At 66.2% G+C, this 55,782-nt stretch carries 57 protein-coding genes and 1 tRNA gene (2 of these 58 cut by a window edge); 40 read left to right on the plus strand and 18 right to left on the minus strand.

The window, feature by feature from the left end; genetic code table 11:
- From LO55_RS17185 to LO55_RS17195, 3 genes are all read left to right on the plus strand, one after another.
- A protein-coding gene (locus LO55_RS17185; protein ID WP_005667332.1) for a YcbK family protein crosses the window boundary here: on the plus strand, positions 1–524 show its 3' portion. Its footprint begins 94 nt before the window's first position; the window shows 524 of its 618 coding nt (coding positions 95–618); its start codon lies off the left edge, out of view; the stop codon is at positions 522–524.
- 124 nt (positions 525–648) lie between these two features.
- On the plus strand, positions 649–939 hold the full coding sequence (locus LO55_RS17190; RefSeq protein ID WP_005667333.1) for a DUF378 domain-containing protein: 291 nt from the start codon (positions 649–651) through the stop codon (positions 937–939).
- Positions 940–1,416, plus strand: a complete 477-nt coding sequence (locus tag LO55_RS17195; protein WP_083415389.1) for a metallophosphoesterase family protein — start codon at positions 940–942, stop codon at positions 1,414–1,416.
- 12 nt (positions 1,417–1,428) lie between these two features.
- On the opposite strand, the gene LO55_RS17200 is transcribed toward LO55_RS17195, so the two are convergent.
- Positions 1,429–2,328 carry an alpha/beta hydrolase gene (locus tag LO55_RS17200; protein ID WP_229410166.1) on the minus strand — a complete coding sequence of 300 codons (900 nt, stop codon included), beginning with the start codon at positions 2,326–2,328 and terminating at the stop codon, positions 1,429–1,431.
- A gap of 130 nt (positions 2,329–2,458) precedes the next feature.
- On the opposite strand from LO55_RS17200, the gene LO55_RS17205 reads away from it, so the two are divergent.
- Positions 2,459–2,860, plus strand: a complete 402-nt coding sequence (locus LO55_RS17205; protein WP_071362399.1) for a hypothetical protein — start codon at positions 2,459–2,461, stop codon at positions 2,858–2,860.
- 4 nt (positions 2,861–2,864) lie between these two features.
- Here the strand turns inward: LO55_RS17205 and LO55_RS17210 are convergent, their stop codons facing one another.
- Complete coding sequence (locus LO55_RS17210; protein WP_071363835.1) at positions 2,865–3,821, minus strand: SMP-30/gluconolactonase/LRE family protein; 957 nt, start codon at positions 3,819–3,821, stop codon at positions 2,865–2,867.
- Between the two features lie 154 nt (positions 3,822–3,975).
- Here LO55_RS17210 and LO55_RS17215 point away from each other — a divergent pair, with 154 nt between their 5' ends.
- On the plus strand, positions 3,976–5,088 hold the full coding sequence (locus LO55_RS17215) for a Gfo/Idh/MocA family protein (RefSeq protein ID WP_071362400.1): 1,113 nt from the start codon (positions 3,976–3,978) through the stop codon (positions 5,086–5,088).
- Positions 5,089–5,147: 59 nt separating this feature from the next.
- Complete coding sequence (locus LO55_RS17220; protein WP_071363836.1) at positions 5,148–5,963, plus strand: transporter substrate-binding domain-containing protein; 816 nt, start codon at positions 5,148–5,150, stop codon at positions 5,961–5,963.
- Between the two features lie 70 nt (positions 5,964–6,033).
- On the opposite strand, the gene LO55_RS17225 is transcribed toward LO55_RS17220, so the two are convergent.
- The 3 genes from LO55_RS17225 to LO55_RS17235 all read right to left on the minus strand — a co-directional run bounded on the left by LO55_RS17225 (position 6,034) and on the right by LO55_RS17235 (position 9,206).
- Positions 6,034–6,408, minus strand: coding sequence for a hypothetical protein (locus LO55_RS17225; RefSeq protein ID WP_071362401.1), 375 nt, complete (start codon positions 6,406–6,408; stop codon positions 6,034–6,036).
- A gap of 122 nt (positions 6,409–6,530) precedes the next feature.
- Positions 6,531–7,520 (minus strand): alpha/beta hydrolase, encoded by a 990-nt coding sequence (locus LO55_RS17230; RefSeq protein WP_071362402.1) that lies wholly within the window; start codon positions 7,518–7,520, stop codon positions 6,531–6,533.
- Positions 7,521–7,529: 9 nt separating this feature from the next.
- Entirely contained in the window at positions 7,530–9,206 is a 1,677-nt protein-coding gene (locus LO55_RS17235) for an electron transfer flavoprotein-ubiquinone oxidoreductase (RefSeq protein WP_177185540.1), read from the minus strand.
- Positions 9,207–9,411: 205 nt separating this feature from the next.
- Here LO55_RS17235 and LO55_RS17240 point away from each other — a divergent pair, with 205 nt between their 5' ends.
- The 17 genes from LO55_RS17240 to LO55_RS17320 all read left to right on the plus strand — a co-directional run bounded on the left by LO55_RS17240 (position 9,412) and on the right by LO55_RS17320 (position 28,806).
- Positions 9,412–10,188 (plus strand): SDR family oxidoreductase, encoded by a 777-nt coding sequence (locus LO55_RS17240; RefSeq protein WP_071362404.1) that lies wholly within the window; start codon positions 9,412–9,414, stop codon positions 10,186–10,188.
- A 24-nt stretch (positions 10,189–10,212) separates the two neighbouring features.
- On the plus strand, positions 10,213–10,632 hold the full coding sequence (locus tag LO55_RS17245) for an acyl-CoA thioesterase (RefSeq protein ID WP_005667348.1): 420 nt from the start codon (positions 10,213–10,215) through the stop codon (positions 10,630–10,632).
- Positions 10,633–11,180: 548 nt separating this feature from the next.
- Positions 11,181–12,512, plus strand: coding sequence for a hypothetical protein (locus LO55_RS17250; RefSeq protein ID WP_143054545.1), 1,332 nt, complete (start codon positions 11,181–11,183; stop codon positions 12,510–12,512).
- 437 nt (positions 12,513–12,949) lie between these two features.
- Positions 12,950–14,182 (plus strand): GNAT family N-acetyltransferase, encoded by a 1,233-nt coding sequence (locus LO55_RS17255; protein ID WP_071362405.1) that lies wholly within the window; start codon positions 12,950–12,952, stop codon positions 14,180–14,182.
- A 67-nt stretch (positions 14,183–14,249) separates the two neighbouring features.
- Entirely contained in the window at positions 14,250–15,302 is a 1,053-nt protein-coding gene (locus LO55_RS17260; protein ID WP_071362406.1) for a GNAT family N-acetyltransferase, read from the plus strand.
- Positions 15,290–15,514 (plus strand): hypothetical protein, encoded by a 225-nt coding sequence (locus LO55_RS17265; protein ID WP_071362407.1) that lies wholly within the window; start codon positions 15,290–15,292, stop codon positions 15,512–15,514. The genes LO55_RS17260 and LO55_RS17265 overlap by 13 nt, the downstream gene beginning before the upstream one ends.
- Positions 15,515–15,571: 57 nt before the next feature.
- Positions 15,572–16,672 (plus strand): glycosyltransferase family 4 protein, encoded by a 1,101-nt coding sequence (locus LO55_RS17270; protein WP_177185541.1) that lies wholly within the window; start codon positions 15,572–15,574, stop codon positions 16,670–16,672.
- 28 nt (positions 16,673–16,700) lie between these two features.
- Complete coding sequence (locus LO55_RS17275; RefSeq protein ID WP_005667357.1) at positions 16,701–17,726, plus strand: DUF354 domain-containing protein; 1,026 nt, start codon at positions 16,701–16,703, stop codon at positions 17,724–17,726.
- A complete protein-coding gene (locus LO55_RS17280) occupies positions 17,713–18,894 on the plus strand; it encodes a Gfo/Idh/MocA family protein (RefSeq protein ID WP_071362409.1) in 1,182 nt (393 codons plus the stop codon). Before LO55_RS17275 ends, LO55_RS17280 begins: the two co-directional genes overlap by 14 nt.
- A complete protein-coding gene (locus LO55_RS17285; RefSeq protein WP_071362410.1) occupies positions 18,894–19,790 on the plus strand; it encodes a hypothetical protein in 897 nt (298 codons plus the stop codon). Before LO55_RS17280 ends, LO55_RS17285 begins: the two co-directional genes overlap by 1 nt.
- Positions 19,769–21,508: a glucosamine inositolphosphorylceramide transferase family protein gene (locus tag LO55_RS26725; RefSeq protein WP_071362411.1), complete on the plus strand. Its 1,740-nt coding sequence runs from the start codon at positions 19,769–19,771 to the stop codon at positions 21,506–21,508. Before LO55_RS17285 ends, LO55_RS26725 begins: the two co-directional genes overlap by 22 nt.
- A 23-nt stretch (positions 21,509–21,531) precedes the next feature.
- Complete coding sequence (locus LO55_RS25960; protein WP_071362412.1) at positions 21,532–23,097, plus strand: O-antigen ligase family protein; 1,566 nt, start codon at positions 21,532–21,534, stop codon at positions 23,095–23,097.
- Positions 23,094–24,209: a glycosyltransferase family 4 protein gene (locus LO55_RS17300; protein ID WP_071362413.1), complete on the plus strand. Its 1,116-nt coding sequence runs from the start codon at positions 23,094–23,096 to the stop codon at positions 24,207–24,209. Before LO55_RS25960 ends, LO55_RS17300 begins: the two co-directional genes overlap by 4 nt.
- The gene (locus LO55_RS17305) at positions 24,193–25,338 is read left to right on the plus strand and encodes a glycosyltransferase (RefSeq protein ID WP_177185542.1); all 1,146 of its coding nucleotides are present in this window, start codon (positions 24,193–24,195) and stop codon (positions 25,336–25,338) included. Before LO55_RS17300 ends, LO55_RS17305 begins: the two co-directional genes overlap by 17 nt.
- Before the next feature lies 1 nt (position 25,339).
- Complete coding sequence (locus LO55_RS17310) at positions 25,340–26,842, plus strand: lipopolysaccharide biosynthesis protein (RefSeq protein WP_143054547.1); 1,503 nt, start codon at positions 25,340–25,342, stop codon at positions 26,840–26,842.
- Positions 26,843–27,067: 225 nt separating this feature from the next.
- Positions 27,068–28,528 (plus strand): GNVR domain-containing protein, encoded by a 1,461-nt coding sequence (locus LO55_RS17315; RefSeq protein WP_071362416.1) that lies wholly within the window; start codon positions 27,068–27,070, stop codon positions 28,526–28,528.
- The gene (locus LO55_RS17320) at positions 28,525–28,806 is read left to right on the plus strand and encodes a superinfection immunity protein (protein WP_071362417.1); all 282 of its coding nucleotides are present in this window, start codon (positions 28,525–28,527) and stop codon (positions 28,804–28,806) included. The genes LO55_RS17315 and LO55_RS17320 overlap by 4 nt, the downstream gene beginning before the upstream one ends.
- Before the next feature lie 35 nt (positions 28,807–28,841).
- Here the strand turns inward: LO55_RS17320 and LO55_RS17325 are convergent, their stop codons facing one another.
- Positions 28,842–29,414 (minus strand): PAS and helix-turn-helix domain-containing protein, encoded by a 573-nt coding sequence (locus LO55_RS17325; protein WP_071362418.1) that lies wholly within the window; start codon positions 29,412–29,414, stop codon positions 28,842–28,844.
- Between the two features lie 153 nt (positions 29,415–29,567).
- Between LO55_RS17325 and LO55_RS17330 the strand changes: the two genes are divergently transcribed.
- Together LO55_RS17330 and LO55_RS17335 are read left to right on the plus strand one after the other, a co-directional pair.
- Complete coding sequence (locus LO55_RS17330) at positions 29,568–30,263, plus strand: CoA transferase subunit A (RefSeq protein WP_071362419.1); 696 nt, start codon at positions 29,568–29,570, stop codon at positions 30,261–30,263.
- A gap of 24 nt (positions 30,264–30,287) precedes the next feature.
- On the plus strand, positions 30,288–30,938 hold the full coding sequence (locus tag LO55_RS17335; protein ID WP_083415396.1) for a 3-oxoacid CoA-transferase subunit B: 651 nt from the start codon (positions 30,288–30,290) through the stop codon (positions 30,936–30,938).
- A gap of 75 nt (positions 30,939–31,013) precedes the next feature.
- On the opposite strand, the gene LO55_RS17340 is transcribed toward LO55_RS17335, so the two are convergent.
- From LO55_RS17340 to LO55_RS17385, 10 genes are all read right to left on the minus strand, one after another.
- Positions 31,014–31,397: an energy transducer TonB gene (locus LO55_RS17340; protein ID WP_071362421.1), complete on the minus strand. Its 384-nt coding sequence runs from the start codon at positions 31,395–31,397 to the stop codon at positions 31,014–31,016.
- Positions 31,394–31,801 (minus strand): energy transducer TonB, encoded by a 408-nt coding sequence (locus LO55_RS17345; protein ID WP_071362422.1) that lies wholly within the window; start codon positions 31,799–31,801, stop codon positions 31,394–31,396. Before LO55_RS17345 ends, LO55_RS17340 begins: the two co-directional genes overlap by 4 nt.
- 44 nt (positions 31,802–31,845) lie before the next feature.
- Complete coding sequence (locus LO55_RS17350) at positions 31,846–33,429, minus strand: dienelactone hydrolase (RefSeq protein WP_143054548.1); 1,584 nt, start codon at positions 33,427–33,429, stop codon at positions 31,846–31,848.
- Positions 33,426–34,697 (minus strand): M56 family metallopeptidase, encoded by a 1,272-nt coding sequence (locus LO55_RS17355; RefSeq protein ID WP_071362423.1) that lies wholly within the window; start codon positions 34,695–34,697, stop codon positions 33,426–33,428. Before LO55_RS17355 ends, LO55_RS17350 begins: the two co-directional genes overlap by 4 nt.
- Positions 34,694–35,080, minus strand: a complete 387-nt coding sequence (locus LO55_RS17360) for a BlaI/MecI/CopY family transcriptional regulator (protein ID WP_005667387.1) — start codon at positions 35,078–35,080, stop codon at positions 34,694–34,696. The genes LO55_RS17355 and LO55_RS17360 overlap by 4 nt, the downstream gene beginning before the upstream one ends.
- Positions 35,081–35,188: 108 nt before the next feature.
- Positions 35,189–35,620 (minus strand): DNA-binding transcriptional response regulator, encoded by a 432-nt coding sequence (locus LO55_RS17365; RefSeq protein ID WP_005667388.1) that lies wholly within the window; start codon positions 35,618–35,620, stop codon positions 35,189–35,191.
- Positions 35,613–36,116: a GAF domain-containing protein gene (locus tag LO55_RS17370; RefSeq protein WP_071362424.1), complete on the minus strand. Its 504-nt coding sequence runs from the start codon at positions 36,114–36,116 to the stop codon at positions 35,613–35,615. Before LO55_RS17370 ends, LO55_RS17365 begins: the two co-directional genes overlap by 8 nt.
- Before the next feature lie 115 nt (positions 36,117–36,231).
- Positions 36,232–37,533 (minus strand): dicarboxylate/amino acid:cation symporter, encoded by a 1,302-nt coding sequence (locus LO55_RS17375; RefSeq protein WP_005667392.1) that lies wholly within the window; start codon positions 37,531–37,533, stop codon positions 36,232–36,234.
- A 184-nt stretch (positions 37,534–37,717) separates the two neighbouring features.
- On the minus strand, positions 37,718–38,695 hold the full coding sequence (locus tag LO55_RS17380) for an AraC family transcriptional regulator (protein WP_083415397.1): 978 nt from the start codon (positions 38,693–38,695) through the stop codon (positions 37,718–37,720).
- On the minus strand, positions 38,673–39,455 hold the full coding sequence (locus LO55_RS17385) for a 3-hydroxybutyrate dehydrogenase (protein ID WP_229409797.1): 783 nt from the start codon (positions 39,453–39,455) through the stop codon (positions 38,673–38,675). The genes LO55_RS17380 and LO55_RS17385 overlap by 23 nt, the downstream gene beginning before the upstream one ends.
- A 143-nt stretch (positions 39,456–39,598) precedes the next feature.
- Between LO55_RS17385 and LO55_RS17390 the strand changes: the two genes are divergently transcribed.
- The 8 genes from LO55_RS17390 (at position 39,599) to LO55_RS17425 (ending at position 46,857) form a co-directional block, all read left to right on the plus strand.
- Complete coding sequence (locus LO55_RS17390; protein ID WP_071362426.1) at positions 39,599–40,489, plus strand: alpha/beta fold hydrolase; 891 nt, start codon at positions 39,599–39,601, stop codon at positions 40,487–40,489.
- 51 nt (positions 40,490–40,540) lie between these two features.
- Positions 40,541–40,891, plus strand: coding sequence for a RidA family protein (locus LO55_RS17395; RefSeq protein ID WP_005667398.1), 351 nt, complete (start codon positions 40,541–40,543; stop codon positions 40,889–40,891).
- Positions 40,892–40,905: 14 nt separating this feature from the next.
- Complete coding sequence (locus LO55_RS17400) at positions 40,906–43,146, plus strand: RelA/SpoT family protein (protein ID WP_071362427.1); 2,241 nt, start codon at positions 40,906–40,908, stop codon at positions 43,144–43,146.
- A gap of 119 nt (positions 43,147–43,265) precedes the next feature.
- On the plus strand, positions 43,266–44,072 hold the full coding sequence (locus LO55_RS17405) for an MlaE family ABC transporter permease (protein ID WP_071362428.1): 807 nt from the start codon (positions 43,266–43,268) through the stop codon (positions 44,070–44,072).
- Positions 44,073–44,091: 19 nt separating this feature from the next.
- Positions 44,092–45,039 carry an MlaD family protein gene (locus LO55_RS17410; protein ID WP_071362429.1) on the plus strand — a complete coding sequence of 316 codons (948 nt, stop codon included), beginning with the start codon at positions 44,092–44,094 and terminating at the stop codon, positions 45,037–45,039.
- On the plus strand, positions 45,036–45,665 hold the full coding sequence (locus tag LO55_RS17415) for a hypothetical protein (protein WP_071362430.1): 630 nt from the start codon (positions 45,036–45,038) through the stop codon (positions 45,663–45,665). The genes LO55_RS17410 and LO55_RS17415 overlap by 4 nt, the downstream gene beginning before the upstream one ends.
- A 13-nt stretch (positions 45,666–45,678) precedes the next feature.
- Entirely contained in the window at positions 45,679–46,164 is a 486-nt protein-coding gene (locus tag LO55_RS17420; RefSeq protein WP_083415398.1) for a GNAT family N-acetyltransferase, read from the plus strand.
- 165 nt (positions 46,165–46,329) lie between these two features.
- The gene (locus LO55_RS17425) at positions 46,330–46,857 is read left to right on the plus strand and encodes a hypothetical protein (protein ID WP_071362431.1); all 528 of its coding nucleotides are present in this window, start codon (positions 46,330–46,332) and stop codon (positions 46,855–46,857) included.
- A 38-nt stretch (positions 46,858–46,895) separates the two neighbouring features.
- Here LO55_RS17425 and LO55_RS17430 read toward each other — a convergent pair whose 3' ends face one another.
- Together LO55_RS17430 and LO55_RS17435 are read right to left on the minus strand one after the other, a co-directional pair.
- Positions 46,896–47,834, minus strand: coding sequence for an NAD(P)/FAD-dependent oxidoreductase (locus LO55_RS17430; protein WP_083415399.1), 939 nt, complete (start codon positions 47,832–47,834; stop codon positions 46,896–46,898).
- A gap of 83 nt (positions 47,835–47,917) precedes the next feature.
- Positions 47,918–48,841 carry a cation diffusion facilitator family transporter gene (locus LO55_RS17435; RefSeq protein ID WP_071362432.1) on the minus strand — a complete coding sequence of 308 codons (924 nt, stop codon included), beginning with the start codon at positions 48,839–48,841 and terminating at the stop codon, positions 47,918–47,920.
- Positions 48,842–48,972: 131 nt separating this feature from the next.
- On the opposite strand from LO55_RS17435, the gene LO55_RS17440 reads away from it, so the two are divergent.
- The 7 genes from LO55_RS17440 to pheT all read left to right on the plus strand — a co-directional run.
- Positions 48,973–49,049: transfer RNA gene (locus tag LO55_RS17440), tRNA-Val, on the plus strand.
- A gap of 208 nt (positions 49,050–49,257) precedes the next feature.
- Complete coding sequence (thrS, locus tag LO55_RS17445) at positions 49,258–51,168, plus strand: threonine--tRNA ligase (RefSeq protein WP_071362433.1); 1,911 nt, start codon at positions 49,258–49,260, stop codon at positions 51,166–51,168.
- A complete protein-coding gene (gene infC / locus LO55_RS17450; RefSeq protein ID WP_267871919.1) occupies positions 51,168–51,725 on the plus strand; it encodes a translation initiation factor IF-3 in 558 nt (185 codons plus the stop codon). The genes thrS and infC overlap by 1 nt, the downstream gene beginning before the upstream one ends.
- A 295-nt stretch (positions 51,726–52,020) precedes the next feature.
- Positions 52,021–52,221 (plus strand): 50S ribosomal protein L35, encoded by a 201-nt coding sequence (gene rpmI, locus LO55_RS17455; RefSeq protein ID WP_005667419.1) that lies wholly within the window; start codon positions 52,021–52,023, stop codon positions 52,219–52,221.
- A gap of 20 nt (positions 52,222–52,241) precedes the next feature.
- Positions 52,242–52,601, plus strand: a complete 360-nt coding sequence (rplT, locus tag LO55_RS17460) for a 50S ribosomal protein L20 (protein WP_005667421.1) — start codon at positions 52,242–52,244, stop codon at positions 52,599–52,601.
- Positions 52,602–52,735: 134 nt separating this feature from the next.
- On the plus strand, positions 52,736–53,749 hold the full coding sequence (pheS, locus tag LO55_RS17465; protein WP_071362434.1) for a phenylalanine--tRNA ligase subunit alpha: 1,014 nt from the start codon (positions 52,736–52,738) through the stop codon (positions 53,747–53,749).
- A 25-nt stretch (positions 53,750–53,774) separates the two neighbouring features.
- On the plus strand, positions 53,775–55,782 hold the 5' portion of the coding sequence (gene pheT / locus LO55_RS17470) for a phenylalanine--tRNA ligase subunit beta (protein ID WP_071362435.1). Its footprint extends 419 nt past the window's final position; the window shows 2,008 of its 2,427 coding nt (coding positions 1–2,008); it begins with the start codon at positions 53,775–53,777; its stop codon lies off the right edge, out of view.

A 55,782-nucleotide genomic window follows, 5' to 3' on the forward strand; every position in this document is an offset into this window, starting at 1 on the left:
AACCGCCTCCCGACCTGTTCGATTCGCAAGCGCTGGACCTGGATTTCTGGGTCAAGCCGCGCACCCTGTCCGTGACCCGTCCGGCCAGCGGCGAACGCGCCAGCGTGCTGTACTGGAAGGATGGCGAAGTCATCGATTCCGCCTACGAGCAGCTGTGCCACCTGCTGCGCGACGTGAACGGCAAGGCCACCGCCAAGATCGATCCCAAGCTGCTCGAGATGCTGTGGAGCACCCAGGCCTTCATCGCCCGCTACGGCTTGCTGCAGCCGCTCGAGATCCTGTCCGGCTACCGCTCGCCGGAATCGAACAAGCGCTTGCGCGAAGCGGGCATCCCGGCCGCGCGCCAGTCGCTGCACATGGTGGGCAAGGCGGCCGACATCCGCATCGCCGGCCTGAACGAAGAAGTGCTCGGCGGTCTGATCAAGAGCTTCCGCGGCGGCGGGGTCGGCTACTATTACCGCTCCGGCCCGCGCGGCGGCTGGATCCACGCGGATACCGGTCTCGAGCGTACCTGGAAAGGGTGATTCGCAGGGGCGGTTCGTGACCCCGCCGATGCGTGCGAAGGTGTCCGGTAACTTGGGATAGTATTGTTGTCAAGTGCCGGGGCAGGACGCCCTGGCTGTCCCACGTCTTTCCAAGGAGGCTGTGATGGCAACAATCAATGCACCAACCATGGACCGCCGGTCCATCCCCGATCGCCGCGTCAACGTCCACGCGCGCGAGCGTTCGGCCATGTCCGCCGTCGACTATATCGCGATGGCGCTCCTGATCATCGGTGGCCTCAACTGGGCCATGGTCGGCCTGTTCGACGTCGACATGGTCGCCACGTTGTTCGGTCCCGACACCGCACTGACCCGCATCGTCTATGTGGTGGTGGGCCTGGCCGCGCTGTATTCGATCTATACCACGGCCAAGATGGCCAGCAGCAAGCGGCACTGAATGCCGATCCGGCCCGTGCGCATCGGCTTGATTTCCGACACGCACGGGCTGCTGCGGCCGCAGGCGCTCGATTTCCTGCGCGGCAGCGACCACATCCTCCACGCCGGCGACGTCGTCGGCGCGGCCATCCTCGACCAGCTTGCCGGGCTGGCGCCGTTGACCGCCGTGCGCGGCAATAACGACCACGGTGACTGGGCGCAAGCCTTGCCCGAGACTGCCACCGTCACCCTGGGCGGCGTCACCATTCACATGCTGCACGACCTCAAGGAACTCGCCATCGATCCGGCTGCGCAGGGCGTGCGCGTGGTCGTGGCGGGGCATTCGCACAAGCCCGCCTGCGAGGAGCGCGGCGGCGTGCTCTACGTGAATCCCGGCGCCGCTGGACGGCGGCGTTTCACCTTGCCGGTCTCGGTCGGCGAGCTGCTGGTCGACGATGGGCAGGTTGAGGTGCGGCTGGTCACGCTCGACGTGCCGTAAGCGAGCGCGGCCTCATTTCTTCTGCGTAGCCAGGTAATCCCGCAAGCCGTGGGTGACGACCATCGGCAACACGCTGGCATGGTCTTCGTCGGCGAACACCTTCAGGCGGGTACGCAGGTGCTGGTAGCCGCGGCCCTTGAGCGTCGCGTCGAATTCGCGCAGGTCGGCCACCATGTCCGCATCTTCTTCCGCACGCGAGCGCTTCTTGCCGGGGGGCAGTGTCTCCAGGCTGCCGATGCCGAACAATACGCTGGCCGGCAAATCCTTGTTGCGCGCGGCATAGGCTTGCTCGCGTTCGAACATGATGCCGGCGTCGAACCACAGCGAGGGGCTGCCGAGGATATAGTGTTCGAAGCTGCGCGGCGCGTCGAACATCATCTGCAGGCCGAGCAGGCTGCCGTAGGAGTGGCCGACAAAAATCTTGCGGTTCATGTCGGCGCGGTAATGCCGGGCGATGAAGGGGAACACTTCGCCGCTCAGGTAGCGGCCGTAGGCCGACGCTTCGCCGAAGGCAGGCGCGCGTCCCGGCATGTCCGAGCGGTAGGCGTGCTTGCGCGGGGTGGTCGGCGTATAGTCGCGGCGGCGGCTGAAGACGGCGGCGTCGCCCTTGGCATACGACAGGCCGACGACGATGGCTTCTTCCATGCCCGCATGCCGGCTCAGGCGCGAGGCGATATTGCGCACCACCGGAAAGGCGTAGTCGGCGTCGACCACGAACACGACCGGGTAGGCGCGCTTGCTCGTGGCGTAGGAGTCCGGCAGGGCCACATAGACCTGGTAGTCGCGTCCCAGGGTGCTGGCGCGGACGTCGCGGACCTCGGTACTGGCCAGGACATAGGGTGGCGGGGCGGCAGGCGCGGCCGTCGCCGGCATGGACAGCGACAGGACGAGCGCGGCGAGGAGTGCTTTCACCTTTGGAACCTTATTTATTGTCGTGCAAGCATTGTCACACAGCTAGATTCGGCAGGAAAGCACTCCCAGGGCCGGGCGCGGGCGCCCGAAATCACTTAAGATAGGGGCCGTTTCTTCAACCGCGCAGCAGATGACCCTCCCGTCCGACCAACCCCGTTTCAAACCCCGCCCCTGGACGCCCCTCGAGACGCCGCAGGACGTCGAACTCTGGATCGACGAACACAATGCCGCGATGCAGGAGCTGATCCGGCCGCAAGAGACCGGCGTCGGCATCTGTTTTCATTTGGCCGAGGGCGGCACGGTGCACATGCAGACGACCGAAGACGCGATCGTGCTCGACGTCGACGATGACGCCGCATGGATCGCGCCGCTGATCATGGCCGCCACCGGCGCCGAGCAGCCGCGCGGCCACTATTGGCTGCTGCCGGACGACCGGCTGGTGCAGCTGATCCTCGGCCTGTCGATGCTGGTGCAGAGCACGACGCTGGTGACCGGCCACAATTTCGGGTCCGCCGGCCGCCGCGCCTGGTAAACACTCAGTAGGGCAGGCCGGTCACGTCCAGCCGCAGCTGCCACACGGCGCCGGCGCCGGTGATGTACAGGGTCTTGCCGTCGGCGCCACCGAAGGCCACGTTGGTGACGTTGGCGTCGGTCCGGATCGTCGCCAGCGCGCGACCCTGCGGCGTGAACACGCGCACGCGCTTCGCTCCATGCTCCGTCACGTACAGGTTGCCATGGCAGTCGAGCGTCATGCCGTCGCCATTTTCGATGCCACGGATCACATCGTGGCCCGGCTGCGGCATGCCGTACCTGATCGGATAGGCGCGCACCGCGCCGTCGCTCGCGTTCACGTACAGGGTGTCGCCGTTCAGCGAGAGCGCGATTCCGTTCGGATTCCTGCGCGTGCCGTCGACCAGCGTCACGGCGCCATCGGGCGCGATGCGGTAGATGCCGGTCACCGGCTGGCCCCCGGGCGCCGCGGCCTTCTGGTAATCCGGGTCGGTGAAGTAGATCGTGCCGTCGGCCGCGATCGCGATGTCGTTCGGCGAATTGAAGACTTGTCCCCCGTAGCGCGTGGCCACGTCCGCACGTTGGCCGGTCGCGATGTCATAGCGCGACATGGCCTTGTGCTTGTGGGTGGCGGCGACCAGCGCGCCGCCGGCGTCGACCGCCAGGCCGTTGCTGCCGGCGTCCTCCAGCGCCGTGCTCACGGTGCCGTCGGGCGAGAACTTGCGCACGCGCGAAGGAAAGCCTTCGCTGAAACCAAAGTCCGAAAAGTACAGCGCATCCCTGATCCATACCGGGCCCTCGTACAGGCCCGGCTCGCCGCGCGATGGCTTGATCGCGGCGATCCGTTCGGCCTTCAGTTCGCCCGACGGCGGCTTGCCGCTGCAGCTGGTCGCCGCGGCAGCTGCCGGCACGACGAGCGCTACGCTGGCCGCGAGCAGGACGCGCACGAGATGGGCGTAGCGGAATGGATGGGATCGGGTCATCAATATGGTCTCCTTGTGCATGCTGGATGGCGCGCTGTGTTAACGCTACCATTTCAATTGAATCAATTGTATCCTTACTAAGGAAGCGATGGTAACCCGCCGCGCCGCCGGACCGGCACGGTATTCGAACGAAACATTCTGCAAGGAGACCTGAATGATCGACCTGAATCGGCGCGGCCTGGTCATGGCCGCGGGTGGTGTGCTGGCGGCCGGCGCGGTGGGCATGCCGGCCTGGGCCAATCCCGAACGCAAGCTGGGCTATGCGATCGTCGGCTTGGGCGGTTATGGACTGGGCCGCATCATCCCCCAGTTCAAGGAATGCCGGCACAGCCGCCTGGTGGCGCTGGTCAGCGGCGATCCGGCCAAGGCGAAGAAAGTGGCTGCGGAGTATGGCGTGCCCGAACGCGGCATCTACAATTACCAGAACTACGACAGCATCCGCGACAATCCCGATATCGACATCGTCTACATCTGCCTGCCCGTCTTCATGCATGCCGAGTACACGATCCGCGCGGCCCAGGCCGGCAAGCACGTGATGTGCGAAAAGCCGATGGCGGTCAGCGTGGCCGAATGCGAGCAGATGATCGCCGCCTGCCGCAAGGCCGGCAAGAAGCTGATGCTGGGCTATCGCTCGCGTTTCGAGCCGCACAACGTCGAGGCGATCCGCCTGGCGCGCACGGGGGCCATCGGCAAGCTGCGTTACTTCCGCTCCGAACACGGTTTCGTCGCGCGTGACCCGAATACCTGGCGCATGAAGAAGGCGCAATCGGGCGGCGGTTCGCTGATGGACATCGGCATCTATGCATTGCAGGCGGCGCGCTACATGACGGGCGAGGAGCCGGTTGCCGTGTTCGCCAAGGAAACCACCGACCGCAGCGACCCGCGCTTTAGCGAAGTCGAAGACATGATCGACTTCCAGCTCGAATTCCCGTCCGGCGTCATCGGTTCGTGCATGTCGATGTACAGCGCCAACCGCAACCAGTTCGTGCTGATGGGCGACAAGGGGCGGATCGAGCTGGAGCCCGCCACCGCCTACAGCGGACAGCGCATGTGGGTCGGCGGCGAGCGCAGCGACAAGACCCTGGTCACGCCGCCACCGGGACCGTATGCCAACCAGTGGGTCGGCCAGCTCGACCATATGGCGCAATGCGTGAAGGACAACCGCGAGACCATCGTGCCGGGAGAAGAGGGCTTGCGCGACATCCGCATCATCGAGGCCGTTTACCGTTCAGCGCGCGAACAGAAGCGAATCGGCCTAAGCGGCTAGCCACCGGTGCTGTTTATCGGTTATAAAGTGCCATTGACCGTAGTGCAGGGTAAATGTCGATGTACGAGGTAGTATCAAAGGAGCGGCGGCGCCGGTGCGTGATTGGCGCAGTGACGGCGGCATTGGCCGCCAGCCTGCTGCCGGTTGCACATGGCGCCGACCTGATGAGCCAGGCCAGGGCCCGCGGCGTCCTGCGCATCGCCGTCGAGGGCACGTATCCGCCCTTTAATTTCAAGGATCCGAAAAGCGGCCACCTGACCGGCTACGACGTCGAGGTCGCGCGCCTGGTCGCCACCGGGCTGAAACTCAGGCCGCAGTTCGTGTTCACCGAATGGAGCGCCATCCTGCCGGCCGTGGCGTCTGGCAAGGTCGACGCCGCCATCAGCCAGGTGATCATCACGCCCGAGCGCGAGCAGGTCTTCGACTTCTCGGTGCCCTACACCTACTCGGGCTTCCAGCTGATCGTGCGCAAGAACGAACGCGCCACCTACCGCAGCCTGGGCGACCTCAAGGGCCGCAAGCTGGGCGTGCGCCAGGGCAGCGTGTTCGAGCAGCAGGCGAAGGAAGTGAACGGGATCGAGGTCAGGAGTTACCCGGCCGTGCCCGAGAACCTGCAAGACCTCGCCTTCGGCCGGATCGATGCCTCGCTCGACGACAGCCTGATGGTGAGCTACCTGTTGAAGAATTCGGCCCTGCCGATCAAGGCCGGGCCACGGGTCGGCAAGGATGCGCGCATCGGCATCGCCATGCGCAAGGGCAATCCGCGATTCAAGGCGGCGGTCGACAAGATACTGAATGAAGCGCGCGCCGACGGCACGCTGCGCCGGCTGTCCGTCAAGTGGTTCGGCGTCGACGCCAGCAGCGCCACGCGCTAGCGGCGACCGACGTAGACGATAACAGGCGCGGCCCGCGTTGCGGGCCGCGCCATGCGTGGTCGATGCCACGTCAACGGTTCTCGTCCTGCTTGCCGTCCCAGCCGCTCGTCTGGTCCATTTGCCGGGACGCGTTGCCCAGCGACCCACGGTGACGACTGTCGAGGTCGGCGTTCAGGTCGTCCAGTGCCGGGGTTCCGCCCGAGGCATGCTGGCCGCCTTTCTGCTGGCTCTGCCGTTGTCCACCGGCGCTTGGCTGGTTGCCGCCGGCTTGTTGCTGACTGCCTTGTTGCTGGATACTGCGGTCTTGCTGCAGGCCGGCATCCTGCTGCTTGCCGGCGCTCTGTCGATTACCGGCACTCTGGCCGGCGCGGCTTGCCGCCGATCCCATCTCGTCCAGCTCTGGGTAGCTCGGCGCTTTATCGCTATGTCCTTTGTTTTCACCCATATACGACTCCTGGCACTGGTGTCTGGAAGACCCATGCTACGCCGATGGACGTCTCCGCCAATCAGAGGATTGGTGGAGGCTTCGTAGGATTTGTCAGACAAAGTCAGCAGTGAGCAGGGGAGTCAATGCGCCGCCGGGATGATTTCCTGCCGGCGCAGGAAGGCCTGGATCTCGCCGAAGATGACCACCTGCTGCTCGAGGCTGAAGCCACCATGGCCGCCGCCCTCGACCGTATGCAGCACATTGCTCACGCCTGCCTTGTCGAGCGCGCTTTTCAGGCGCACGCCATGGGCATACGGCACCAGCTTGTCGGCATTGCCGTGGACCGTGAACACGGCCGGCCCGCCGCGGCGCACATGGCTCAGCGGCGACAATTCCCTGGCCAGCGCGGCGCGCCCCGGCAGGCTGCCGAACCAGCCCACCGCATACGAGCGGATGTTGGGGCCTTGCAGCATGTCGGCCACGTCGGTGATGCCGTACCAGTTGACGACGGCCTTGACCTTCGGCGCGGCGTTCTTGTATGGCCCGCTCCAGCTCCCTTCGGTGAAGGCGCACTGATTGGCGAAGGGCGAGTCGGCGGGGATCATGGCCGTGGCCAGCGCCAGGTGGCCGCCGGCCGAATCGCCGGTGGTGACCACCCGCTCCAGGTCGAAGCGGTAACGCTCGGCATTGCGGCCCACCCATTGCAGCGCGCACAGCGTGTCTTCGACGGCGGCCGGGGCCAGCGCCACATTGGCCAGGCGGTACTGGACGTTGACGACGGCAAAGCCCATCTGCAGATAGGGCAGGGCTGCCAGCGCGCGGCTTTCGCGGTTCCCCGCCACCCAGCCGCCGCCATGGAAGTTCAGCACCACCGGCAGGCGGGCAGTGCTGTCGCGCCAGGGACGATAGACATCGAGCTTGAGTTCCTGCCCGCTCGCGCGCAGGTAGGTGATGTTCGGCTCGACCGCCATCTCGTGGCTGAGCAGGACGGCGGTGTGGAATGGACCTTGCGCAGCGGAGTCCGGCGCAGCGCCGTCCTGGGCCAGGCTGGACGCGCAAGTGAAAGCCGCGGCCAGCAGGCAGGCGACCTTCACGGCATGCAATCGGTGGTGCAGCGTGATGGTCGCCATGGGCGCTCCTTACATGTTTGGATAGTTGGGGCCGCCGCCACCCTCGGGCGTGACCCAGACGATGTTCTGGGTCGGATCCTTGATGTCGCAGGTCTTGCAGTGTACGCAGTTCTGGGCATTGATCTGCAGGCGGTCGCCGCCATCCTCGCGCTTGACGAACTCGTACACCCCGGCCGGACAGTAACGCTGTTCCGGGCCGGCATACTTGGCCAGGTTGACGTCGACCGGCACGCTCGGATTCTTGAGCGTCAGGTGGATCGGCTCGTCCTCGCGGTGGTTGGTGTTCGAGATGAACACCGACGACAGCTTGTCGAAGGTCAGCTTGCCATCCGGCTTCGGATAGGCGATCGGCTTGTAGTGCGAAGCTGGCTTGAGGCATTCATGGTCGGCGTGCCGGTGGTGCAGGGTCCATGGCGCCTTGCCGCGGAACACGATCTGGTCGATGCCGGTCATGATCGTGCCCAGGACCAGGCCCTTGCTCATCCATGGCTTGAAGTTGCGGGCGATGTGCAGCTCTTCGTGCAGCCACGATTGTTCGAAGGCGGCCGGGAAGGCGCTCAGCTCGTCGCCTGAGCGGCCTTCGCCCAGCGCCGCGAAGGCGGCTTCGGCCGCCAGCATGCCGGTCTTGAGCGCGGCGTGGCTGCCCTTGATGCGGCTGGTGTTCAGGAAGCCGGCGTCGCAGCCGATGAGCGCACCGCCCGGGAACACGGTCTTCGGCAACGATTGCAGACCCCCGGCGGTGATGGCGCGCGCGCCATACGAGATGCGCTTGCCGCCTTCGAAGAAGCCGCGGATGTCAGGGTGGGTTTTATAGCGCTGGAATTCCTCGTACGGCGACAGGTAGGGGTTCTGGTAACCCAGCCCCACCACATAGCCGACCGCGACCAGGTTGTTTTCCAGGTGGTACAGGAAAGAGCCGCCATAGGTGTCGTTCGGCAGCGGCCAGCCGGCCGTGTGGATCACCAGGCCCGGCTGGTGCTTGGCCGGGTCGATTTCCCACAGCTCCTTGATGCCGATGCCATACGTTTGCGGGTCCTTGCCCTTGTTCAGGTCGTACTTCGCCATCAGCTGGCGGCCGAGGTGGCCGCGCGAACCCTCGGCGAAGAAGGTGTATTTGGCGTGCAGTTCCATGCCGAGCTGGAAGTCTCCGCCGGGCTCGCCTTCGCGGTTGACGCCCATATTGCCGGTGGCTACACCCTTGACCGAGCCGTCCTCGTGGTACAGGATCTCGGCCGCCGGGAAGCCCGGGAAGATTTCCACGCCCAGGCTCTCGGCCTGCTGGCCCAGCCAGCGCACGACGTTGGCGAGCGAGACGATGTAGTTGCCGTGGTTTTTCAGCGCCGGCGGAATGGCGAACACGGGCGTCGAGAACGACTTGGTTTCGGTCAGGAACATGACACGGTCTTCCGTGACCGGCGTATTCAGCGGCGCGCCTTTTTCCTTCCAGTCAGGAATCAGTTCGTTCAGCGCACGCGGATCCATCACCGCGCCCGACAGGATATGGGCGCCCAGCTCGCCGCCTTTTTCCAAGACGCAGACCGATACTTCCTGGCCTTTTTCTGCAGCCAGCTGCTTGAGCCGGATCGCCGCCGCCAGGCCGGCGGGGCCGCCGCCGACGATCACGACGTCGTATTCCATGGCTTCGCGCGGTCCGTATTGTTCGAGGAGGTTGGTTGTCTCTGTCATGGTTGTTGGTGTGCTCTTAGTGAGGCAATTTTGAAAATAGCACGAGTGTGCGGGTTTTTGTTGTTGAATGCAACTTGGGCGCCATTGTAAAGGCAATATTAGATGAGGCAATCTAATACTGGACATTTGTGGGATCATTATGCTTTCGCAATCAGAACCTGACAGAGGGGTTCTTGGCCGGCACGACAGCATTGGGGAGCGGGACGTGGGAATTGAAGTCAATTTCGAAGGAAAGATTGCAATGGTCACCGGCGCGTCGAGCGGACTCGGCGCGCGCTTCGCGAAGGCGCTGGCCGGGGCCGGGGCCCAGGTCGTCCTGGCCTCGCGCCGGGTCGAGCGCCTGAAGGAATTGCGCGCCGAGATCGAGGCCGACGGCGGGGCCGCGCACGTGGTGCGCCTCGACGTCACCGACCTGGGCAGCATCAAGGCGGCGATCGCGCACGCCGAGACCGAGGCCGGCCCGATCGACATCCTGGTCAACAACTCCGGCGTCTCGTCGACCCAGCGTCTGCTCGATGTCGGCGAAGACGACTATGGCTATATCATGGACACCAATCTGCGCGGCGCCTTCTTCATGGCCCAGCAGACGGCCAAGCGCATGATCGCGCGCGCCAAGGGCGACCCGCGCAAGCAGCACCGCATCGTCAACATCGCCTCGGTCGCGGGCCTGCGCGTGTTGCCGCGCATCGGCGTGTATTGCATGAGCAAGGCCGGCGTGGTGCAGATGACCAAGGCGATGGCGGTGGAGTGGGGCAAGTACGGGATCAATGTGAATGCGATCTGTCCCGGCTACATCGCCACCGATTCGAACGAGGATTATTTCGACACCGAGCCGGGCCGCAAGCTGATCGAGATGTTGCCGCGCAAGCGGCCGGGAAAGCCGGAAGACCTCGACGGGCTGCTGCTGCTGCTGGCGGCGGAAGAAGCCCATTTCATCAATGGCGCCATCATCACGGCCGACGACGGGATGACGGCGCAATAATTTTTTGGGAAGCAGAGACAGGGAATGAGTAGCAAGAAGTTGGTTCATACCATGCGCATGCCGATTCGCTGGGGCGATATGGACGCCATGGGGCATGTCAATAACACGAATTATTTCCGCTATATCGAGTCGGCCCGCATCGCCTGGCTGGAACAGGTGGGCGGCCTGCCGGATTCGCGCGACGAAGGGCCGGTGATCGTCAATGCCTCGATGAATTTTCTCAAGCAATTGACCTATCCCGGCGATATCGAGGTGCGCACCTTCGTGGCGCCGCCGGGACGCTCGAGCGTCGAGGTGTCGCACGAAATCCGCCTGATCGGGGCGGACGGCGAACCGGGCGACCTGCATGCCGACGGCGTGGCCAAGGTCGTGTGGGTCGACTTCAAGCTCGGCAAGTCGGCGCCCTTGCCGGAATCCCTGCGCGCCGGGCTCCCGACCGCGTAAAACGAGACCGCGCAGCATCGTCTTCGGCCGTCGCGCGCGATCGCCGACGGGTTCGCGGTCGCGCGCCGAGGCCATGCCGGCCTCGGCGTTCCAGCGCCCGACCGGCCCCGCCACCCCTGCGCAATCGTGGCAGCGCGACGGTACGACGGGTGTTATCGAACGCGCGTCGCAATCGCCGAAATTCAATCAGCTCTTCCCATTCAGCCGCGTCATGGCGTGCATCGCTGCATGTCATCCACGATCGACGAGCATGGTTCAACTATTTGTTCGATATCTCGCTATCGCTGATCGACGGATACGGCTGTGAATAAGTCTCTGTATGCTGTATTAATGGCAGCATGTCGAATAGAAACTCTGTTTCCCCAAGTGTATCAATGAATGCCGGTTCCGCATTTTTTACCCCCAGTTCAATTTCTAAAGGGGAAAAATCTTTGTTTATTTGAGTTGATGAAATAGCCAGCAGAAAATATTTTCCTTATGTGATGGAACTCATTGGCCTTTGGAATCCTCCAACGACCTCATTCATCATTTGTGTAAGGAAAGATTCTGTGAACAATTCCACTCGACTCCAACCGAAAGCCAAACTCATGGTGCTTGCTCCTGCGTTTGCCGTACTCGCCGCATGTGGTGGTGGCGGGGATCCTGCCTCGCTCGACTCGGCCAGTGTTTCTCTGGCAGAAGTAGAAACGCCAGTTCGTCCCGCCGATTATGCGCCCGACAGCGCTGCCACTACCGCAGCCGATGCGCCCGCCACTGACGCCACGCCGGATGGCCAATCCACCGACGTCGCCCCCGCGGCCACGACCGATGCCCCCAGCGGAAACAAGTCGCTGGCAACCGTGGTTGCCGCCGCGGGTGCGCGCGATCCCCTCAAGCAACCGTTTGCCAGCAACAGCATCTGGAATATGCCGATCGGCAGCAATGCACGGTTCGTGCGCGCCAACCTGAATTCGCGTCCGGGCAATAATATTTGGGCACAAATGCCCGGTATCGACGACGAGAAAATCATCCTCAAGCCAACCGCGCCGCTGGTCAATATCAACTACAGCAGCGCCGCCTGGACTGGCAGGAATCGTTGCAGCGCCACGGGCGGCCTGATGTACCAGGTGCCGATGCCCAGCAATTACATCATTCCTAATACCAACAAGAACAGCTCGGCCGTGTTCCTGATGAGGGATGGCCGCACACTGGTGCAAACCCAGCCGGTGGCGCGCTGCACCGCCGGAGGCCCGGCCACGTCCTTCGCCAAGTTCTCCAATGTCGACCTGTATGGTTCAGGCATTACCGGCGCGCACGGCGGCTCGGGCCTGTCCGCGATCGGCGGCAGCATCCGCCTCGGTGAGCTGCGTCCGGGCACCACGACCGGTCCGCGCCATGCGCTGAAGGTCAATGTGTACGCCAAGGAAGCGCTGTTCAGGTGCACGACGCGCAGCGCCTGCTCGCGTTGGCCGGCAACGACCTCCGACAGCTATGCGGTCGGCTGGTACGGCAGCGCAACCGGCAACAGCAACACCGCCATGAAGATGGGCGCCTTGCTGGCGATCCCGGGCAGCACCTCGATCACCTCGCTGGGCCTGGAAACCACGCCGGCCAAGCAGCTGGCCTGGACGTTGCAGAACTATGGCGCCTACATCGTCGACGACACCTATGCGCCCGGTTTCGACATCAGCGCCGAAGACGGTCCGGACGGCTCGAAACGCGCTGAGTTCCGGCGCGACTGGGGCTTCGACATGAACCAGAAGGTCCAGGGCAATACCGCCTGGGTGCGTGACATCCAGCGCCTCATGCGCGCACTGAGCGTGGTCGACAACAACAGCCCGACCAGCATCGGTGGCGGCGGCACCCCGCGCCAGCCTCTGGCGCCTGCCATCGCGCCATAAGCGCTTCGCAAGAGCACGAGCCGCCGCATGAGAATGCGGCGGCTTTTTTTATGGGCGGTGCAGGCGTCGCGTGAGCGCGGCGCCAAACGGCGCTTCGGCCGCATCATGATACTGATAACTTTGCCAATTATAATATCTGGCGTCGAATATGCTAATGCCGAATTAATATAAAAAATATTAAAAGAAATCTGCGCATGGCTTATAGCTTTTATCAAGATATCCCGTGAAAAATACCACTTCGCCTTGTTATTTGAATCGGCGGGGCGGGGCGATTCGCCGATCTTGTCGAAATGAATTTAATGAGGCAAGGTAAAACCATGCTCGACAGTGATAAATATTTATTGCTCATGCATGGTTTGATATTGATCACGCCAGACTGATCGCAAAAAAATAGAATTTGAATGTCAATTCAATTCATGCGGAGGCGTGGTCATAACATGGGCATTAAAAACACCACCGCTCATGCGATTCCGGCCAGTTTATGGCAAGAAGGAAATCCGCCCTTTGCATCCCATGCAGACAAGCACATTGTTTCCAGCCGCTTCTACGAGAACGCCATTCCAGAGTTCGCGGACGCGGCCCTCGAGCGCCTCTACGCAAATATCTATTGCACCCTGACCCGGATCGGCATCTACGAGCGGCTTGACGACATCCACACCTTCGTCGCCGCCGACGAGCATGACATCGTCCTGCTGATTCTGTTCCGGATCGATCGCGACACGGTCCGCATCGTCAACCAGCAGGTCGCCTTGAGCGAGGGCGAACTCGCTTACTTCGCCGTCAACGTGTTTTCCCGCTATCCGGCGGCGCGGCGCATCGAGGCCTACGCGCTCGACACGTTCATCGATGCGTCCAGCTTCGCCTTCCCCGTCCAGGTCCTGCCCCAGCTACAAGAAAACGTGGTCGATCTTCCGCCCAGCGCGGACGCCTATATGCAGCAGTTGGGCAAGAGCACGAGGGAGCTGATGCGGCGCAGCATGCGCAAGTGCGCAGCGCAGTTTCCATCCTGCCGTTTCGAGGTGCTTTCCACGCAGCAGATCACCCCGCGCCATGTGCGCGAACTGGTCCACCTGACCGACCAGCGGATGGATGCGCGCCATGCCGAACCGTATGTCGTGAATACCGAGATCGACCGCATGCTCAGGCTGGCGCGCAGCTACGGCTACCTGGGCATCATGCTGATCGAAGAAAGAATCGTGGCGGCCACCCTCTATTTCAGGGTCGGGACGCGCCACTTCCTGCACCTGGTCGGCCACGACCCACGGTTCGACGCCTACCGGCTGGGCCGCCAGGTCAACCTGCATACGATCTTCCACGCCATCGCCACCGGCGGCCGCGAACTATGGATGATGGGGGGCCATGACGGCTGGAAGTCCCATTTCCTGGCGCGCCGCAAGACGCTGCGCAGCGTGACGATCTACCGCTCCCGGGCTGCGGCGCTCGTCTGTTGTCGCACCTTGTTGCGCAACGCAGCGCGCTCCCGGCTGCACCAGCTCCGGCTGCGCGTGGGCGAGGTGCAGGCGCGCGACGGCGCGGGCAGCCGGCTCCTCGGCCATTCGCTCGCCGCGCTGCGCCGCGCCAGAAAGGGCCTGCGGCGCCTGCGCTTCACGTCGGCGGGGCGAGTCGGCAAGCCGGGCTTCCAACGCGACGGGGGCGACACGGATGCCTGACGGCCCGCAGGGCATGAGCACGGGCGCGCTGTGGCCCGGCTTCGTTTCAAAACCACATGGTGGAACAATGAATGATCGACTCGACGATCGACTCGACCTGACAAGTGGCGCGGCGCGGCAAGAAACGCTGATCGTCGGACGGCCGTTTCCGCCGTCCCTGCGCGCACTGCTCGAGAAGTGCCACGAGAACGTGTTCTGCACGGAGGCGCGCTGCGCGGCGTTCCCGGCCGACGCCGAGGTGGCGTGCTATGTCGCGCTGCGCGACGGCGCTCCGGTCACGGCCGTGCTGTACCGCCGCGAAGGGGGCGCGATCACGGTCTTGAACGAGCTGTTCGCCATCGAGGGCGGACAGCTCGCACAGATGGTGCGCTGCCTGCTCGCGCGGCACGAGGGCGTCCGCCTGATTCATTTCCCGGCGGTGCAGGCGCAACCCTCGCCCATGCCGTTTCCGTGCCAGCGCTATGGCGCCACCGAAGACCTGGTGATCTCGCTGCAGGGCACGCCCGACGCCTATCTTGCCAGCCTCGGGCCGAATACCCGCGCGGCGATCCGGCGCGCCCAGCGGATGGTCGCGCAGCAAGCGCCAGACCTGGCGTTTACCTTCCATGGCCCCGACACCATCGAGCGCGCCGATCTGGCCGCCCTGGTCGGGCTCAACTGCCTGCGCCTGTCGCACAAGGGACAATCCCCGAGCCACACGGCGGACTCGCTGGCCATGCTGGAGAGCATGCTCGGCGCGTATGGATGCGTCCTGTTCGCCCGAAGCGGCGGGCGTATCCGCGCCGGGGTGGCGTGTACCCATGTGGGCCGCCATGCCTACATGCACGTGATCGCGCACGATCCCGGCTTCGACCAGGCCCGGCTCGGCCTGCTGTGCTGCTTCATGAGCATCTGCGAGTCGATCCGGCGCGGCATGCGCGAGTACCACCTGCTCTCCGGCCGCTATGACTACAAGCGCAGGCTGCTCGGGCAGCAGCGCGACTTCGACCGCATCGTCGTGTACCGCTCGCTGGCCGCGGTCATGGCGAGCCTGCCGACCTATGCCCGCACCCTGGCGCGCGGGCAGGGGCGCCAGGCCAAACAGCGCATTTCGTCCTGGAGGCGATCGTGGAAATCCTAGATGTCGGCCGGCCCCTGTCCGAACGCGAGCGCACCGGCCCGCCCGAACAGCTGCCGTTGCTGTGGGAAGAGACCGAGGCTCCGGCTCCCGCGCAAGCCGCGCCGCGCGCGGCGAGCGAGCGCGATGCGGCCATGGAGCGCGAGACGCGGCGCGCCAAGACGGTGCTCCTGACCTTGCTTGGCGCGATCCTGCTGGCTTCCCATTTCCTTTAAAACAAGGGCGCACACATGCCTGGAGCGACAGCCATGAACCATGAAAAGAAAATCGTGATGCTCGGAACCCATGTCGACGGCTGCGGCGGCATCGCATCGGTCATCGCGGTGTACCGGGCCGCGGGGCTGCTCGCGCGGCGCGACATCGTCTACCTTCCGACACATCGCACCGGGCCGGGGCGGGCCAAGGTCCACCTGTTCGCGCAGGCCCTGATGGCGCTGCTCCGCCTCCTGGCCAGGGGCGAGGTCGCGCTGCTGCACATCCACGTGGCCATCAACGCCAGCTTCTGGCGCAAGTACGTGTTCTTTTTGCTGGGTTACCTGTTCCGCGTGCCGGTCGCGCTGCACCTGCACGCGGGACGCTATCCCGAGTACTACCGCACCGGGTGCGGCCCGCTGGCCCGCCTGCTGATGCGCTTCGCCTTCGACCGGGCGCGGGCCGTCGTCGTCGTCTCGAGCGAACTGCAGGCCTGGGTGCGCGCCGTTTCCTCCCAGCGCCGTGTCGTCGTCCTGCACAACCCGGTGCTGCTGCCGCAGCGCGACGAGGCGCAGGCGCCCGCGCGCGCGCCGGCGACGCTGGTCTTTCTTGGCCATCTCGAGGCGGGCAAGGGCTGCCACGACCTGCTGCGCGCGATGCGCACGATCGTCGCGTCCGTGCCGCAGGCGCGGCTGCTGCTGTGCGGCGACGGGCAGCGCGACGAGACGCGCGCGCTCGTCGCGACCCTTGGACTGCAGGCCAGCGTCGACCTGCCGGGCTGGGTCGACGCACGCGAACGCGCGGCCCTGCTCGACACGGCAACCGTCTTCGTGCTGCCGTCGCACGCCGAGGGCTTGCCGATGAGCTTGCTGGAGGCGATGGCGCATGGCGCCCCGGTCGTCGCCACGGCGGTCGGCGGCATCCCGGAGGCGGTGCGCGATGGGGTGGAAGGCGTGCTGGTCGCCCCCGGCGATCCCGGGGCGCTCGCCGCCGCGGTGCTCGGCCTGCTGGCCGATCCGGATGCCCGCATGCGCCTGGGCGCCGCCGGCCGCGAGCGGGTCCGGACGGAATTCTCCAGCACCCGGATGATCGCCACGCTGGAAGACCTGTACGAGAAACTCGCGGCACACGAGGCGCGCCGGCCGGGAAGGCGCGAGCGCTTCGACGAGAAAATCGGCTGACCGGGCCGCGTCCGACCAGGGAGAATCCATGAAGATTTGGTTCGATCTATCCAATTCGCCGCACATCAATATGTTCCGCACGATGATCCGCGACCTGCAGCGGTCCCACGAGGTCATCGTCACCAGCCGGCCGCTGGCCAATACCGAAGACTTGCTGCGCATGCACCGCATCCCGCATACGACCGTGGGCGTGCACTATGGCCGCTCCCTGATCGGCAAGGCCTGCGGCTTCCCGATCCGGGTCGCGCAGCTGGTGCGCTTCCTGCGCCGGCGCGGGGTCGAGGTGGCGGTATCGCAGAGCTCTTTCCACTCGCCCGTCGTGGCCCGGCTGCTGGGCATCCGCTCGGTCTACCTGAACGACAACGAGCATGCGGCGGGCAACGTGCCGGCCTTTGCCTGCGCCGACCGGATCATGGTGCCAGAATTTCTGAGCGCCCGGAACCTCAGGCGCCAGGGCGCGCGCCTCGCCAAGGTCGAGCGCTATCCCGGCGTGAAGGAGGGGATCTACCTGTGGGAGTATGCGCAGCGCCGCGCGCCGCCGCCCAGATCGCCCCATCCGCAGGCGCCGCCGCGCATCTTCGTCCGTCCCGAGCCCTGGACGGCACAGTATTACCGGGGGCCGCGCAATTTCCTGGACGATGTCATCGGCGCGCTGCAGCACCGGGCCAGCGTCACGGTGCTGCCGCGCTCCCGCGAGCAGTACCAGCACTATGCCGGCGCGGCGTTCAAGGCTTGCCGCACCCTGTCCGGCGTGATCGACATCGACGCCATCGCTGGCGACTGCGACCTGTTCATCGGCGCGGGCGGCACCATGACGCGCGAGATGGCCGTGCTGGGCGTGCCCACCATCTCGGTCTACCAGGACGCGCTGCTCGACGTCGACCGCTACCTGATCGCCGAAGGCGCCTGCGCCCACCTGCCTGCGCTCACCGCGCAGGACGCCCTGGATTACCTGGCCTCGCGCGAGCGGGCCGGTCCCAACGCCGGCCTGCTCGCCAAGGGGCGGGCCGCCTACGACATGATCAAGCACGAGGTGACCCATGCACACGCCTGACACGCCCCCCATCCGCATCGCCATCGCCGGCCTGGGCAAGATGGGCCTGTCGCACCAGGCCATCGTCAACGCCCATCCCGACCTGGAGCTGGTCGCCGTCTGCGATCCCGCCACCTGGCTGCTGGACATCATCGGCCGCTACACCGGGGTGGCCACCTACAGCGACTACGCGCGCATGCTCGAGCGCGAGCGGCTCGATGCGGTGCTGGTCGCCACGCCCTCGCGGCTGCACGCGCGGATGGTGCGCGCGGCGCTCGAGCACGGCCTCGACGTGTTCTGCGAAAAACCGTTCTGCCTGGACGTCGAGGAGGGCGCGCGCCTGGTGGCGCTGGCCGCCGCGCGCGGCGCGGTGACCCAGGTCGGTTACCACAACCGCTTCCTGGGCACGTTCGAAGAGGTCCGGCGCCTGCTCGACGTCGACGCGATCGGGCGCGTGCATCACGCGCGCGTCGACTGCTATGGCCCGGTGGTGCTGCGCCCGAAGGGAGCGACCTGGCGCAGCAGCCGCAACGAGGGCGGCGGCTGCCTGTACGACTACGCCTGCCACGGCATCGACCTGCTCAATTTCACGGTCGGCCCGCCGACCGGCGTATCGGGCTCGATCCTGAGCAGCGTATTTTCGGCGTCGGCCGACGACGAGGTGTATGCCAACCTGTCTTACGCCGACGGCAAGACCGCGCAGCTGTCCGCCAACTGGAGCGACGACAGCCACCGCAAGATGTCGACCACGCTCGTGCTGTGGGGCACCAACGGCAAGATCGAGGCCAGCCGCCAGGAGCTGCACATCCACCTGCGCACGCCGGTGGCGGCCCGTCCCGACCTGGCGGCAGGGTGGAACGTCCGCTATACCACCGAGCTGACCAGGCCGGTGTGGTTCTACCTGCGCGGCGAGGAGTATTCGGCGCAGATCGATTATTTCGCCGAATCGATCCGGCAGCGCCGGGTCGAGAGCCACTGCAGCCTGGCCGCGGGCCTGGCCACCGACCTGGTGGCCGACATGATCCGGCGCGACGCCGCCGGCGCGGTCGGCGCCGGCGCAGGCGCCGGGGCTGGCGCCGGCGCCGACCTGGCGCTCGCGCGCGGCGTCCCGGGGCGCTGGGGAAGGCTGCGCGACGCGATCCTGAGTTCGCCCGAGACGATCATGAAGGCATTGAAAGGGAGCCCCTGATGGACCGTATTCTATTTGGAGACAACCAGTTCTTCGGCATCAACCACATGTCGGACGAGCATGCGCGCGCCCAGAGCATGCAGTTCCAGAGCAACGAGGCCATCCTGGCGATGCTCGATGGCGTCCTGGAAGAGGGCATCGAGGTGCTGATGTGCACCACCCACGAGCGAGTCGCGGCGATCTGCGAGGCCATCCGCGCGCAGCCGGCGCGCTACCGCCAGCTGAAGATCTATCCCTGCATGCCTTACGCGCACAAGTATGCCAACGCCGTGTCCGAACTGGGCATCATCGAGGCGGTCCGCAAGTTCCTGCCGGATGAGTCGCCGCTGACGGCGGCGGTCAAGAGCGGCATCGCGGTGGCGCGGCGCGACGTCGACGCCCTGATCCGGCGTCTCATCGACGCCGAAATGAAGATGTTCGCGGCGATCCCGACCCCGGTCGTCTTCCTGCAGAACGTGGTCACCGACCTGGCGCTGGGCCTTGGCTTCCACGACGCGCTGCGCACCTTCCACGACCATGTGCGCGAGCGCTACGGGGCCGAACCGGGCTTCATCACCATGAACCTTCCCCGGCTGCTCGAAGCGCTCGACGCCGTCGGCATCGACAACCCGATCGTCTGCGCCAACGTCAACAAGATCGGCTTCCGGATGTGCGGCGGCCTGCCGGCCTACGAGGAAACGGTCGCGTCGCGCAAGTTCCGCGCGGTGGCGATGTCGGTGTTCGCTTCCGGCGCGATCCCGGCCGAGGAAGCGATCGAGTACGTCTGCGGCCAGCCGCGCATCGAATCGATCGTGTTCGGCGCCTCCAGCCTGGGCAAGGTGCGCAATACCAAGTACCTGATCGACCACTACACGGCGCTGGGAAGGGGCGAGCCATGCAGTGGGCGCGCGCAGTGAAGCCGCTGCGCGTCGGCCTGTTGCTCGAGACGCGCGCGAGCGACGCCTATACGGCCGTCCTGTGCGACTGGCTGGCCGAACACTGCGACCTCGAGTTGGCGCTGGTGCTGGTCACCGACGGCGCGCCGCCCGGCCGGGTGGGGCGCCAGCGCCGCCCCGCGGCCCAGGGACCGACCGCGCCGCAGACCGCGCCGCAGCCATCGCCGCGCACACCGCTGCTGTTTGCCGGCGTGATGGCCCTCGAGCGTCAACTGCTGCGCCACTATGAGGCGCACCGCGCGCACCTGGACCTGGTCGACGTGGCCGCGCTGGCCGCCGCGCGCGGCGTGCCGGTGCGCAGCGTGGCGCCGCCGTCTGCGGCGGCGCCCGATCCCGCATCGGCCGCATCGGCCGCGGCGCCCGACGCTGCGCTCCCGGCGATCTCGGATCCGGAACTGGCCGGGTTCGACCTCGACCTGCTGGTGTGCTGCGATGGCGTCACGTGCGACGAGCGCCTGGGCGGCGCGGCGCGCCTCGGCGCCATCGGCATCGACTACCGGCGCGACCGGATCGCCGGCGGCGCGCCCATCGGCTTCTGGGAAACCTACCACCGTACGCGCAAGACCGGATTCGCCATCGTCCGGCTGGGACGGCCGGGGGAGGCGGGCCAGGTCCTGGTCGAGGGGGCGTTCCGCACCAAGTACTCCTTCCTGCTCAACCAGGCGCACCTGTTCTGCAAGGCGCATGCCCAGTTGCGCAGGCTGCTGGACGACGTGGCCGCGACGCGCAAGCTGCCGGCCGTGCGCGATCCGGTCCCTTACTCGGGCTGCTGCCTGGCGTCGCCGGGCAGCCTGCACGCGCTGCGCTATGCGTTCAAGCTGGCCGGGCGGCTCGGCATGCGCGGCCTGCGACGCATCCTCGGCATCCGCCACAAATGGACGCTGTCGGTGACCCGTTCCGGCTGGCGCAACGCCGTCCTGTGGCGCGGCGTGCCGGTGGCGGCCCCGGATGGGCATTTCTGGGCCGATCCCTTCCTGCGCGTCCATGCCGGAAGGATCTATTGCTTCGTCGAAGACTATGTCTACGCCACCAATCGCGCGCATATCTCGGTGCTCGAGATCACCCAGGCCGACGTCAAGTGCCTCGGCGTGGCGCTGCGCGAGCCGTTCCACCTGTCGTTTCCGTTCCTGTTCGAATACGCGGGCCGTCTCTACATGTGCCCCGAGACCTCCGAGAGCAACCAGATCCGCATCTACAAATGCGACGAGTTCCCGCTGCGCTGGTCGCTCGATTCGGTCGCCATCGACGGCATCTCGGCCGCCGACTCGATGTTCTTCGAGCACCGCGGTCGCTGGTGGCTGCTCACCAGCATCGACCGCGCGGGCCTGAACGACCACTGCTCCGAGCTGTGCCTGTTCCACGCGCCCGACCCGCTCGGTGGAGCATGGACGCCGCACCCCATGAACCCGCTCTACATCGATACCGACATGGGGCGCAATGCCGGCCTGATCGTGGACGAAGGCCGCATCTACCGCGCCGCCCAGCGTCAGGGCTTCGACCAGTACGGCGAAGGCCTGGCCCTGTACGAGATCATCGAACTCGACGAGACCAGGTATTCGGAGCGCAAGGTCACCGACATCCGGCACGACTATCTGCAGCGCTCGCTGGGCAGCCACCATATCTCGTCGGACGGCGACGTGACCGTGGTCGATATCAAGACGCATTGTTTCGCCCCCTGAGGGCTGGAGCCGACGAGGACCCGATGAACGATCCGATCGCGCCACCGCGGTCGCCGCCTCTGCCGGCGTCGACCCCGGCGTCCGCCGCGCGTCCGCCCGGCGCGGCCCGGCCCGCCGGGCCGGCGCTCGTGTACCTGGCCTGCCTGGGTGCGGCGCTGGTGGTCGGCATGGCTTGCGAGTTTCTCGGCGGCGTGCGCGCCGCCGCCGTCCTCGGCGCCGGCGTCGTGGCCTTGCTCGGCGCCGGCGTCGTGGCCTTGCTCGGCATGCGCGATTTCCGTGTCCTGGCCGTCGCGGTGGCCTTTCTGCTGCCCTATGTGCCGACCTGGTTCCTGTCCGAAGGCGTGGCCGGCCAGTCCGGCCAGCGCATCGTCGCCCTGGTGATGCTGCTCACCCTGATGTCGGTCGCTTGCGGCCATGCGCTCGATCCCTGGCGCATCCGCTATCCCCGCTGGCGGCCGGCCTTCCTGGCCTATGTCGCCATGGTCGTGTTCGCGGCCCTCAACGGCGCCCGGTCGGCGAGCGCCATCCCGGAATACTTCAGGGTGCTCGAGGTGGTGGTCGAGACGACGCCGCTGGGCTACCTGAAGGTGAGCCTGTTCGTGCCCATGCTGGTCATCGCCGGCTGCGCGTTCATGGGCCTGCTGGCGGCGAACGTGCGCGACCCGCGCTGGCTGCTGCTGCCGGTGCTGTCGTCGGCGGTGCTGCTGGCGGTGCTGGTCTGTCTGTTCGCGCTGCATGGCGCCAGCGCCGGCGCCGACCTGGCGCAGCAGGAGTCGCGCAGCGCGCTGTCGGCGCTGGGCCTGCATGCGAACGAGCTCGGCCTGCTGCTGAACATGGCGCTGGCCCTGGCGCTCTGCGCCCTCGGGACGACCGGGCGCGCCACGGCGCGCGCCGCGCTGGCGCTGGCCTGCCTGGTGCTGATGGCGGGCGTCCTGATGACCTTCTCGCGCGGCGCCTTTCTCGGGCTGGGCGTGGTCATCCTGTATGCGCTGGCGACGGTGCGCGGACGCAACTGGCCGGTCTGGGTGCTGGTCGCGCTGGCGCTGGTCGTGGCCCTGTCGTCCGATTCCCTGGCGCAGCGGGCGCTGCACGGCATCGGCGGCGGCGACCTCGACCTGCTCAGCTCGGGCCGCATCGACGCCATCTGGCTTCCTCTGTTGCCGGAGATACTCGATCACCCGATCCTCGGCGCCGGCCACGCATCCATCTTGTGGTCGCAGGCGGCGCAGGCGCGCACGATCCTGCCGGTGGGCCATCCGCACAGCGCCTACCTGGGCGCGCTGCTCGACGTCGGCATCGTCGGCAGCGTGCTGACCGCGCTGTTCTTCGCCCATGCCTGGCGACTGTTGCGGCGCGCGGCGCGCCAGGCCGGCGGCGCGGCGCTGGCCGGTTTTTTCGGCGGCGGCGCGGCCTGCATCCTGCTGCTGCTGGTCCAGGGCCTGACCGACGACAGCTTCATGCCGTCGTTCACGCATGTGTATTTCTGGCTGTGCTACGGCGCGGCCGTCGGGACCCTGGCCCGTGCGCGCTGCGCGGCCGCGCAGCCCGCGCCGGTACGCGGCCGGCCCGCAGAGGAGGAAAGGGCATGAAAGTCTGTTTCGTCGGCATGGACAACCTGCCGGTGCTGGCCGAGGAATTCAATATGCACGGGATCGGCGGCGAGCAGGTCCAGCAGACGCTGCTGGCACGGGCACTGGTGCGGCGCGGTTTCGACGTCAGCATGGTGGTGTACGACTACGGCCAGCCCGACCGCCACAGCTGGTCGGGCATCGTCACCCATCGGGCGTTCCGCCAGGCGGCCGGACTGCCGGTGCTGCGCTTCGTGTATCCACGCTGGATCAAGACCTGGCGCGCCCTGCGGCGCGCCGACGCCGACGTGTACTACCTGAGCTGCGCCGGCATGCAGCTGGGGCTGGTGGCGCTGTTCTGCCGCCAATACGGCCGCAAGCTGGTGTTCCGGGTCGCGCACGACAGCGACTGCGTGCCGGATGCGCTCCTGATCAAGTACCGGCGCGACCGCAAGCTGTACGAATACGGCTTGCGGCGGGCGCACCTGGTGCTGGTCCAGACCCAGCGCCAGCGCGACGCCATGCTGCAGAACTACCGGCGCGACAGCACGGTCGCGCGCATGCTGGTGCAGGCCGCGGCGGGGCCGGTGGAGCGCGATATCGACGTGCTGTGGGTGAACAACCTGCGCCAGTTCAAGCGTCCCGACCTGCTGCTCGAACTGGCGCGCCGCTTGCCGCACCTGCGCTTTTGCATGATCGGCGGCGAGCAGCCCGGCGCCGCCGAACTGTATGCCGACATCGCGGCGCAGGCCGCGCGGTTGCCGAACCTGTCCTTCAGCGGCCGCGTGCCGTACCACCGGATGGCCGAGCGCTATGCGGCGGCGCGGGTGTTCGTCAATACCTCGGACAGCGAGGGCTTTCCCAACTCCTACTTGCAAGCCTGGATCCACGGCACGCCCACGGTCGCTTTCTTCGACCCCGACGGCGTGATCGCCCGCGAAGGACTCGGCCATGCGGCAACCACGCTGGACGACATGGCCACGCAGGTCGCCACGCTGGCAGCGGGCGGCGCCGACTGGCGCGCGCGCAGCGCGCGCTGCCGCTCCTACATGGAGCGCCAATATGCCGAGCAGGACGTGCTCGGCCCCTATCTGGAAGGACTCGAGGAGGTCTGCCATGGAACAAGGAACTGAACGGCCGCTGCATGTAATGTTCCTGGTCGTCTCGGCCAGCGTGGGCGGGGCCGAAACCCACGCGGTGACGCTGGCGCGGGCGCTCGACCGGCGCCGCTTCTCGGTATCGCTGGTCTATCTGAAGGACGAGGCCGAGATCCCGGGCGCCTTCGACGACGAGCAGTGCCGGGTGTCGGCGTTCTGCCTGAACGCGCGCAACAAGCTCGACCTCGGCGCGGCGCGCCGGCTGGCGGACTATGCGGCGCAGCGCGAGGTCGACATCGTCGTCTGCGCCAACCCGTATCCGCTGATCTATGCGTGGGCGGTGCGGCTGCTGTCGCGGCGCCGCCTGCGGGTGGTCGAGATCCTGCATTCGACCGAGCCGTTCACGCGGCGCGCCTGGCTGCAGATGTATCTGTACCGGCCCCTGATGTGGATGTCCGACCTGCTGGTCTTCGTCTGCAAGAACCAGCGTTCGTACTGGGAGACCCAGCGGGTCCGGGCGCGCAGTTCGCAGGTGGTGCACAACGGCGTGGACCTCGGCCGCTTCAGGAACGATTTCGGGCCGGCGCAGATCAGCGCCTTCCGCCGCGCGCACGGCTTCGCGGGTCACGACTACGTGGTCGGCGTCTGCGGCATCCTGCGCCAGGAGAAGGGGCACCAGGACCTGCTGCGCGCGCTTCACATGGCGCGCACGGCCGGCACTTGCGCCAAGTGCCTGATGATCGGGGATGGGCCGATGCGGCCGGCGATCGAGTCCACCATCGACAGTCTGCGCCTGACCGGGGACGTGGCGATCACGGGCGTGCTGGCCGATGTGCGGCTCGCCATCGCCTCGTGTGACGTGATCGTGGTGCCTTCGCATAACGAGACATTCTCGATCGCGGCGCTCGAGGCGATGGCCCTGGGTAAACCCCTGATCATGGCCGACGTCGGCGGCGCTTCGGAGCAGGTCGAGCACTCGGGCAATGGTTACCTGTATCCCAAGGCCGACGTGGCCGCGCTGTCCGACCGCATCCTGCGCATGGCCGATCCCGGCTGCCGGAGCGCGTTCGGCGCCGCCAGCCTGCGCAAGGTGATCCACGAATTCTCGCTGACGCGGATGGTGGACGCCTACGTGCGCGAACTCATCGACCTGGCGCGCGACTGACATGGCACGCGCCGGTCGCGCCATGGGACTGAGCCGGTCGGCGGCGTTCCTGACCGCCGGCGGCATGGTCGAATTCGCCCTGCAGTTCCTGCTGCCCGTGATCCTGGTGCGCCAGCTCGACGCCGACACGTTCGGCCAGTACCGCTTCCTGACTCTGATGCTGGGCACGGCGCTGGCGCTGGCGCCGGCCTTCATGCCGCAGGCGCTGTACTACTTCCTGCCGCGCGCCGGCGGGTGGCAGCTGACGGTGATCGGCAACGCGCTCGCCTACCTGGCCTGCATGGGCCTGGTAGTGGCCCTGCTCGCGAGCCCGGCCAGTCCGCTCGCGGGCGACCTGTCGCGCGCGCTGCACGGGGCCACGCACGGCCTGTCGGCGCTGTACCTGGGCTTGTCGGTGCTGCTGACGATCACGACCACGCTGGCGATCGCCGAGGGGCGCATCCTGTGGCATTGCAGCACCGAGCTGGCGCTGGCCCTGCTGCGCACCGCGCTGGTGGCCCTGGCCGCGATCCTGTCGCACGACATCGCCTGGGTGCTGGCGGCGCTGGTGCTCGATGCCGCGCTGCGCCTGGCGGTGCTGGCCGCCTATTTCCTGACGCGGCCTGGCGGAGCGCGCCTGCGCTGCGCGCCGGCGAGCCTGCTGGCGCAACTGCGTTATGCGCTGCCGTTCGCCGCGGGCGGCAGCCTGTTCGCGATGCGGGCCCAGGCCGACGGCTGGATCGCCGCGTCGCTCCTGCCCACGCACGTCTTTGCCGCGTTCACCATCGGCGCCGTGGTGCTGCCGGTCGCCTCGCTGATCCGCCAGCCGATCAACAGCGCCATGCTGCCGCACCTGAACCGCGCCTTCGCCGGCGGCGCCCGCGCCGAAGTGCACGCGCTGCTGCTCAAGGGGAGCGGGGCGGCGACGCTGCTGCTGGCGCCGCTGGCCGGCGCGCTGTTCCTGCTGGCGCCCGAGATCGTGGCGCTGGTCTACACCGAACGCTATCTGGCGGCGGTCCCGGTGATGCGCCTGTACCTGCTGCTGGTCGCGCTGCAGTCGGTGGCGGTCGGCTTCGCGATGCCGGCGCTCGACATGGGCCGGCTGGCGCTGCGGATCAATCTTGCGGGGCTGGCGCTGTCCGCCGCCCTGAGCCTGGCCGGCGTGCACTGGTTCGGCCTGGCCGGTGCGGCGCTCGGCAGCGTGGCCGCCTTCCTGCTGTGCGAACTGGCCAATGCGCGCGCCGTGGGGAAGGTGCTGGGCCGGCCATGGCGCGCGATGTTCCCGCTGCGGCTGGCGGGGCTGGTGCTGGGCGCCTGCGTGGCCGCGATCCTGCTGGCCGAATGGTGCGCGCCGGCGTTCGGCGCCGGCCCGTGGCGCTCCCTCGGGGGCAAGCTGGGCGTGTACGCCGCCGCGGCCCTGACGCTGTTCGCCGCCTGCGGCGGCCTGGGAGAGCTGCGCCGCCTGTGCGCGCCGTTCGCCGTTCCCGGTGTGGCGCCGGCCGCGGCGCGGCCGCCATCGGCCTGAAAGTCGCCGTCGCGGGTGTGGATAGGCGCCTGGAACCCGCGTCAGCGTCGGCCGGGGGCGCTTCGAATACCTATACGGCTTGCTGAGGTACGGGTCGCCTTGATTTAGCTCAGCAAGGAACGTGTTTATCGCGCTAGGGTAGTGATTGCAGGGTTGCCTTCACGCGCCAGGTCACTTAAATAGCCGCACAGCAGTGCGCTGTGCCGGTCCAACCGAGGGAACAGCATGGGCAAGAACGAAATCCTGACACCCGAAGTCACGCAGTTGGACAGGTTCGACCCCGGCCCCGCGCTGGTCCCATTCAGGCTGGCGGAACATGTCGGGGTCATGGTGCGCCACCGGCTGTTCATCGTGCTGGTCACCCTGTCGGTGGCGGCGCTGGGCACCCTCTATGCCCTGGCGCGGCCTCAGTCCTACACGGCCAACCTGCTCATCCACGTGACCGACATGCGCTCCTCCGAACCGCGCACGCTGCTCGGCGAGACGACGCCGGGTTCGGCCTACAAGCGCGCCATGTCCGAAGCCGAACTGCTGCGCTCGCGCGCGGTCATCGGGACCGCCGCGACGCGCCTGCGGCTGGACGTGGTGGCCGAGCCGCGCTACTTCCCGCTGATCGGCACGGCGCTGGCGCGCTGGAATGCACGCCACGGCGTGGCGCCGGCGCCGTACGGCGGCTATGCCTGGGGCGGCGAGCGCATCCGGGTCAGCGAGCTGACCGTGCCCCCGGAGCTCCTCGACCAGCCGCTCCTCGTCACGCGCCTCGACCGGGAACGCTACAGCCTGCGCGCCGGGGACGACCGCCGCGCCGTCGTCGGCCGGGTCGGCACGCCGCTGGTGGCGGCGCTGGACGGCGGCAGCGTGCACCTGAGGGTCGACGCACTGGAGGGCGCGCCGGGCACCGACTACCTGGTGGCGCGGCGCTCGGTGCCGGCCGTGATCGAGGAGATCGGCGCCGGGCTGGACATTGCCGAGCTCGGCAAGGACACCGGCGTCCTCAGCGTGAGGCTCCAGGGCGCCGAGCCGCGCCGGATCACGGCCGTCCTCAACGAGATCGGCAACGTCTACATGGAGCATGTGCATCGCCAGAAAGCGAGCGAGTCGACCGGTTCGATGGACGTCCTGCGCGCGCGCCTTCCCGGGCTGCGCCAGCGCGTCGCCGCCGCCGAGGAGCGCTACGAATCCTACCGCCGCCGGCACGGCGCCGCGGACGTCGTCGAGGATACGCGCCTGGCGCTGGGCCGGCTGTCCGCAACCCGCGAACAGCTGGCCCAGCTGCAGCGCAGGCGCGCCGAGCTCGGCGTGCGCTTCGGGGACCGGCATCCGGAGCTGCTGGCGCTGGAACGGCAGCTCGATGGGGCGCGCCAGGAGATTGCCGGCCTTGAAGCGGAGGCAGGGCGCCTGCCCGCCGTGGCGACCGAGCTGGAGCGGCTCGCGCGCGACCTGAAGGCCGAGACCGACCTGTACAACGCGGTGCTGCGCCGGACGGAGGAACTCGACGTCGATGCCGGAGACCGCTCCAGCAACGTCCGGATCGTCGACGAGGCGGTGGTGCCAACGAAGCCGGCCGGTTCGCGCAAGGCGATCGTCGCCATCTCCGTCGTGCTCGGCCTGTTCTTCGGCATCGGCGGGGCCTTTTTCCTGACCTTGCGTGAGCGGCTGCGCCAGCAGATTCGGGGGGATGCATGAAGCGGATCGCGCGTATCGGAATCGTCGTGCTGGCCGCCTGCGCGCTATGCCTCCTGCGCATCGCCCTCGTGCTGCTGGGAATCACGGTATACCTGTTGCTGCTGCCGGGCGTGATCGCCATGAAGCGCGACTATCCCCACGCCGACCGGGTCTTCCTGTGGTGCGCGCTGCTGGGCTGGACCGGGGCGGCCTGGATCGCGGCCCTGGTCTTCGTCCTGACGCGGCGCTCAACCCCCGTGCGTGAATGCGGGCCATCGGCCCTCCATGGCCACCGGTGACGGCGCCGTCGTATTCGCGCGGAGCGAACGGGCCGCTATCCGCGCACGCCCACCAGCTTGTGCACCAGCTCCGACGACGTCGATGCCGCGAATTTGCGCATCAGGCTGGCCCGGTGCATTTCGACCGTGCGCGGGCTCAGGGCCGTATCGCGTGCAATCATCTTGCTCGTCTTTCCTTCGACCAGCAGCGCCGCGATCTCGCGCTCGCGCGGGGTCAGTTGCGCCGTCACCGGACGTTTTTCGCTGACGTCCTCGAAGGTCCAGACACCGGCGCCCAGGGGGTGGCCCGGATCCAGCGCGCGGCCGGTCACGTGGCACCAGAACAGTTCGCCGCTGGCGCGGCGCATGATGCGCTCGTCCGAATAGCGGCCTCTGGCGTTCATGATCGGGATGATGCGGTCGCCGGTGCGCAGGAATTCGTCCATCGTCGGGTACAGCACGCTGAACGACAGGCTTTGCAGGTGACCCGGCGGATAGCCGAACATTTCCTCCAGCGCGCCATTGCAGGTCTGGATCACGCGGTCGAGCGACACGCACATGCCCACCGGCGCGTGCTGGAAGATCATTTCATAGTCGATGCCCGGACTCTGTGGGTTTTGGTGGTTCATCTGATGCAGATCGACAGCCGTCTTCATTCGCCGTGCTATGTGTTGGGATTGGCCGTAGTTCTACGGTATTGTGCTTCGTTGTCACGTATTCTATGCTGAGAGTCTACTCAGTAGTACAGAAGAGCTTTGGCTTAACCTATAAAAGGGACGGGTATGAATAAAGTTTATCCTGACGCGCGCGCCGCCCTGGCCGGCATCGTTCAAGACGGCCAGACCATCGCCGTGGGCGGCTTCGGCCTGTGCGGCATTCCGGAAGCCCTGATCGCGGCGTTGCGCGATTCGGGCGCCAAGAACCTCACCGCCATTTCCAATAACGCCGGCGTGGACGGTTTCGGCCTTGGCCAGCTGCTGGAAACGCGCCAGATCAAGAAGATGATTTCGTCCTACGTGGGCGAAAACAAGGAATTCGCGCGCCAGTTCCTGGCCGGCGAACTCGAGCTCGAGTTCACCCCACAGGGCACGCTGGCCGAGAAGCTGCGCGCCGGTGGCGCCGGCATTCCGGCCTTCTTCACCAAGACCGGCTACGGCACCATCGTCGCCGAGGGCAAGGAAACCCGTGAGTTCAACGGCGAGCACTACGTGATGGAACACGCGCTGTTCCCGGACGTGTCGCTGGTCAAGGCCCATATGGCCGACCGCGCCGGCAACCTGGTGTTCCGCAAGACAGCACGCAACTTCAATCCGAACGTGGCCATGGCCGGCAAGGTCTGCATCGTGGAAGTCGAGAAACTGGTCGAGATCGGCGAGATCGATCCGGACCAGGTGCACCTGGCCAGCATCTTCGTGCACCGCATCGTCCACAATCCGACGCCCGAGAAACGCATCGAACAGCGCACCGTACGCGCTTGATCACACACATTCGGAGACAAGAACATGGCATGGACTCGTGATGAAATGGCCGCGCGCGCGGCCCGGGAGCTGCAGGACGGCTTCTATGTGAACCTGGGCATCGGCTTGCCGACCCTCGTCGCCAACTATGTACCCAAGGATATCGAGGTGTTCCTGCAGTCCGAGAACGGCCTGCTGGGCATCGGCCCGTTCCCCACCGAAGCCGAAGTCGACGCCGACCTGATCAACGCCGGCAAGCAGACCGTGACGGCGCTGCCCGGTTCCGCCTACTTCAGCTCGGCCGACTCCTTTGGCATGATTCGCGGCGGCAAGATCAACCTGGCGATCCTGGGCGCGATGCAGGTGTCGGAACACGGCGACCTGGCCAACTGGATGATCCCAGGCAAGATGGTGAAGGGCATGGGCGGCGCGATGGACCTGGTCGCCGGCGTCAAGCGCGTGGTGGTCGTGATGGAACATGTCGCCACCGCCAAGGATGGTTCCACCAGCCACAAGATCCTCAAGAAATGCGACTTGCCCCTGACCGGCGTGGGCGTGGTCGACCGCATCATCACCGACCTCGGGGTGATCGATGTGACCGATACCGGCCTCAAGGTAGTGGAGCTGGCGCCGGGCGTGAGCCGTGACGAGATCGTGGCCGCCACCGGCTGCGAACTGGATACCTTGGCGCTGTAGTCGGCGCGGTGTCGAACGGCAAAGGGCGCTGGATGTTTCTGGCGCCCTTTGTCGTTACAGCGTGCCGAATGATGCCTAATCCATTTTCCAGACGTATTGCACCGGAATCCAGGCCTGGACCGGCTTGCCCTTGTCGGTCGGCGGCCTGAACGTGCATTGCGAGATCGCGCTGCGGGCCGCCTCGTCGAGCGACGCGTCGCCGCTCGAGGTATAGACCCTCGATGCGATCACCTTGCCGTCGGGACCGACCAGGAAGCCGATCGTCGACGTGCCTTCGATCCTGTCGGCGAGAGCTTGTGGCGGATACACCGGTCGATGGCAGGAAGCGAAATCCACAACCGGCCGCTGCGCCGCGTTCGGATTCGCGGCGGCTTGTTCCACCACCGGCGCCTGTGCGCAACCGGCCAGGACGGCGACGGCCACGCCAAAGGCCGCGGGCATACCCAGGCTCGGCTTCATTCAGGCGCCCAGGTGTATTTCAGCTCGGTCCATTGCTCCTTCGGCGCACCGTTTACCGTACCCGGCTGGAACCGGCACTTGGCGAGCGCAGCGCGCGCCGTCTCGTCGAGCGAGGCATTGCCGCTGGTCTTGCGCACCACCGCTTCGCGCACCGTGCCGTCGGCCCGGACCAGGAAGGCGAGGGTGACCGTACCTTCGGCCTTGGCGGCCAGCGCCTGCGGGGGATACTCCGGCTTGCGGCAGGATTTGAAATTCGCGACCGGCTCGGTGGTGACACTGTCCGGCATCGCGGCGAAGGGATTGACCGGCGCCGTCTGGGTACAGCCGGCCAGGGCCGCCACCGCCAATCCGGACGCCAGCATCGGACGGCATGTATTGCGCCATTTGAACAACGACTCACGCATCAAGATCCACTCCTATTCACGGGCTCAGGCAAAATGATAGCTTATCACTGCAATATTGCCAGTTTATGCATGTCATTCTCGAGGGCCTGCAGCCGCTGCCGGGCATTGTCGTTGTCGGGATTCAGCTCCAGCGAGCGGCGATAATTGATGATCGCACGCGCAGTGTCGCCACTGCGTTCGCAGGCTTCGCCCAGGCTGTCGAAAGCGTTTGCGCTCGACGCGTACAGCTCTGTCGTCAGGCCGAATACCGCGAGCGCGGCCTCCGCTTCCCCCGCCTGCAGCAAGGCATAACCCCAGGCATTGAGTTCCTTCTCGGGCAGGCCGCCGTCCTTCTCTCTTCCAAACATGGCGCGATATGCTGCGCCGGCATGCTGGAAGTCGCGGCGCGCCAGCTCCGCCGCCAACTGCTCGCGACCGGGGGGAAGCGGCGCGGCGCGCCGGACCTCCATCGTGGCGGCATGCGCCGGGAAACCATTCCTGGCCGGAGTGGCATCCAGGTAGGCCAGCGCCGCCTCGTCATCCTTCAGATAGGCGTCGAGGAAGCGCCCGACATAGCTCGCCGTCCAGCCATGGGCTTGGTTCGCATCGATGCGCGAATACTGGTTGAACCACTCGTCCCCGGCGAAACGCAGGTAGGTCGACGAGAAGGCAAAGTGTTCCATCGGGTACATCGTCAGCTTGAACATGTCGGCATGCTTCGCATCGTTCAGGTAGCTGGACGTCGGCTTGCCGCGCGCGGCGATGTCTTCGAGCGAGGAGGGCCGCGCGGCGACATACAGCATCGGCGTCGTGGTGCGTTGCGGGGCCAGGTAGGTCGCGGCAGAGACCAATTCCGGGTAATAGCGCACCGACCCGTCCAGGGCGACGAGTGCCTTGATCCGGCTGTCCCTGGCCGCTGCCAGGACGTTGGCGAAGCCGCCCCAGCTGAAGCCGGCCACCGCGATCCGGGCCGGATCGGCCTGGGCGAGCGTGCCGGCATAGCCGATAAGGAAGGAAATGTCGGCCGCCTGCGCTTCTGCGCCCGCCAGGTCGTTCGGCATTCGCCGCGAGCGCGGCCCTATGCTGGGACTGGCGATCACGATATAGCCGTGGCTCGCCAGGTATTCGCACAGGTCCGGGTTCTCTGCGGCGGGCGCGCTGATGCTGGGCGCATAGATGACGATCGGGAACTTGCCGCCGATGGCTGCCGCGTCGCGGCGCGCCCGCATCGGCGCGGCCAGCTCTTCCCGGAGCTGCTGCATATTGGCGCCCGGCGGCGCGTAGTTGAGCGCGATGAAGGCGTCGGCTGCTGCCTGGACGGCCGCGCTGCCGCGCGTAAAATCGGTCTCGCTGCCGGTCAGGCGCAGGTAGTCGCCGTAACGCATCGCCTGGCCCGAATCGGTGGCCGGATACCAGACCAGGGTCTGGATCGGCCGCGCCCGTTCCCGCGTGATGGGGCGTCCCGTGTCGAGATCGTGGTCGCCCAGGAAAACGCGTGACCGGTCGTATTGCTCGACGACCCGGAATCCGACCGGCAGCGGCCCCGGGGCACGCTCAAAGGTGAAATTGACCGCTGCGGCGCCCAGCGTGCTCGTGCACAGCACGACTAGGCCGACGAGGCGACGTACGACGCGGGCCGCTGCGCTCACTTCGATACCCAGACGTACTGCACCTCGGTCCACTGCTCGGTCGGCTTGCCATCGACCGTGCCGGGCTTGAACGTGCACTTGGCCAGCGCCGTGCGGGCCGCCTCGTCCAGCGAGCTGTCGCCGCTCGACTTGCGCAAGGTGGTCTCGAGCACGGCCCCTCCGGCGCCGACCAGGAAGCCGAGAGTCACCGTGCCCTCGATATTGCGCGCCAGCGCCTCGGCCGGGTACTTCGGCCGTTCGCAGGAGTCGAATTTCACCGTCGGGAGATCGACGATGCTGTTCGCCTTGGCCGTCGCCGCGGTCGATGCCGGCGTCTGGGCGCAGCCGGCCAGCCCGGCGAGCAGGAACCCAAGCACCGGGATCGCGGCTTTCCAGTTCAGCGCTTCGGTATCGGGACGTACCAGTTGTTTGATGCGTGACATGAGATCTCCTCCGTTGGCCGCCTGGGCCAGGTGGTGGGTGGAGAACTGGAGTTTTTCCAGTTCCGAGAGGGCCAGGGCCAGGCGGCGTGGTTCGCCCAGCTGCCGTGCCGCGATGGCGTCGGCGATCTGTTCCCGCTCGACGCGGATGCGGCGCGAGATCCACCAGACCGCCGGGTGGTAGAACAACAGCGATTCGATGACGTTCTGGCACAGGTTGACCAGGTAGTCGTGGCGCTGGATATGCGCCAGTTCATGCGCCAGCAGCGCTTCCAGCAGGTGCGGGGGCATGGTGGTCACCAGCGATGCCGGCACCAGCACGACCGGGCGCCACCAGCCGGCGGTGACCGGGCTGGACAAACCGCCGACGATGCGCAGTCGGATCGGCCGCGCCAGGCCGAACTGCGTGGCGAGCCGGTCGACGCGCCCCTGCCATGCCGGATCGCGGCCTTCCCGCGTCGCCGCGCGCCGCAACCACAACAGCCCTGCGATCATGCGCAGCGCCAGGCACAGCGCGCAGGCGGCCCAGGCGCCCACGATCCAGGCCAGGTTGCGCTGGAACAGGCCGCTCCAGCCGCCGTCCTCGGCGACGCCTTGCGCGGCGCCTGCCAGCACGATCGCGAAGCCGCCGCCGGCGCCGGCATCGCCGCTCAGGCGCAGGTAGAGTTCGGTCGCCGGCCATGCCACGCACAACAGCAGCCCGGCGCAGGCGACGAGGTAGCGCGTCTGCGGACGCGCCTTGCTCAGCAGGGCGAGGGCAAGGGCGGTCTGGGCGCCGACCAGCGCGCCCTGCCAGCTGAAATGGACCAGCGTCCAGCCGATGCTGTTGACGATCTCGAATGCGCTCATCGCTTGTCCTCGTCTTTCAGGAGCTGTTCGATCTCGTCGCGCTCCTTCTTCGAAATGCCGCTTTTCAGCGCGGCCAGCACCAGCGCCTTGGCCGAGCCCGAGAAGGCACGCTGCATCAGGTCTTGCAGCAGATTGGTCTGCAGGGCGTCGCGTTCATGGACGGGCGCATACACGTGGGAACGTTCGCTCTCGTCGCGGCTGAGCAAGCCCTTGCCGTGCATGACCTGCATCAGGCGCAACACCGTGGCATACGTGACGTCCGGACGTTGCGGGAGCATCGCCTCGTGCACCTGCTTGGCGGTGGCCGCGCCGAGCGGCCAGAGCACTTGCAGCAGGTCGAGTTCGGCGGGCGTGGGCTTGGGAGCGTCGGGGGAGCGCGGCATGGCATGACCTCGTCTGTTCAGGATGAAACTAGATTATCCTGTCTAGATCGAGATGTCTACACTAATCCGTGTGGCTGGCGATGCAGGCTGAATAAAATGAACGCCGGCTCAGGCCGGGCGCTGGGGAAGGCCGGGCCGCGGTTTGCCGGCGGCGCCGAACTGCTCGATCGTTTCCAGCAGCACCTTGGCGCGAAACGGCTTCAGGATCACCCGGCTGATCCTGCGGTCGCGCAGCTCGTGCAATAGTTCGGCGGTCGCCTGTTCGGCCATGATCGCGATCGGGATCGTCCCGTTCGCCGCGCCGCCGGCGCGCAGTTCGTCCACCAAACTCAGGTCGTAGCGCCGTTCGCCGCCGCGACCGACGCAGTCGACCGCGATCACCGCGCCGTGGAAGGCGCGTGCGCGCAGCATGCGGCGCGCGGCCTCGATGCTGGCGGCTTCATGCACCTGACTCAGCCCCAGGCTGCGCGCCGTCATCGCCACGGTGCGGCGCAGCATCGGCTCCGGTTCCACCAGCAAAATTTGTGTGGATTCAGCCATCGGCGCGCTCCACCGTGTTCGTCAATTCCATCAGCGCCAGGTCGCGCAAGGTACCCAGGATCGCCAGCTCCATCGCATCGAGGGTGCGCGGACGGCGGTCGATCAGGCACAGGGTGCCCAGGCGCGGGCCGGATGGCAGCGCCAATGGGGCGCCGGCATAGAAGCGGATGTGGGGCGCGCCCGTCACCAGCGGGTTGTCGGCGAAGCGCGGGTCGTGCAGCGCGTCGTCGACCACTATGATCTCGTCGCGCAGGATGGCGTGCGCGCAGAAGGAGACGTCGCGCCCCGTCTCGCACACCGGCATGCCCACGCGCGCCTTGAACCATTGGCGATCGGCGTCGACCAGCGTGACCAGCACGATCGGCATGTCGAACTCGGCGGCGGCGAATTGCGCGATCCTGTCGAAGCGTTCCTCGGGCGGGGTATCGAGGATCAAGAGCTCGTACAGCGCGGCCAGGCGCGCGGCTTCGTTGTCGGGTTTGGCGGCGATGTGCATCGTGGAGCCCGCATGGCGGTCGTCGATCGGGATGGCCGCAATATAGCAGACTGCTTGCGGGCATAAAAAAACCGTGTCACGAGGACACGGTTTTCAGGGCGGGCAGCGATTGGGATTACGCCGCTTCGCGCACTTCCTTCAGGCTGTTCTGGTCTTCGACATGCACACGGCCACTCAGGACGTCGTCCATGCGCGCCGAATCCAGTTCTTTTTCCCACTTCGACACCACGACCGTCGCGACGCCGTTGCCGATGAAGTTGGTCAGGGCGCGCGCTTCGCTCATGAAGCGGTCGATGCCGAGGATCAGGGCCATGCCCGCCACCGGGATCGTCGGCACCACGGCCAGGGTCGCGGCCAGCGTGATGAAGCCGGCGCCGGTGATGCCCGATGCGCCTTTCGAGGTCAGCATCGCCACCAGCAGGATGGTCAGTTCCTGGGTCAGGGTCAGGTCGGTGTTGGTTGCCTGCGCCACGAACAGCGCCGCCATCGTCATGTAGATATTGGTGCCGTCCAGGTTGAACGAGTAGCCGGTCGGGACCACCAGGCCGACCACTGGCTTCGAGCAGCCCAGCTTTTCCAGCTTGCGCATCAGGTTCGGCAGGGCGCTTTCGGACGACGAGGTGCCCAGCACGATCAGCAGTTCTTCCTTGATGTACTTGATGAACTTGAAGATCGAGAAACCGGTGAACTTGGCGATCGCGCCCAGCACCACGAACACGAACAGCGCGCAGGTCAGGTAGAACGAACCCATCAGCTTGGCCAGCGGCAGCAGCGATTCCAGGCCATATTTGCCGATGGTGAAGGCCATCGCGCCGAAGGCGCCGATCGGCGCGACTTTCATGACGATGTTGACGATGCCGAAGATCACGTGGGCGATGTCGTCGATGAACTTGGTCACCGGACGGCCGCGTTCGCCCATCATCGACAGCGCGAAGCCGAACAGGATCGCAATCAACAGGACCTGCAGGATATTACCGGTAGCGAAAGCATCCACGAAGGTGTTCGGGATGATGTGCATGATGAACTCGGTCGTGGTCTGGGCATGCGCATTGGTGGTGTATTGCGCGATCGAGCTCGAATCGAGGTGGGCCGGATCGACGTTGAAGCCGGCGCCCGGCTTGGCCAGGTTGGCGACCACCAGGCCGATGGCCAGCGCGAAGGTCGACACGACTTCGAAATAGATCAGCGCCTTGCCGCCGACGCGGCCGATCTTCTTCATGTCCTGCATCCCGGCGATGCCGGCGACGACGGTACAGAAGATCACGGGGGCGATGATCATCTTGATCAGTTTGATGAAGCCGTCTCCCAAAGGCTTCATCGCGGTGCCCAGTTCGGGGTAGAACACCCCCAGCAACACGCCAAGGACGATGGCGATCAGCACCTGGACATACAGTACTTTATAAAAAGGCTTCTTCATGGCAACTCTTCAACGAGGTTGGTGGTTGTTCCATGTTGGAGCAATCGTTCCCGGCAAGCTATTGTGGAAATCCGCATGCTGCACTGCACCAGGGCATCGTGGATAACCGCGCACCGCAGCGGTGCGGCAGGCAAGCGCGGCAGGTGGCGTGTTTGCCATGCCCAGGTCGGGCAGAGGAAAATGGCTAGCTCGAGGCGGCCAATGCCGCGCGCCGCCAGGCGCCCGGCCCCACGCCGTAGCTGCGCTTGAAGACCCGGTTGAAGGCGGCCTCGGACTGGTAACCGACCGCTTCGCCGATCGCCGCGATCGGCCGTGTGTCGCGCGTCAGCCACTGGGCGGCCTGAATCATGCGCAACTGCACAAGGGCGTCGAGTGGCGTCATGCCCGCCAGCTGGCGGAACAGGCGCGCGAAGGTGGCGCGCGACATGAAGCAGGCCGCCGCCAGTTCTTCCACCAGCCATGTGCGCTCCAGCTGCGCCAGCATCAGGCGCAGCGCGGGGCCGAGGCGGCGGTCGGCCAGGACCGCCAGCAGGCCGGGGGTGGTCGGGCTGTCGTCGAGCCAGGCGCGCAGCAGCAGCGTGAACAGCGCCCCGGACAGTTGCGCCACCACGGCCGCGGCGCCCGGCCGCGCGCTGTCGGCTTCGCTGCGCAGCATCGTCACCAGCGCCAGCAGGCCGGCGAAGTCGGGACGTGAAGAGGCGTGAACGACGATCATGGCGGGCAGGGCCGGCTGCAGGACACGGCGCGCGCCTTCGTCGAACACGAACTGGCCGCACAGGATGCCGGTCGGCGCGCCGGCGCCGTCATTCGACACCCAGCGCAGTGGCGCCGGGCCCGGCACGTCCACCAGGGCGCGCGCCTGTTCCGGCGGCCCCGCATGCAGCCGGTGCGCGCCGCCCTGCGGGAAGACGACGATGTCGCCGGCGGCGAGCCTGACCCGTTCGCCGCCGGGCGTGTCGACCGCGGCTTCGCCCTCGACGATCAGGTGGTAGGGCGCGACGCCGGCGCTGGCCGCGGGCTGCTCCAGCACCCAGGGCGCGGCCAGCGCGCAGCGGATGTCGAGCGAGGTGCGCAGGGTGAACAGCGACAGCAGGCGGCTGAGCGCATCCACGCCCTGGGCGGCGCCGGCCAGGTCGGGCTTACTGCGCAGCCCAGCCCCCATCCATGTTCCACGCCACGCCGCGCACCTGGTCGGCGGCCGGGCTGCAGAAGAACACGGCCAGCGCGCCCAGTTCTTCCGGGGTGACGAATTCGCCCGACGGTTGTTTCTCAAGCAGCAAGGCCTTGCGCGCGGCGTCGTTGTCCAGGCCCTCGCGCGCGGCGCGGTCGTCGACCTGCTTCTGCACCAGTGGGGTCAGCACGAAACCGGGGCAGATCGCGTTCGCGGTCACGCCGGTCTGCGCCGTCTCGAGCGCCGTCACCTTGGTGAAGCCGACCAGGCCGTGCTTGGCGGCGACGTAGGCCGATTTCTGGCTCGACCCGACCAGGCCGTGCACCGAGGCCAGGTTGATGATGCGCCCCCAGTTTTTCCGCTTCATGGCGGGCAGGGCCAAGCGGGTGGTATGGAAGGCCGAGCTGAGGTTGATGGCGATGATGGCGTCCCATTTCTCGGTGGGGAAGTCCTCGACCGCCGCCACGTGCTGGATGCCGGCATTGTTGACCAGGATGTCGACCCCGCCGAATTTCTCGGTGGCGTACGCCATCATGGCCTCGATCTCTCCCGGCTTGGACATGTCTGCGTTGTGGTAGGCGGTCTGCACCCCGAACTCGGCGCCGATGTCGGTGTACAGCTTCTCGATCTGCTGGGCGTCGCCGAAGCCGTTGAACACGATGTTGGCGCCCTGTTCGGCCAGCGAGCGCGCGATCCCGAGCCCGATGCCCGAGGTCGAACCGGTGACGAGAGCCGTTTTGCCACTTAGCATGGTGGATTTCATTGTGTCCTCTATATGAAGGTGATCGGGGGAACTTCCTCAGAATTGGTAGAATTCTAATCGCAACGCCATCGCGGTGGTGATTTGCAGAGCGCCGCGAAGCGGCGGCTACATATTGTCATGACGGAGTCACGATGTCTGAACCCAGATTAAAAAGCGTCCAGTGCAGCTCGCCCGCCGGGCTGCACCGCGTCGCCTACAAGGAATGGGGCGACGCGGACAATCCGAAGGTGCTGGTCTGCGTGCACGGCGTGACCCGCGTGGGCGACGATTTCGACCACCTGGCGCGCGCCCTGTGCGACGACTACCGCGTGGTATGCCCGGATATCGTCGGGCGCGGGCGCTCGGAGCGCCTGCGCGATCCGGCCTATTACACGGTGCCGCAATACATGGCCGACATGGTGACGCTGATCGCGCGCGTCACTGCCGGCGCCGGGGGTGGGGCCGATAGCGAGGACGTGGCCTGGTTCGGCACCTCGATGGGCGGCCTGATCGGCATGGCGCTGGCCGCGCTCGAGGGCAGCCCGATACGCAGGTTCGTGCTCAACGATATCGGTCCGGTGCTCGATGGCGCCGCCTTGCGGCGCATCGGCGACTACATCGGCCAGGACCTGCGCTTTCCGAGCTTCGCCGCCGGGGCCGAGTTCGTGAAAACGGTGTCGGCGTCGTTCGGCCCGCACACCGACGACGAATGGCGCAAGCTGGCGGCCGATGTCTTGCGCCAGGGGCAGGACGGCCAGTGGGAGCGCCACTACGACTTGCACCTGGCGCAGCCGTTCCGGGCCATCACCCTGGAAGGGGCCGCCCAGGACGAGGCCGCGCTGTGGGCGGCCTGGGACGCGATCCGCTGCCCGACCCTGCTGGTGCGCGGCGAGCAGTCCGACCTGCTGTCGCGCACGACCGCGCAGCAGATGACGCAGCGCGGACCGCGTCCGCGCCTGGTCGAGATTCCCGGGGTGGGCCATGCGCCGACCTTCGTGCACGACGACCAGATCGCGATCGCGCGTGAATTTTTGATCGGCTGAATTATTAATCCGGACCTGAACGGTTCCTCATAAACCTAGAAGAAAGAGATCATGGAAATCAAACGACTGCACGTAGGCAAGCGCCTGTCCGAAGTGGCGATCCACAACGAAACCGTCTACCTGGCCGGCCAGATCGCCGAAGACACCAGCCAGGGCATCGAGGGCCAGATGCGCGAGGTGCTGGGCCATGTCGACCGCCTGCTGGGCGAGGCCGGCAGCGACAAGACCTGCATCCTCTCCTGCCAGATCTTTATCTCCAGCATGGACAACTTCCCCGGCATGAACAGCGTGTGGGACGAGTGGGTGGCGCAGGGCCATACCCCGCCGCGCGCGACCGTCGAAGCCAGGCTCGCCAACCCCGCCTGCCTGGTCGAGGTCTGCGTCGTCGCCGCCCTGCGCTAAGGCAGAACCGTCGTATGGTATCGACCGCCCTGTTGGGCGACGTCAACAGCGGCCTGGTCCAGGGACTGGGGCAGGAGGACTGCGCGCGCGTGCACGCGGCGCTCGACTACGCGGCCGCGAGCTATGGCGAGCGGGTCGCCTCGTCGGGCCAGGGCGCCTTCGAGTTCTCGCTTGGCGCGGCCGGCACCCTGGCCTACCTGAACACCGACGCCGAGACCCGCATCGCGGGCCTGCTGTTCGAGCTGGCGCTGATGGATCCGTCCACCTTCGGGCGCATCGAGGAGCGCTTCGGCCCCGAGGTGGCGGCGCTGGTGCAGGGCGTGCACCAGCTGATCCGCCTGCGCGACCTGACCGTCGGCCAGGCGCCGGTGGGCAGCGGCAAGAACGCGGCCCAGCAGGCCGCGGCCCACAACGAAACTCTGCGCAAGATGCTGCTGGCGATGGCCACCGACATGCGCGTGGTCCTGATGCGCCTGGCCTCGTGCGCCGCCACCTTGCGCCACTTCGCCGAACACAAGCGCTTCGACGAGGTCACGCGCGCCTATGGCCGCGAGGTGCTGGACTTCTATGCGCCGCTGGCCAACCGGCTCGGCATCTGGCAACTGAAGTGGGAGCTGGAAGACCTGGCGTTCCGCTTCATCGAGCCGGACACCTACAAGCGCATCGCCAAGATGCTCGAAGAAAAGCGCATGTCGCGCGAGAGCTTCGTGGCCTCGTCGATCGCGCGCCTGCAAAGCGAGCTGGCGGCGGCCGGCATCAAGGCCGACGTCTCGGGGCGGCCGAAGCACATCTATAGCATCTGGAGCAAGATGCGCGGCAAGGAGCTCGATTTCTCCGAGCTGTATGACGTGCGCGCCTTCCGCGTGATCGTGGCGGACATCAAGACCTGCTACACGGTGCTGGGCGTGATCCACAATATCTGGACCCCGGTGCCGAAGGAGTTCGACGACTACATCTCGCGTCCCAAGCCGAACGGCTACCGCTCGCTGCACACGGTGGTGACGGCCGACGACGGCCGGCCGCTGGAAGTGCAGATCCGGACGCAAGAGATGCACAATTTCGCCGAGTACGGCATCGCCGCCCACTGGCGCTACAAGGAAGAGGGCGGGTCCAACTTCAAGAGCCAGCAGTACGACGAGAAGATCGCCTGGCTGCGCCAGCTGCTGGCCTGGAAGACCGACGTGGCCGACGCCGTGGCCGGCCAGGAAGAGCAGCAGAAGGAATGGGTCGAGAAGCTCAAGGCGGCCAGCCTGGACGACCGCATCTTCGTGCTCACGCCGCAGGCGCGGGTGCTGGAGCTGCCGGTCGGCGCCACGCCGATCGACTTCGCCTACCACCTGCACAGCGAGGTCGGGCACCGCTGCCGCGGCGCCAAGATCGACGGCGTGATGGTGCCGCTCAACACCCCGCTCAAGAACGGCCAGACCTGCGAGATCATCACCGCCAAGGGCGGCGCCGGCAGCCAGGGCCCGTCGCGCGACTGGCTCAGTCCCGAGTACACGGTCTCGAGTCGCACCCGCTCCAAGATCCGCGCCTGGTTCCATGCGCTGGACATGGCCGAAACGCTCGCCCATGGCCGGGCGCTGGTCGAGAAATCCCTGCAGCGCGAGGGCAAGACCGCGGTCAACCTCGAGCTGCTGGCGCAGAAGCTGGGCTTCGCCAAGGTGGACGAATTGTTCATCGAGGTCGGCAAGGACAAGTTCAGCCTGCGCCACGTGGAAGCCGCGCTGCACGAGAACGCCGAGCCGGCGCCGCTCGAAGACGCGGCGGTGGTCAACAAGAGCCGCGCCTCGAGCGTGGAGCAGGGCGCCAAGTCGGGCGTGCTGGTGGTGGGCACCGAGGGCCTGATGACGATGCTGGCCAAGTGCTGCAAACCTGCGCCGCCGGACCCGATCGTCGGCTTCGTCACGCGCGGCAAGGGCGTCTCGATCCACCGCCTCAGCTGCAAGAACTTCGCCGAGATGCAGGCCAAGTCGCCCGAGCGCGTGATCCAGGTGGAGTGGGGCACGGCCGGCTTCGAGACCGTGTATCCGGTCGACCTGTTCATCCTGGCGCAAGACCGCCAGGGGCTGCTGCGCGACATCTCCGAGGTGTTCTCGCGCGAGAAGATCAATGTGATTGGGGTGAACACCCAGAGCGCCAAGGGCCAGGCGCGCATGGTGTTCACGGCGGAGATCGGGTCGACGGCGCAGGCGCAGAAGGCGCTGGCGGCGATCATGGAGGTGTCGGGGGTGATGGAGGCGAGGAGGCAGTAGAGCGCAGTAGGGCGCAGTAGGGCGCAGCAGGGCGCCGGCCTTGCCGCCGCGGTCCGTGCGAACGTAATCATTTGTCACGGGTCCGCGCAATTGCCTGTATCCGAAGTATCATTCAGCCCATGCCGCGAACGATCCCGCCCATCGCCCAACCGACCCTGTGGCCCGCCTACCTGGCGCGCTACCTGCGCAGCTGGTGGTACATGATCCACCTGGGCGCGATCGCCGTCGTCACGGCGCTCTCGCCTTCCACCTGGCGCCGCGCGAGCTTCCACGCCACCGCGCGCCACATCCACGCCAGCACCTGGCAGGTGCTGCCCTGGTTCACGCTGGCCTCCTGTCTGGTGAGCCTGGTCATCATCCGCATCGTGCTGGTCACGGCCAAGAGCTACGGCCTGTCCGGCCTCGCGCTCGAGATGGTGGTGCGGGTGCTGGTGCTGGAGCTGATCCCGCTGTCGGCGGCGCTGTTCGTGGCGCTGCGCGCCAGCATGGCCTTCGACGCCTCGGCCCTGGGCCTGGCGCGCTCCGGTTTGTCGATCCGCGCCGCCAGCGACGAAGCCCTGCGCCGCGTGCGGCGCGACCTGGTGCCCCAGTTGATCGCCAACGCGGTGGCGGTGCTCTCGCTGGCGATGGTCACCTCGATCATCGTGCTGCTGCTGGCCTACCTGAACGTGTATGGCCTGTCGCCCTGGGGCATTCCCGACTACACCCGCACCGTGGGCCGCGTGTTCGCGCCGGTGGTGACGGCCGGCTTCGTGCTCAAGACGGTGCTGTTCGGCCTGGCCGTGGCCCTGATCCCGACCGCCGCCGTGCTCGAGCTGCAGCGCTATCCGCGCGCCCTGGCGACCACCGTGCAGCCCGGCGCGCTGCGCCTGCTGTTCGTGCTGATCGTGATCGAGGCCGGCTCGCTGGCCCTGAAATACATCTGAATCCTGGAACGAGAACTTCATGCCGGACCTGACTCCTGATCCATCCATCCCCGACGAACCGAAGAACGTCGAAGCCAAGGCGGTGATCCTGCTGGTGCTGCTGGGCCTCCTGATCGCGGCCTTCGTGCTGTACGTGATGTACGCGCGCGGCGTGTTCGAGCCGACCCAGCGCCTGACCCTGGTGGCCGAGGATTCGTCCGGCGTCATCCCCGGCATGGACATGACGTTCGCGGGCTTTCCGATCGGGCGCGTGCGCCAGGTCGACCTGGGCGACGACGGCAAGGTGCAGATCACGGTCGACGTCCAGAGCAAGGATGCCAAGTGGCTGCGCGCCTCGAGCGTGTTCACGCTCGAGTCGAGCATCGTCGGCGAGACCCGCCTGCGCGCCTATACCGGGGTGCTGACCGACGCGCCGCTGCCGCCGAACTCCACCCGCACCGTGCTGCGCGGCGACGCCACCGCCGAGATCCCGCGCATCGTCGCCACCGCCAGGGCGCTGCTGGAAAACCTGGAAACCATGACCGCCTCCGGCTCGGACGTCAACGCCAGCCTGGCCAACCTGTCGGCGGTGACGGGCCGCATGTCGGGCCGCTACGGGGTGCTGGGCGGCGCGCTGGGCGGCGACGAAGAGGCGAAGAAGCTCATGGAGGCGCTGGACCGGGTCAACGCCATCCTGGCCAAGGCCGACCAGCGCGTGTTCGGCAAGGCCGGCGTGATGGACGACACGCAAGCCGCGATCCGCCAGCTGGACGTGGTGCTGCAGGACGCCAGCGCCACGCTGAAGAAGGTCGACGCGGTGCTGGTCGAGGCCCAGGCGGTCGGCGCCAACACGCGCGCGGCCACCGAAGACCTGGGCGCGCTGCGCGGCGAAGTCGACGCCAGCCTGCGCAAGGTGAACCGCCTGGTCGAGGAAATCAACCGCAAATGGCCGTTCGCGCGCAGCAGCCAGGAGATCAAGCTTCCATGAAGATCGCATACCTACTCATCGCGGCCGTGCTGGCCGGCTGCGCCAGCAAGCCGTTGCCTCCGGACTGGCAGGCCAATGCCAAGAGCGCCCTGGACGCTTCGGTCGACGACTACCTGAAGGGGCACACGGCGGCTTCCGAGGCCGAATTCCGCGAGGCGCGGCGCGAGACGGCGGCCACCGGCCGGCTAGACCGCGTGGTCCAGGTGGAGCTGGTGCGCTGCGCGGCGCAGGCGGCCAGCCTGGTGTTCGAGGAGTGCCCGGGCCATGCGGCGCTGGCCGCCGACGCCACGCCGGCACAGCGCGCCTATGCCGCCTACCTGGCCGGGCAGTGGGAGGGCCTGGACGTGGCGCTGCTGCCCGAGCAGCATCGCGCCGTGGTCGGCGGCGGGGCGCTGGAGAAGATCGAAGACCCGTTGTCGCGCCTGGTCGCGGCCGGGGCGCTGTTCAAGGCCGGGCGCATGACGCCGCAGGGCATCGCGCTCGCGGTCGACACGGCGTCGAACCAGGGCTGGCGGCGGCCCTTGCTGACCTGGCTCGGGGTGCAGGAGCAGCGTGCCAAGGCGTCCGGCGATACCACGGCGGCGGAGCAGATCCGGCGCCGGATGGCGCTCGTGTCCGGACAATGAGGGAACGAGACGCTTGAGCACCGCCTTGAACGTTTCGCTGTGGCCGGTCACCGTCGATAATGTCGAGACGCTGCTCGAGATGCAGCTGCCGCCGGAACAGGATCGCTGGCTCGCCAACAACGCGTATTCGATCGCGCAGGCGAGCTTTTATCCGGACTGGCGCATGCGCGCCATCTACCACGACGGCGCACCGGCCGGCTTCCTGCTCTACGACGTCGCCTCGCGCGACGAGGCGGGGCACTACGGCATCTACCGCTTCATGGTGGACCATCCGCGGCAGGGCCGCGGGATCGGGCGCCGCGCGCTGCAATTGCTGCTGGCAGAGCTGCGCGCGCAGCCGGATGCGCAGCGCATCACGATCTGCTACAAGCCCGAGAATGTCGCCGCGCGTGCGCTGTATCGATCGTGCGGCTTCGTCGAAGTGGGCGTCGACGAATTGGGTGAAATGATCGGCGAGATCCGGCTTGGCGGCGCTGAAACAGTGGCGCAGGCGTCTTGATGAGGGCGAAAACCATGGTTGATCGACCATTTGATCTTCAGTCATCAGTTGTAAGCTGGCAATAGATTGCTGGGTGGGGCGCAGCAGTGCGCGCTGGCCTGTATCCGGCATCTTTCCCAAGGATGACGTTTACGGTACTCAACCTTACCAACGGAGCAGATCACCATGTCCCGCATCGATTCCGCCAATCCCTACCGCATACAAGGCGCGGCAACTTCCTTCAACGAACTGGCCAAGAGCAAGCCGATGTATGCATACGCCATGGCCGCCGAACATGTCGCAGAGCTGAAGTTGCACGACGAGCAGGTCGACGCACGGCTGGCTGCCAGCAAGAAATATGCTTTTGAAAATCCCGATCAGATCTATGCCCAGGTCTCCATGAATGGCAAGGTGGTGGCGACGGTATACGAATTCGGCGTCACCTCGCTGGAAAGAGATGCATACGGTGCGACACTGACCGAGGATGGCGCGGGCCAGTCCCTGGCCGATGCCCGTATTGCCGACATCCTGAAGGCGGTCCCGGGTGAGGTGCGGTACAGTGATTTCGAGGCGCGGCCCGGTGTGTTGGCGTCGAACATACCCGAGTCGGCGCTTCCGAAAGTAAGCGCGCGCGGTTTGATGGACCTGTGGCGGGCCATGGACTGGGAGCAGGCGCGGGTCCGCATGGGTGCTGACGACAATCCGACAGCCTGAGCGATCAGTCTGGCCAGCCCGAGTTCGTCGACCCCGGGTCAGGCGCGGGAGCGCAAGGCCCACGGCAGTGTATTGTGGATGGTCGTGGCTGCAATCGCAGCCTGGCCCGCGGCCACCGCGATCTGGTTCAGTCCGCGCGTGACGTCGCCGATGGCGAACAGGCCCGGCACCGAGGTGCGGCAATGGTCGTCCACCACCAGCTTGTCGCATTCGACCGTTTCCGCGCCCAGCGCCGCCGCCAGGCCAGACCGTGCGCTCTCGCCCAGCATCGGATAGAACACATCGCACGCATAGTCCTGGCCGTCGCGCGTGTGCAGCACCGGCCGCAGCTCGTCGGTCAGGGTCACGCCGGCCAGCGGCGAGGTGATGTGCCGCACGTTCGCCGCTTCCAGCTGGCGTTTTTCGTCGGCGTCGACCGCCGATTCCTCGGTCCGCTCGAACAGCAGCACCTCGGTGCTGAAGCTGCGCATGAACAGCGCATGGCCGACCGGATTGACCTCGGAGGTGGCCACCGCGATGCGCTTGTCGATCACGTCGAAGCCGTCGCACACCGGGCACAGGCGCACGGCGCCGGCGGCCACCGCTTCTTCCCAGCGCTCGACCGGCATGCCGGCGTCGGCCACGCCGGTGGCCAGCAGCACCGTATGGGCGCGCAGGGTCGTCACATCTCCCTCGGGACTGCAGCAGTCGGCCTCGAACAGGCCATCCTCGATGCGCAGGTTCGTGATTTCGCCCGGAATCACATGGCCGCCGTAATTGCCGAGCTGGCAACGGAGCTGGTCCAGCAACCGCTTGCCGTTGATTCCGTCGGGAAAGCCCGGATAGTTGTGCGAGACGGGAATCCAGCCCAGCCGGCTGTTGCCCTTGTCGACCAGGGCGACGTTGCGGGTGAAGCGGTGCAGGTAGATGGCGGCGGTCAGGCCGCCGGGCCCGCCGCCGACGATGAGCGTATCGAATACATTGGTTTTCAGTTCCATGCGGCCGATTATCCCGAGCCGCTCGCCGGCAGGGTATCGGCGCGCGCCTGAACGCCGGGTCGGCATCGGCTTACAGGCGCACCTCAGAGCGATTTGCCGCCCGCGGCCTCGGGCTGCAGGGTCACATGATCGATACCGTGCCGTTCGCGCAACATGGCGCGCACCGCTTCGAGCACCGGCGGCCATTCTTCCAGGCTGCGGATCTCGATGTGGCCGATCAGGGCGGGGTGGCCTGGCGACATGTCCCACACATGCATATCGTGCACGGCCAGCACGCCGTCGACGGCGGCCATGTCGGCGCCGACCTGCACGTAGTCGATCGCGTGCGGCACGCCTTCCATCAGGAAGTGGTACGACTCGCGCAGGATGCCGCTGGTCGAGCGCAGGATCAGGAGGGCGACGAAGATCGACAGGATCGGGTCGGCCTGCACCCAGCCGGTGATGTAGATGATGGCCCCGGAGGCGATCGCGGCCAGCGAGCCGAGCAGGTCGCCCATGACATTGACCAGGGCGGCGCGGGTATTGATGCTGTCGTTATTGCGCGAAAGAATCCATGCCACCAGCAGGTTGATCGACGCGCCCAGGGCCGCGACCACCAGCACGATGCCGCCTTGCACATGCTCGGGATGGATCAGGCGCTGCACCGCCTCGTAACCGATCCAGGCCACCAGGCCCAGCATCGCCAGGCAGTTGACGAAGGCGGCCAGCGCCTCGGCGCGCACGAAGCCGAAGGAGTGGCGGGCCGACGGCGGACGCTTGGCGATCAGCTGGGCCAGCAGGGCCAGGCCGAGGGCGGCGGCGTCGGTCACCATGTGGCCGGCGTCGGAGATCAGGGCTAGCGAGTTGGACAGGAAGCCGGTGATCACTTCGACCACGGCGAACAGCAGGGTCAGGCCGAGCGCCACCGCCAGCGCCTTCTGGCTGCGCGCCTCGATCGAGTGCGAATGGCGGGCGTCGCCGTCCAGGTGGGCGTGCAGGTGCGAAGGGTCGAGCGGCTTGTAGGTCATCGCTTGCGAAGTAAATATGGTGGCTGACCGCCAGTGTAAAGCATACGCCAGAGGGCAGGGGCGGGCCCTGCGGCAACTATTTCCGTGCGAGGGTTGCGGTTCCGCCATGCGGTCCTTATAATGGCGGCATCGGGCGGTTAGTTCAGCTGGTTAGAATACTTGGTCGACATCCAAGGGGTCGCAGATTCGAATTCTGCACCGCCCACCAGACACATTGAGTAAGAGCGAGAAAGGCACCGACGGTTATGACACCGCGAACTACAACCTGGTTGTGGGGGAATCGCTAGACGCGAAGGGGTGTGCTTTTGCTCAACACAACGGAAAAACGCGGCTAGTGCCGCGTTTTTTTTCGTCTTTTAAATTTTCATTGTCTTTTTGTTTATTTTCACCGGCGCGTGCGCCAATTGGAGAACAGCATGCTGAACGTTCGACTTCCCGATGGCTCCAGCCGTCAATTCGACGGCCCCGTGACGGTGGCCCAGGTAGCACAAAGTATTGCCCCGAGCCTGGCCAAGGCCGCCCTGGCCGGCAAGGTCAACGGCAAGGTGGTCGATACCTCGCACTTGATCGAGAGTGACGCGGATCTGGCGATCGTGACCGACCGCGACCCGGAAGGCCTGGACGTGATCCGTCACTCGACCGCCCACTTGCTGGCCTATGCGGTCAAGGAATTGTTCCCGGAAGCCCAGGTCACCATCGGCCCGGTCATCGAGAATGGCTTCTACTACGATTTCTCGTACAAGCGTCCATTTACCCCGGACGACCTGGCCGCCATCGAAAAGAAAATGGTCGAGCTGGCAAAGAAGGACGAGCCGGTCACCCGCAAGGTGCTGCCGCGCGACGAAGCCGTGGCCTATTTCAAGTCGATCGGCGAAGCCTATAAAGCCGAGATCATCGCCTCGATCCCCGCCAATGAAGACGTGTCGCTGTACAGCGAAGGCGGCTTCACCGACCTGTGCCGCGGCCCGCACGTGCCGTCGACCGGCAAGCTGAAGGTCTTCAAGCTGATGAAGCTGGCCGGCGCCTACTGGCGCGGCGACTCGAAGAACGAGATGCTGCAGCGCGTGTACGGCACCGCCTGGACCAAGAAGGAAGACCAGGAGCAATACCTGCACATGCTCGAAGAAGCGGAAAAGCGCGACCACCGCAAGCTCGGCAAGGCATTGGACCTGTTCCACTTCCAGGAAGAGGCCCCAGGCCTGGTGTTCTGGCATCCGAAGGGCTGGACCGTCTGGCAACAGGTGGAGCAGTACATGCGCCACAAGTACCAGGTGAGCGGCTACAGCGAAGTCAAGGCGCCGCAGATCCTCGACCGCACCCTGTGGGAAAAGACCGGTCACTGGGAAAACTACCGTGACAATATGTTCACCACCGAGTCGGAAAACCGCTCGTACGCCCTCAAGCCGATGAACTGCCCGGGCCACGTGCAGATCTATAACTCGGGCCTGCGTTCCTACCGCGACCTGCCGCTGCGCTTCGGCGAATTCGGCCAATGCCACCGCAACGAATCCTCGGGCGCGCTGCACGGCCTGATGCGCGTGCGCGGCTTCACCCAGGACGACGGCCACATCTTCTGCACCGAAGAGCAGATCGAAGCCGAAGTGACCGCCTTCCACTCGCAGGCGATGGCGGTGTACGACGATTTCGGCTTCGCCAACATCGACGTCAAGCTGGCGCTGCGTCCGGAAGGCCGCATCGGTTCCGACGAAGTCTGGGACCAGGCCGAAGAGGCGCTGCGTTCGGCGCTGCGCGCCTGTGGCGTGGAATGGACCGAGCTGCCGGGCGAGGGCGCCTTCTACGGCCCGAAGATCGAGTACCACCTGAAGGATAGCCTCGGCCGTCCATGGCAGGTCGGCACGATGCAGGTCGACTTCTCGATGCCGGGCCGCCTCGGTTCCGAGTATGTCGCGGAAGACAATACCCGCAAGGTGCCGGTGATGCTGCACCGCGCGATCGTGGGCTCGATGGAGCGCTTCATCGGCATCCTGATCGAGAACTATGCCGGCGCGCTGCCACTGTGGCTTGCGCCGGTGCAAGTAGCGGTGCTCAATATCTCTGACGCACAGGCCGACTACGTCAAGCAAGTCGAGCAAAAGCTGCGCCAGGCGGGCCTGCGCGTTCACGCTGATTTGCGGAACGAGAAGATCACCTATAAAATACGTGAACATTCCGTCCAAAAACTGCCGTATATCCTCGTTGTCGGGGATAAGGAAAAGGACGCGAACACTGTGGCCGTGCGTGCCCGCGGCAATGTCGATCTGGGCGTGATGTCCGTCGACGCGCTCGTGGAGCGTCTGGTAGGCGAAGTTGCCGCCAAGACGAAATAATCCCGGCCAATACCAATACATTCAAAGGAAAAGACATAGCTACTGACAAGCAGAATCGCATCAATGGCGAGATCACCCATCCGGAAATGCGTTTGAACGGTGTGGACAACGAGCCGCTGGGCATCGTGACCCTGGCCGAAGCGTTCCGTCTGGCCGAAGAAAAGAACGTCGACCTGGTTGAGATCGCGCCAAATGCGGTCCCTCCGGTTTGCCGCCTGATGGACTACGGCAAGTTCAAGTATTCGGAGCAGAAGAAGGCCCACGAAGCCAAGCTCAAGCAGAAGATCATCCAGGTCAAGGAAATCAAGTTCCGTCCGGGCACCGATGAAGGCGACTACAGCATCAAGCTGCGCAACCTCATCAAGTTCCTGGAAGAAGGCGACAAGACCAAGATCACCTTGCGCTTCCGTGGCCGCGAGATGGCGCACCAGGACATCGGCCTGCGCATGCTCGAGCGCCTGCGCGGCGACCTGGAGCCGTATGGCCAGGTCGAGCAGTTCCCGAAGCTCGAAGGTCGCCAGATGATCATGGTGGTCGCGCCGAAAAAGAAGAAGTAATTCTTCGCGCGAGGTAGATACACGGCCGGGTCCGTGGTGCAGGCGAAAGCCGGCGCCGCGGCCCGGCTTTCACACGTCCGTGTCGCGCGGGCGGGTGTGCGGATTGCCGGATGAGTTGCCGGGGGCCATGCTATTCCCCCGAAACCTGTGCTACAATCTGCGATTCCTGTTTTTAGAAACAGGTTGTAGCAGACTCGCTTCTGCTGCAAGACAAGTGAAAGTAGGCATCCAAGAGCAGCGTTGCTGCCACCTGCAATCCTGTCCCATATGAGGCTGTCCGCAAGGGCAGATGACTATGCCAAAAATGAAAACCAAGAGCTCCGCGAAGAAACGTTTTCGCGTGCGTCCGGGCGGTACCGTCAAGTCGGGCATGGCCTTCAAGCGTCACATCCTGACCAAGAAGACCACCAAGAACAAGCGCCAGCTGCGCGGCACCCGTAACATCAATGCGTCGGACGTGACCAGCGTCTACCGCATGATGCCATCTGCTGTTTAATCTCACACTAAGGAGCGAATATGCCTCGAGTAAAACGTGGGGTTACTGCACGTGCCCGTCACAAGAAAGTTCTTGAACTTGCCAAAGGCTACCGTGGCCGCCGCAGCAAGGTATACCGTATTGCCAAGCAAGCAGTCATGCGCGCTGGCCAGTATGCCTACCGCGATCGCCGCAACAAGAAGCGCGTCTTCCGCGCACTGTGGATCACCCGTATCAACGCGGCTTCGCGTTCGCACGGCATGACCTACAGCGCCTTCATGAACGGCCTGAAGAAGTCCGCGATTGAACTGGACCGTAAAGTCCTGGCCGACATGGCTGTGCATGACAAGCCGGCATTCGCCGCGATCGTCAGCGCCGTCAAGGCCAAGCTGGCCGCTTAATTCAAGCAGTCTGCTAGCAAGTCAGTGCCGCGTTAGCAATAGCGCGGCGCACTAGAAGCGGGGCAAGGGTCACACCTGTGCCCCGTTTTTGATTCTGGCGTCTCCCGCCAACGAAAAACAGGAAAAGAACAAGCATGAACCTGGAAGAACTCGTCGTCGCGGCTAGGTCCGACTTCGCGGCCAGCCTGGATGCCGCCGCGCTCGAAAATGCGAAAGCCAAGTACCTGGGCAAGACCGGCCAGGTGACCGACCTCATGAAGGGCCTCGGCAAGCTCGACCCTGAACAGCGCAAGGCGCAGGGCGCCCTGATCAATGCCGCCAAAGAACAAATCGAACAGGCCTTGACCGCGCGCCGCGAGGCGCTCGCCGAAGCGCAGCTGATGCTGCGCCTGTCCGCCGAGAGCATCGACGTCACCCTGCCGGGCCGCGGCCGCTCGAAGGGCGGCATCCACCCGGTGATGCGCACCTGGGAGCGTGTGGAGCAGATCTTCCGCTCGATCGGCTTCGACGTCGCCGACGGTCCCGAGATCGAGACCGACTGGACCAACTTCACCGCACTGAACAGCCCCGAGAACCATCCGGCCCGTTCGATGCAGGACACCTTCTATATCGAGGGCGACGACAGCACGGGCAAGCCGCTGCTGCTGCGCACCCACACCAGCCCGATGCAGGTGCGCTACGCGCGCACCCATACGCCGCCGATCAAGGTGATCGCGCCGGGCCGCACCTACCGCGTCGACAGCGACGCCACCCACTCGCCGATGTTCCACCAGGTCGAAGGCCTGTGGATCGGCGAGGACATCAGTTTTGCCGACCTCAAGGGCGTGTACCTGAACTTCGTCAAGGCGTTCTTCGAGACCGACGACCTGCAGGTGCGCTTCCGTCCGTCGTACTTCCCGTTTACCGAACCGTCGGCCGAGATCGACATCGCCTTCGGTTCCGGTCCGCTCAAGGGCCGCTGGCTGGAAGTGTCGGGCGCCGGCCAGGTGCACCCGACCGTCGTGCGCAACTTCGGACTGGATCCGGAAAAATTCATCGGCTTCGCGTTCGGCTCCGGCCTCGAGCGCCTGACGATGCTGCGTTATGGAATCAACGACCTGCGCCTGTTCTATGAAGGCGACCTGCGTTTCCTGAAGCAGTTCAATTAATTTGCGAAGCTGAGGTAAAAAGAATATGCAATTCTCGGAAAACTGGCTCCGTTCCATCGTCGATCCGAAGATGAGTTCGGATGAGCTGTCCCATCTGCTGACCATGTCCGGCCTCGAAGTGGAAGAGGTCGAGGCGGTCGCGCCGCCGTTCTCGAACGTGGTGGTGGCCGAAGTCAAGGAAGTGGTGAAGCACCCGAACGCCGACCGCCTGAACGTGTGCCAGGTCGATGCCGGCACGGGCACGTTGCTGAATATCGTGTGCGGCGCGCCGAACGTGCGCGCCGGCATGAAGGCGATTTGCGCCAAGTCCGGCGCGCTGCTGCCGCCGGGCGCCGACGGCAAGCCGTTCGAGATCAAGACCGGCAAGCTGCGCGGCGTCGAGTCGCAAGGCATGATGTGTTCAAGCAAGGAGCTGGGCATCTCGGAAGAGAGCAATGGCCTGATGGAACTGCCGGAAGACGCCCCGGTCGGCCAGAACATCCGCGACTACCTGGGCCTGAACGACCTGAAGTTCACCATCAAGCTGACCCCGAACAAGGCCGACTGCCTGTCGGTGCTGGGCGTGGCGCGCGAAGTGTCGGCCCTGACCGGCTCGCCCCTGAGCCTGGCGCCGACGCGCGCCGTGCCGGTGAGCAGCGACGAAATCCTGCCGGTCAAGGTGTCGGCGCCAGACCTGTGCGGCCGTTTCGCCGGCCGCGTGATCCGCGGCCTGAACGCGCGCGCGGCCACCCCGGAATGGATGAAGCGCCGCCTGGAACGCAGCGGCCAGCGCTCGGTGTCGGCCCTGGTCGACATCTCCAACTATGTGATGCTGGAAGTCGGCCGTCCGTCGCACGTGTTCGACCTGGCCAAGATCCACGGTTCGCTCGACGTTCGCTGGGGCAAGAAGGGCGAGTCGCTCAAGCTGCTGAACGGCAATACCGTCGAGCTCGACGAATGGGTCGGCGTGATCGCCGACGACAGGGAGATCGAATCGCTGGCCGGCATCATGGGCGGCGATTCCACCGCCGTCTCGCTGGACACGACCGACATCTACCTGGAAGCGGCGTTCTGGTGGCCGAACGCGATCCAGGGCCGTGCCCGCCGTTATAATTTCTCGACCGATGCGGCGCACCGCTTCGAGCGCGGCGTCGACTATGCGACCATTCCCGACCATATCGAGCGCATCACCGCGCTGATCGTCGAGATCTGCGGCACCGGCGAGACCAAAGTCGGCCCGGTCGACGACCAGATCGTGAATCTGCCGCAGCGCCAGCCGGTGCTGCTGCGCACCGCGCGCGCGCAGAAAGTCATCGGCGTGCCCCTGAGCGACGAGCTGATCGCCGACATCTTCACCCGCCTGGGGCTGGAGTTCACGCGCGGCGAGGGCACGTTCCTGGTGACGGCGCCGTCGTACCGCTTCGACATCGAGATCGAGGAAGACCTGATCGAGGAAGTGGCGCGCGTGTATGGCTTCGAGAACATTCCGGCCAATCCGCCGGTGGCGCCGAGCGCCATGCTGATCGCACCGGAAAACACCCGTTCGCTGTTCGCGATCCGCCACCAGCTGGCCGACCTGGGTTACCAGGAAGTGGTCAATATGAGCTTCGTCGAGAGCGCCTGGGAGGCCGATTTCGCCGGCAATCCCGAGCCGATCCGCCTGCAGAACCCGATCGCCAGCCAGCTCTCCGTGATGCGTTCGAGCCTGATCGGCAGCCTGGTCGCCAATGTGCGCTACAACATCAACCGCAAGGCGGGCCGCGTGCGCGCCTTCGAAGTCGGCGCCGTGTTCAAGCGCAATGGCGAGGTCCAGGATGGTCCGCTGGCGGTGGCCGGCTTTGATCAGCCCAAGCACGTGGCCGCGATCGCCTACGGTCCCGCCGCGGACGAGCAGTGGGGCATGCCGACCCGCGCCGTCGATTTCTTCGACGTCAAGGCCGACCTGGAAGCGCTGTTCGCTCCGCGCCAGCTGCGTTTCGCCAAGGCCGAGCACCCGGCGCTGCACCCGGGCCGCTGCGCAACGGTCGAGCTGGACGGCAAGCAGATCGGCCTGG

It is taken from the genome of Massilia timonae (assembly GCF_001866515.1).
Taxonomy (GTDB): Bacteria; Pseudomonadota; Gammaproteobacteria; order Burkholderiales; family Burkholderiaceae_D; genus Telluria; species Telluria timonae.

What these genes read in the sequence shown, in the direction of transcription:
- LO55_RS17205 (WP_071362399.1), top strand. Translation starts at nt 2,459, where the DNA reads ATGACCCTCCCGTCCGACCAACCCCGTTTCAAACCCCGCCCCTGGACG.
- LO55_RS26725 (WP_071362411.1), top strand. Translation starts at nt 19,769, where the DNA reads ATGCAGTGGGCGCGCGCAGTGAAGCCGCTGCGCGTCGGCCTGTTGCTC.
- LO55_RS17195 (WP_083415389.1), top strand. Translation starts at nt 940, where the DNA reads ATGCCGATCCGGCCCGTGCGCATCGGCTTGATTTCCGACACGCACGGG.
- LO55_RS17310 (WP_143054547.1), top strand. Translation starts at nt 25,340, where the DNA reads ATGGCACGCGCCGGTCGCGCCATGGGACTGAGCCGGTCGGCGGCGTTC.
- LO55_RS17305 (WP_177185542.1), top strand. Translation starts at nt 24,193, where the DNA reads ATGGAACAAGGAACTGAACGGCCGCTGCATGTAATGTTCCTGGTCGTC.
- rpmI (WP_005667419.1), top strand. Translation starts at nt 52,021, where the DNA reads ATGCCAAAAATGAAAACCAAGAGCTCCGCGAAGAAACGTTTTCGCGTG.
- LO55_RS17345 (WP_071362422.1), bottom strand. Translation starts at nt 31,801, where the DNA reads ATGCGTGAGTCGTTGTTCAAATGGCGCAATACATGCCGTCCGATGCTG.
- LO55_RS17210 (WP_071363835.1), bottom strand. Translation starts at nt 3,821, where the DNA reads ATGACCCGATCCCATCCATTCCGCTACGCCCATCTCGTGCGCGTCCTG.
- LO55_RS17320 (WP_071362417.1), top strand. Translation starts at nt 28,525, where the DNA reads ATGAAGCGGATCGCGCGTATCGGAATCGTCGTGCTGGCCGCCTGCGCG.
- LO55_RS17365 (WP_005667388.1), bottom strand. Translation starts at nt 35,620, where the DNA reads ATGGCTGAATCCACACAAATTTTGCTGGTGGAACCGGAGCCGATGCTG.
- LO55_RS17410 (WP_071362429.1), top strand. Translation starts at nt 44,092, where the DNA reads ATGCCGGACCTGACTCCTGATCCATCCATCCCCGACGAACCGAAGAAC.
- LO55_RS17375 (WP_005667392.1), bottom strand. Translation starts at nt 37,533, where the DNA reads ATGAAGAAGCCTTTTTATAAAGTACTGTATGTCCAGGTGCTGATCGCC.
- LO55_RS17385 (WP_229409797.1), bottom strand. Translation starts at nt 39,455, where the DNA reads ATGCTAAGTGGCAAAACGGCTCTCGTCACCGGTTCGACCTCGGGCATC.
- LO55_RS17270 (WP_177185541.1), top strand. Translation starts at nt 15,572, where the DNA reads ATGCTCGGAACCCATGTCGACGGCTGCGGCGGCATCGCATCGGTCATC.
- LO55_RS17340 (WP_071362421.1), bottom strand. Translation starts at nt 31,397, where the DNA reads ATGAAGCCGAGCCTGGGTATGCCCGCGGCCTTTGGCGTGGCCGTCGCC.
- LO55_RS17260 (WP_071362406.1), top strand. Translation starts at nt 14,250, where the DNA reads ATGAATGATCGACTCGACGATCGACTCGACCTGACAAGTGGCGCGGCG.
- LO55_RS17435 (WP_071362432.1), bottom strand. Translation starts at nt 48,841, where the DNA reads ATGACCTACAAGCCGCTCGACCCTTCGCACCTGCACGCCCACCTGGAC.
- LO55_RS17255 (WP_071362405.1), top strand. Translation starts at nt 12,950, where the DNA reads ATGGGCATTAAAAACACCACCGCTCATGCGATTCCGGCCAGTTTATGG.
- LO55_RS17380 (WP_083415397.1), bottom strand. Translation starts at nt 38,695, where the DNA reads ATGGGGGCTGGGCTGCGCAGTAAGCCCGACCTGGCCGGCGCCGCCCAG.
- LO55_RS17355 (WP_071362423.1), bottom strand. Translation starts at nt 34,697, where the DNA reads ATGAGCGCATTCGAGATCGTCAACAGCATCGGCTGGACGCTGGTCCAT.
- thrS (WP_071362433.1), top strand. Translation starts at nt 49,258, where the DNA reads ATGCTGAACGTTCGACTTCCCGATGGCTCCAGCCGTCAATTCGACGGC.
- LO55_RS17285 (WP_071362410.1), top strand. Translation starts at nt 18,894, where the DNA reads ATGGACCGTATTCTATTTGGAGACAACCAGTTCTTCGGCATCAACCAC.
- LO55_RS17300 (WP_071362413.1), top strand. Translation starts at nt 23,094, where the DNA reads ATGAAAGTCTGTTTCGTCGGCATGGACAACCTGCCGGTGCTGGCCGAG.
- LO55_RS17430 (WP_083415399.1), bottom strand. Translation starts at nt 47,834, where the DNA reads ATGGAACTGAAAACCAATGTATTCGATACGCTCATCGTCGGCGGCGGG.
- LO55_RS17360 (WP_005667387.1), bottom strand. Translation starts at nt 35,080, where the DNA reads ATGCCGCGCTCCCCCGACGCTCCCAAGCCCACGCCCGCCGAACTCGAC.
- LO55_RS17335 (WP_083415396.1), top strand. Translation starts at nt 30,288, where the DNA reads ATGGCATGGACTCGTGATGAAATGGCCGCGCGCGCGGCCCGGGAGCTG.
- LO55_RS17390 (WP_071362426.1), top strand. Translation starts at nt 39,599, where the DNA reads ATGTCTGAACCCAGATTAAAAAGCGTCCAGTGCAGCTCGCCCGCCGGG.
- pheS (WP_071362434.1), top strand. Translation starts at nt 52,736, where the DNA reads ATGAACCTGGAAGAACTCGTCGTCGCGGCTAGGTCCGACTTCGCGGCC.
- LO55_RS17235 (WP_177185540.1), bottom strand. Translation starts at nt 9,206, where the DNA reads ATGACAGAGACAACCAACCTCCTCGAACAATACGGACCGCGCGAAGCC.
- LO55_RS17415 (WP_071362430.1), top strand. Translation starts at nt 45,036, where the DNA reads ATGAAGATCGCATACCTACTCATCGCGGCCGTGCTGGCCGGCTGCGCC.
- LO55_RS17215 (WP_071362400.1), top strand. Translation starts at nt 3,976, where the DNA reads ATGATCGACCTGAATCGGCGCGGCCTGGTCATGGCCGCGGGTGGTGTG.
- LO55_RS17425 (WP_071362431.1), top strand. Translation starts at nt 46,330, where the DNA reads ATGTCCCGCATCGATTCCGCCAATCCCTACCGCATACAAGGCGCGGCA.
- LO55_RS17225 (WP_071362401.1), bottom strand. Translation starts at nt 6,408, where the DNA reads ATGGGTGAAAACAAAGGACATAGCGATAAAGCGCCGAGCTACCCAGAG.
- LO55_RS17230 (WP_071362402.1), bottom strand. Translation starts at nt 7,520, where the DNA reads ATGGCGACCATCACGCTGCACCACCGATTGCATGCCGTGAAGGTCGCC.
- LO55_RS17400 (WP_071362427.1), top strand. Translation starts at nt 40,906, where the DNA reads ATGGTATCGACCGCCCTGTTGGGCGACGTCAACAGCGGCCTGGTCCAG.
- LO55_RS17190 (WP_005667333.1), top strand. Translation starts at nt 649, where the DNA reads ATGGCAACAATCAATGCACCAACCATGGACCGCCGGTCCATCCCCGAT.
- LO55_RS17325 (WP_071362418.1), bottom strand. Translation starts at nt 29,414, where the DNA reads ATGAACCACCAAAACCCACAGAGTCCGGGCATCGACTATGAAATGATC.
- LO55_RS17245 (WP_005667348.1), top strand. Translation starts at nt 10,213, where the DNA reads ATGAGTAGCAAGAAGTTGGTTCATACCATGCGCATGCCGATTCGCTGG.
- LO55_RS17405 (WP_071362428.1), top strand. Translation starts at nt 43,266, where the DNA reads ATGCCGCGAACGATCCCGCCCATCGCCCAACCGACCCTGTGGCCCGCC.
- LO55_RS17220 (WP_071363836.1), top strand. Translation starts at nt 5,148, where the DNA reads ATGTACGAGGTAGTATCAAAGGAGCGGCGGCGCCGGTGCGTGATTGGC.
- LO55_RS25960 (WP_071362412.1), top strand. Translation starts at nt 21,532, where the DNA reads ATGAACGATCCGATCGCGCCACCGCGGTCGCCGCCTCTGCCGGCGTCG.
- LO55_RS17315 (WP_071362416.1), top strand. Translation starts at nt 27,068, where the DNA reads ATGGGCAAGAACGAAATCCTGACACCCGAAGTCACGCAGTTGGACAGG.
- LO55_RS17275 (WP_005667357.1), top strand. Translation starts at nt 16,701, where the DNA reads ATGAAGATTTGGTTCGATCTATCCAATTCGCCGCACATCAATATGTTC.
- LO55_RS17395 (WP_005667398.1), top strand. Translation starts at nt 40,541, where the DNA reads ATGGAAATCAAACGACTGCACGTAGGCAAGCGCCTGTCCGAAGTGGCG.
- rplT (WP_005667421.1), top strand. Translation starts at nt 52,242, where the DNA reads ATGCCTCGAGTAAAACGTGGGGTTACTGCACGTGCCCGTCACAAGAAA.
- LO55_RS17280 (WP_071362409.1), top strand. Translation starts at nt 17,713, where the DNA reads ATGCACACGCCTGACACGCCCCCCATCCGCATCGCCATCGCCGGCCTG.
- LO55_RS17330 (WP_071362419.1), top strand. Translation starts at nt 29,568, where the DNA reads ATGAATAAAGTTTATCCTGACGCGCGCGCCGCCCTGGCCGGCATCGTT.
- LO55_RS17370 (WP_071362424.1), bottom strand. Translation starts at nt 36,116, where the DNA reads ATGCACATCGCCGCCAAACCCGACAACGAAGCCGCGCGCCTGGCCGCG.